The organism is Microbacterium sp. NPDC057659 (genome assembly GCF_042799915.1).
GTDB lineage: Bacteria > Actinomycetota > Actinomycetes > Actinomycetales > Microbacteriaceae > Microbacterium.
In genome coordinates, this window is sequence record NZ_JBHVHU010000001.1 from 525,305 (window position 1) to 581,982 (window position 56,678).

A 56,678-nucleotide genomic window follows, 5' to 3' on the forward strand; every position below is an offset into this window, starting at 1 on the left:
CACACCTTCGACGTCGTCATCCTCGGCGGCGGCAGCGGAGGCTACGCGGCCGCCCTGCGGGCCGCCGAGCTGGGCAAGAAGGTCGCCCTGATCGAGAAGGACAAGGTCGGCGGCACGTGCCTGCACCGCGGCTGCATCCCGACCAAGGCGCTGCTGCACGCCGCCGAGGTCGCCGAGCACGTCCGCGACGCGGCATCCGTCGGCGTGACCGCGACGCTCGAGGGGATCGACGCCGCCGGCGTCCGCTCCTATCGCGAAGGGATCGTCGCCAAGAAGTTCAAGGGTCTCGAGGGCCTGATCAAGGCGCGCGGGATCACGGTCGTCGCGGGCTCCGGGCGCCTGGACACCGACCGCGCGGTCGTCGTCGGCGAGGACCGCTACGTGGGCGCCGACGTCGTGCTCGCGACGGGCTCCTTCAGCAGATCGCTGCCGGGGCTGGAGATCGGTGGCCGCATCCTCACCAGCGAGCAGGCGCTCGCCCTCGATGAGGTGCCGAAACGCGTCCTGATCCTCGGCGGCGGGGTGATCGGCGTCGAGTTCGCCAGTGTCTGGCGTTCGTTCGGCGCAGAGGTGACCATCATCGAGGCGCTGCCGCACCTGGTTCCGAACGAGGACATCGCCCTCAGCAAGGGCCTGGAGCGCGCATTCCGCCGGCGCGGCATCGCGTACTCGCTCGGCGTGCGGTTCCAGTCCGCGACGCAGACCGCGGATGCCGTGACCGTCACCCTCGAGGACGGCAAGACCTTCGAGGCCGACTACCTCCTGGTCGCCGTCGGTCGCGGCCCCGCCACCGCCGATCTCGGCTTCGCCGAGGCGGGTGCAACGTTGGATCGCGGGTTCGTGATCGTCGACGAGGAGCTCCGTACCGGAGTCCCGGGCCTCTGGGCCGTGGGTGACATCGTCCCCGGCCTGCAGCTCGCGCACCGTGGATTCCTGCAGGGCATCGCCGTCGCCGAGCGCATCGCCGGGCTGAGTCCCGCCCCGATGCCGGAGGCGAACATCCCGCGGGTCACGTACTGCAGCCCCGAGGTCGCCTCGGTGGGCATCACTGAGGAGGCGGCCGTGGCCGCGCACGGCGCGGAGCAGGTCGTCTCGTACGACTACAACCTCGCCGGCAACGGCAAGAGCGAGATCATCGGCACGGGAGGCCTGGTCAAGGTCGTCCGCCTCAAGGACGGTCCCGTGCTCGGCGTGCACCTGCTCGGTGACCGCGTGGGCGAGCTCATCACCGAGGGCCAGCTGGCCGTCGCGTGGGAAGCGCACCCCGAGGACATCGCTCCGCTGATCCACGCCCACCCCACTCAGAGCGAGGCTCTGGGCGAGGCCTTCCTGGCCCTCGCCGGGAAGCCCTTGCACGCATTGTGAAAACTTTTTCGCGCATTGTGGAAGTTTCGTTCTGTCTCTGCGCGATCAAGGCCACTAAGCTGAACACCACACGAACATCCTGAAGGAGACTCCGACATGAGCACATCCGTGGTCCTCCCCGCTCTCGGAGAGAGCGTCACCGAGGGTACGGTCACCCGCTGGCTCAAGCAGGTCGGCGACACCGTCGAGGCTGACGAAGGCCTCCTCGAGATCTCGACCGACAAGGTCGACACCGAGATCCCCGCACCCGTCAGCGGCGTGCTCGAGGCGATCCTGGTCGAAGAGGACGAGACGGTCGAGATCGGCGCGCTGCTCGCACGCATCGGCGACGGTTCCGGCGCTGCCCCGGCCGCAGAGGCACCCGCTGCCGCTGCCCCGGCACCCGCGGCCGAGGCGCCTGCACCCGCCGCTCCGGCACCGGCTCCGGCCGCTGAGGCCCCCGCTCCGGCACCCGCGGCCGAGGCGCCTGCCGCTCCCGCAGCCTCGGGCGATGCCACCGACATCGTGCTCCCCGAGCTCGGCGAGAGCGTCACCGAGGGCACCGTCACCCGCTGGCTGAAGCAGGTCGGCGACAGCGTCGAGGTCGATGAGGCTCTCCTCGAGATCTCGACCGACAAGGTCGACACCGAGATCCCTTCGCCTGTGGCCGGCGTGCTGCAGGAGATCGTCGCCGCCGAGGACGAGACCGTCGCCGTCGGCGCCGTACTCGCTCGCGTCGGCTCCGGCACTCCTGCTGCCGCACCTGCTCCGGCCGCGGCACCCGCCGCTCCGGCACCTGCTGCTCCGGCACCCGCTGCCCCGGCACCTGCCGCTCCGGCACCTGCCGCTCCGGCACCTGCTGCCGCTCCGGCGCCCGCGGCCGCACCGGCCGCTCCTGCCCCGGCACCTGCCGCTCCGGCACCCGCTGCCCCGGCACCCGCTGCCCCGGCACCCGCTGCCGCGGCGACCGGCTCGGACAACCTGTACGTCACGCCCCTCGTGCGCCGCCTGGCCGCCCAGCAGGGCGTGGACCTGGCAAGCGTGCAGGGCTCGGGCGTCGGCGGCCGTATCCGCAAGGAGGACGTGCTGAAGGCTGCCGAGGCCAAGACTCAGGCCCCGGCGGCGGCTGCCGCTCCGGCTGCCGCGGCTCCGGCACCGGCACCGCTCGAGGTCTCCCCGCTGCGCGGCACCACGCAGAAGATGTCCCGGCTGCGCAAGGTCGTCGCCGAGCGCGCCGTGGCCTCGATGCAGCAGACCGCACAGCTGACCACGTTCGTCGAGATCGACGTGACGGCCCTGGCCGCGTACCGCGACAGCGTCAAGGTGGCGTTCCAGCAGAAGACGGGCGACAAGCTCTCCTTCCTGCCGTTCTTCACCCTCGCCGCCGCCGAGGCGCTGCAGGCCTTCCCGATCATCAACTCGACGGTCGACGGCGACAGCATCGTCTACCCCGCGACGGAGAACATCTCCATCGCGGTCGACACCGAGCGCGGCCTGCTGACGCCGGTCGTGCGCGATGCGGCGACGAAGAACCTCGCCCAGCTGGCGCACGAGATCGCCGATCTCGCCGCCCGTACGCGTGACAACAAGCTGAAGCCGGACGAGCTCGCCGGTGGCACCTTCACGGTGACCAACACCGGTTCCCGCGGTGCGCTGTTCGACACGCCGCTCGTGTTCCTGCCGCAGTCCGCGATCCTCGGCACCGGCGTCGTGTTCAAGCGCCCGGGCGTCGTGAACGTCGGCGGCGTCGACGCCATCGCGGTCCGCTCGTACGTGTACTTCGCGATCTCGTACGACCACCGGATCATCGACGGTGCGGACGCTGCGCGCTTCCTGGGCGCGATCAAGGCACGCCTCGAGGCGGCGGACTTCGCCGCCGTGCTCGGAGCGTAAGTCTCACGACGAACCCGGCTGGTCCGCGACGGCATACACGTCGCGGACCAGCCATTCGTCTTTCTGGCGGAGGAGCACCAGGATCTGCTGCTCCTCGCCAGCACCGCCGCGACGGATTACCGCGATGTCTCCGTAGGAGTCCACCAACGCCACGTCGTTCCCGGCTTCCGTGTCCCCGACGGCCTTGAGCACCGCCGCCGCAGATCCCTCGACCACGGCATCCGCGCAGCGCTCGTCATGCTCCTGCACGCATCTCCTGATGCGCTTCAGAAGCGCGGATGCGGCCGAGACCGGATCGTCAGCCAGCTCCGCATCCTGCGTGACCGCCGGGGAGGGCGTCGCGCTCGGCACGGGATGCGTCTCGAGCACCGCGGCCTTCTTCTCGGTCGTCTGAGCGGATGCCGGCTCGTCGACCTCGCCACTCGGCCACAGCAGACCGCCCGCGAGTACGATGAGCGCCGCCGCCAGTCCCACGAGGAGCGGACGGCGACGCCCAGCCCGTGTCGGAGCGACCGTGCCCTCCGACGCGGATGTCCCCCGCGGACGCCCACTGAGCCGGGGCACGCGTGCCAGGAGCGCGCGTCCGCCCCCGAGCACGGTTCCGAACCATCCGGCGGCCACGGAGCGCCATCCCGAGCCGCTGGCTTCCCGGCCACCGGCATCTGCGGGGAAGCGCTCCTCCACCACCGCGGACGCCGCCGCAGGAGCGAACACCTCGCGCTGCAGCGGACGCGGTGCGGCGAGCTCAGTGAGCTCCGCCTCCCACCGGTCCATCCGCCGCCGTGCAGCGCGGGGATCGGCCAGACCGGTATCGATGTCGGTGAGAAGTCGTTCCAGGCTCCGATCGGACGCGCTCGCACGCACCCTGGCGACGAGCGCGCGCGTAGCCTCGGCAGCCGGCTCGCCCGCGCCGAGGGCGAACACCGGTCGTCCGCCGTCGGTGAGCCACCAGGTTCCCGGCAGAGGGCTGCCATCGAGCTCCACGAGACCGCGCAGCAGGCTGCCGACCAGTGTGACGCTCTCGCCTGTTCCGAGGGGTTGCTCGGTGGTCACGCGACGGCCCAGGAACACCCCGAGGCGTTCGGTGCACCAGGGCAGGAGGACGTCCGTCCCGTCCGCACGGCGGACCAGGTCGAGTGCACCGGCCACGTGCTCGGCGCCGCTGAACGCCCAGAACGGCTCCCCCGCGCAGTCTGCGGCATCTGCGCGCACGCGCACATCCTGGCCTTCGGCCACCAGCTCGCCCTGGAACGGTCCCTCCTGCGGGTCGAGCACCCGGATACCTCGGTGCACGCCACTGACCAGCGCGGCGGGCGATCTGTTCTCTGTCATCCGCCCATCCCAGCGCACAGGGAGAGCGTGCCCGATCCGGATTCCCGGGTCTGTGCAGGTCTTCCCCGTCTCCGCCGGCTGTGCACGATGAGTCACCGTCGGCGACGCGCCCCGGGCGACCGGTAGGCTGGTACCCATGGCAAAGCGTGATTCCGCACCCGAGAAGCGACCCGGGTTCTTCTCCCAACTGAAGTCCCTGTTCCGCTTCACACGGGAGATCTACGGCTGGCTCCCCTGGGCCCAGGCCGCGATCGTCGTCGGCGGTGTCCTGATCGGTCTGATCCTCGGATATCTGATCCCGCCTGGCGGCGTGTTCGCGATCATCCTGTGGGGGATCACCGGTCTCATGCTCGGACTGCTCGGCGCGATGATGCTGATGACCCGCCTCTCCACGAGTGCGATGTACCAGAAGATCGACGGTATGCCCGGCGCCAGCGGCCATGTGCTCTCCACCAGCCTCGGCCGGAACTGGCAGGCCTCTGACACGCCTGCCGGCATCAACCCGAAGACGCAGGAAGCCGTCTACCGCGCGATCGGCCGCGGCGGCGTGGTCGTCGTCGGCGAGGGCGCCCGCGGGCGCCTGACCCGCCTCGTGAACGAGGAGCGCTCGAAGGCCCAGCGCGTCGCCACCGGCGTTCCGGTCACCGTGCTCTATGTCGGCCACGGTGAGGACGAGGTGCAGATCAAGGATCTCGCCAAGACCATCAAGAAGCTGCCAAAGAAGATCGACAAGGCCACGATGGCCGCCGTGATCAAGCGCATCGAGTCGGTCTCGCAGTCGGTCACCTCGCTGCCGATCCCGAAGGGCATCGACCCGATGAAGGCCCGGGCGCAGCGTCCGCGCTGATCCGCACAGCTCATGAGAAAGGCCCCGTCCTCGGACGGGGCCTTTCTCATGCCGTCAGTCGCCCAGCGGCTGCTTGGGAAGCCTGCGCACCTTTGCGCGGCGACGGGGCCGCTCCGGGATCATCGAGCGCATCTCGTCGAGCTTGCCGAAGCACAGCAGCCTGTCCCCCGCCTCCAGCACGACGTGCTTGCGCGGGTTGGGGATCACGGTCACCCCGCGGTGCAGGGTGAGCACGGTGATGTCCCGGTCCCACAGGCCGAGATCCCCCAGCTGCCTGCCGACCTGCTCCGCACCGGAATGCATGACGAGCTCTGCGACGCCGTAGCCGGTCGACACACTCAGCCGCTGCCGGACGTCGATGTCGGGGAAGGCGACCTGCTCCGAGATGTAGTCGATGATCGCGCCGGCGACGTCGAGCTTGGTGGCGGCCTCGATGCCCTGCAGCCCCGGTGAGGAGTTGACCTCCATGACCAGTGGACCGTCCTCGCCCTCGAGCATGTCGACGCCGGCGACCCGCAGCCCCATGATCTGCGCCGCGCGCACCGCGGTCTGCTCATACACGGGGTCGAGGGTGACCGGCTCGACCCGGCCGCCGCGGTGCACGTTGGAGCGGAACTCGTCGCCGTCGGCCACCCGGCGCATGGCGGCGACGACACGCCCGCCCACGACCAGAGCACGGATGTCGCGCCCGCGCGACTCGGCGATGAACTTCTGGATCAGCACGTTCTGCTTCGTCGAGTGCAGCGTCTCGATGATCGCCTCTGCGACCTTCACCTGCGGTGCGAGGATCACACCGATGCCCTGGGTCCCCTCCAGGAGCTTGATGACCACCGGGGCTCCGCCGACCCGCTCGATCGCCGGTCGCACGTCAGCGCGGTTGCGGACGAAGGCTGTGGCCGGCATCGCGATGTTGTGCCGCGACAGGATCTGGTTCGCGCGGAGCTTGTCGCGCGCGCTGGAGATGCCGTTGGCCGTGTTCGGCGTGTAGACGTCCATCTGCTCGAACTGGCGCACCACGGCGGTGCCGAAGTACGTGATCGAGTTGCCGATGCGCGGCAGGATCGCGTCGTAGTCGCTGAGCTGCTTGCCGCGATAGAACAGGTCCGGTTCATCCGCCGTCAGGTCGATCGCGAACCGCAGGGTGTTCAGGACTTTGACGTTGTGTCCGCGCTGCTGCGCTGCAGCGCGAAGACGTTGGGTGGAGTATGACTGCGGCGCTCGGGAGAGGACGGCGATCTTCAACGGGGATTCCTGCCAGGATGTAGGGATGGGTCGGTCTTCTCATTCAAACACGCTCACGGGGTGGCGTGAGTGGGTCGGGCTGCCCGATCTCGGTGTGGCGTGGATCAAGGCGAAGATCGACACCGGTGCGCGCACCTCGTCGCTGCACGCTTTCGACGTCGAGGAGTTCACCCGTGACGGCGCCGAGTGGGTGCGCTTCCGCGTGAACCCGTGGCAGGACACCTTCGCGGACGCCGTGCGCGCCGAGTATCCGGTGCACGATCGCCGCGAGGTGCGCAGCTCCTCAGGCCACACCGAGACCAGGCTGGTGGTGCTGCTGAAGGTGCGCCTGGTCGACCAGGAGGTCACCGCCGAGGTCACCCTGACCAACCGCGACGAGATGGGCTTCCGGATGCTCGTCGGGCGCGAAGCGCTGCGTCAGGGCTTCGTCGTGGACCCCGCGCGGTCGTTCCTCGGCGGCCGCGCTCCCAAGGAAGCCCGCCGCCGCAATCGCGGCAAGGACCCCTCGACAGGCACAGTGTCCGCCTGACCTCAGGCGCGGATCAGCACCAGACCGGATGCCTTGTCGTGCAGCCCCCGCTGATCGGCGTCCCAGATCACCGCGGGGATCACGACGACGAGCAGCAGCGTGCGGATGATCGGTCGCCAGAGGCCCGACCAGCCGCCACCCAGCCTGATCACGCGCATGCCCAGGATTCGGTGCCCTGGGCTGCCTCCTGCGGTGGGGATGAACAGGATCTGCATCACGGCGAACACCATCATCGGCGCGAACTGCCGCCACCCGGCCTCAGCGGGAAGATCGAACTGGTTGTAACCGAGGAAGCCGATCGCGATGATCGTGGCGGCCAGGTAGTCGATCGCCAGCGCACCGATGCGACGGCCTGCGCGGGCGATGCTCCCGGGCCCCGTCTGCGGCATTCCGAGGCGCTCTCCGGGGTACGTGTTCACAGCATCCGTCACGGTTCCAGCTTAGGCGTCGCCTGTAACATGCTCGAAACACGGCAGACACGGTGGGGAAACCGCCTCTCCGTAATCTGCCTCGTGGGCCAAGTCCCCCGAATCCCTTCCACAGGAGTGCTACATGTTCAGTGAACCGTCCGAGCTGCTCGCCTACATCAAGGAGAACGACGTCAAGTTCCTTGACATCCGTTTCACCGACCTGCCGGGTGTGCAGCAGCACTTCAACATCCCGGCCTCCACGGTCGACGAGGACTTCTTCCGGGACGGACAGCTCTTCGACGGCTCCTCGATCCGCGGTTTCGCGTCGATCCACGAGTCCGACATGCAGCTCATCCCCGATGTGACCACCGCGTACATCGACCCCTTCCGCGAGGCGAGCACCATCGTCATGGTGTTCGACATCTACAACCCCCGCACCGGTGAGATCTACAGCAAGGACCCGCGTCAGGTCGCCAAGAAGGCCGAGAAGTACCTCGCCTCCACCGGCATCGCCGACACCGCCTACTTCGCCCCCGAGGCCGAGTTCTACATCTTCGACGACGTGCGCTACTCGGTCACGTCCGGCGAGAGCTTCTACAAGGTCGACTCGGAAGAGGCCGCGTGGAACTCCGGCCGCGAGGAGGAGGGCGGCAACCTCGGCAACAAGACCCCGTTCAAGGGCGGCTACTTCCCCGTCGCGCCGGTCGACAAGACCGCCGATCTGCGCGACGATATCACTCTGCGTCTGATCGACGCGGGCTTCCACCTGGAGCGCTCGCACCACGAGGTGGGCACCGCAGGTCAGCAGGAGATCAACTACCGCTTCGACACCATGGTGCACGCGGCCGACGACATCCTGAAGTTCAAGTACATCGTCAAGAACACCGCCGAGGAGTGGGGCAAGACCGTCACGTTCATGCCGAAGCCCCTGTTCGGCGACAACGGCTCGGGCATGCACACCCACCAGTCGCTCTGGTTGGACGGCAAGCCGCTGTTCTTCGACGAGAACGGCTACGGGCAGCTCAGCGACACCGCGCGCTGGTACATCGGCGGCCTGCTCAAGCACGCGCACGCCGTGCTCGCCTTCACCAACCCGACGCTGAACAGCTACCACCGCCTGGTGAAGCACTTCGAAGCGCCGGTGAACCTGGCGTACTCCGCCGGCAACCGCTCCGCGGCCATCCGCATCCCGCTCACCGGCTCGAACCCGAAGGCCAAGCGCATCGAGTTCCGCGTTCCGGATGCCTCGGGCAACCCGTACCTCGCGTTCGCCGCGCAGCTGATGGCCGGCCTCGACGGCATCCGCAACCGCATCGAGCCGATGGAGCCGATCGACAAGGACCTCTACGAGCTGCCGCCGGAGGAGGCCAAGAACATCCCGCAGGTGCCGAACTCGCTGCTGGACTCGCTCGAGGCGCTCCGTAACGACCACGACTTCCTGCTCGAGGGCGGCGTGTTCACCCAGGAGCTCATCGACACCTGGATCGAGTACAAGTACGAGAAGGAGATCCTGCCGATGGCGCAGCGCCCCCACCCGTACGAGTTCGAGCTGTACTACGGAGTCTGAACCGAGCCTGACTCGCGAATGCCCCGCCTCCCGTTCGGAGGCGGGGCATTCGCCTAGGGTCGTCCTGGAGGAACCCATGACCGTCGAACACCGTCCCGTGCGCATCGGCGTGCAGATCCAGCCTCAGCACGCCCCCTACGAGAAGATCCGCGATACTGCGGCCGTCCTCGAGGACCTCGGCGTCGACGTGCTGTTCAACTGGGACCACTTCTTCCCGCTCCGTGGAGAGCCGGACGGCCTGCACTTCGAGTCGTGGACGATGCTCGCGGCCCTGGCCGAGCAGACCAGCCGCGTCGAGATCGGCGCCCTGGTGAACTGCAACAGCTACCGGAACGCGAACCTGCAGGCGGACATGGCCCGCACGATCGACCACATCAGCGCGAAAGGTGGTCAGGGCCGATTCATCTTCGGCACCGGATCCGGGTGGTTCGAGCGCGACTACGACGAGTACGGCTACGAGTTCGGCACCGTCGGCAGCCGACTGGACGCACTCGCACGCGACCTTCCCATCATCGAGGGCAGGTGGGCCGCGCTCAACCCGCCGCCCACCCGGCGCATCCCCGTGCTCATCGGCGGGGGCGGCGAGAAGAAGACCCTGAGGATCGTCGCGCAGCACGCCGACATCTGGCATTCGTTCAGTGATGCGGCCACCCTCGAGCGCAAGCTCGGCATCCTCGCCGATCACGGTCGTGCGGTCGGCCGGGACACGAGCCGGATCGAGATCTCCACGGAGATCGGCAACCGCAGTCTCGACGAGGTCGAGCAGCAGTACTCGCTCGGGGCGACTCTCTTCACCGTGGGCATCTCCGGCCCGGACTACGACATCGCGCGCGTGACCGACTGGATCGCCTGGCGGGACGACAAGAACCGCTGAGCATCCCGGAGGCCGGGCTTCACAAGGCGGCCCGACCGACTCCGGCGATCACGACGAGCTGCTCCGGCGATACTCACCGGCGACGAGCGGCTCCAGCTCGCCGTCGCCGGATGCCGCGAAAAGGCGCATCGTCAGGCGCTCGCCGTCGGATGCCAGGATCATGACGTTGCGGCCGCGCTCCGAGCGGCGCTCCAGGACGAGCTCGCCGGCGTTCCACGTGGCGGTTCCCGGCGAGGCGGGCACGAACCCGTAGGAGTCGAACCACCACCAGCCGTCTTCGCGGACGACGCCATGACCCGTCATCGAGCCGTCCGCACGAGTCTCGGAGTAGTCGACGATCAGGGCGTCGCCCGGGCCGCCGGCGAGCACCAGCTCTGCCCGTGCGCGCCCCGCCGGCGTCCACGCGGTGGCGAAGACCTCCTCCTCGCCCGCCCAGCAGCCGTGCAGGGCCTCGAGTGCGGTCACCACGGCATCGGCCGTTCCGGAGCGCGCGTGCCGTCATTCGGCATGTGGGGCAGCTCCTCGCCTCCGGCGCGGATGCAGAGCCAGCGCAGCTCCCCAGGGCTGTCGGGCAGCGCGCGCCACGTGCGCCAGACGCCCTGGCCGACCCGCACGGCCGAGCCGGGACCCACTTCGACGACGTCGTCGTCGAGCCCCATCTGACCTCGCCCCTCGAGGAACACGTAGAGCTCCTCGACACGGCTGTGCGAGTGCCAGTACCCCGCCTCCTCGCCGGGCAACAGTGCGTTGGCCGTCATGCCGATGTACTGCATGGTCAGTTCATGGTCGACGACACGGCGCCCATCCCTCGACCGGCTCTCGTCGAACCCGCCGAAATGGTCGCGCCAGTCGTCGAGGCCGCCGATCTGTGTGACCTGGTAACCCTCAGTCATCCTGCATCCTCTCTGTGTTCACCGCTCCGCACGGCGTGCGACCAGCCGTCGCCCCGTCGCTCGTACGCCAGCCTCAGGTGCCGGCGATCCGCCGATCCCTGCCAGAACTCGATCTGCTCGGGCACCACGCGCCAGACTGCCCAGTCACCCTCGGCGACACCCTCTCGGGCCGCTGCGGAGCGCGCCGCGAGATCTGCGGCGGACTCCGCGGCGGACGCCTGCACCACCGGCCCGCGCACGCGCACCGCGCGCACCTGCGCAGGCCACCAGAAGCTCAGCGCCGCCACCGGATGCACGGCGAGCTGATGCCCCTTCGCCGACGAGCGCGTGCTCGCGAACGCCCACCCCAGCCGGTCCACGTCCTTGAGGATCAGCGTCCGGGCATCCGGATGCCCCTCCGCGTCGACGGTCGACAAGGTCATCGCATGCGGCTCCGCGACGCCCGCCGCCAGCGCCGCGTCGAACCAGGCGAGGAAGAGAGCGACGGGATCGTCGGGCGCAGTGCGCAGGTCGAACGACGGTGCCGTTCCGGTGAGCGCGGGCACAGCCCGCAGCAGGTCTCGGATGGAGCTCGTCATACGATCCTCTCGATCAGCCGTAGAAGTGCTTCTCGAACACGCGGCGGGCGCGCCGTGTGACCCGCAGGTAGTCCTCGTCGAGCTGCGACGCGGAGCGGTCCGGATAGCCGAGAAGCCGGGCGACGGCGTCCAGTTCACGACGATCCGCCGGCAGGATGTCGGTCGCTTTGCCGGTGTACAGCGTGATCGCAGAGCGCAGCCGGCTGGACATCAGCCATGCCGCAGTCAGCCGGCTCACCGCTGAGGCCGGAAACAGCCCGGCATCCTCTGCGGCGGTCAGCGCGCCCAGCGTCGAGGTCGTGCGCAGTTGCGGCAGGGCAGCGGCGTGCTGCAGCTGCAGCAGCTGCGCCATCCACTCCACGTCACTGAGCGTGCCGGGACCGAGCTTCAGGTGCCGGCGGGGATCCGCGCCCTGCGGGAGCCGCTCGCCCTCGACCCTGGCCTTGATGCGCTTGATCTCGCGTACGTCCTGCAGCCCGATCGACTCGGGGTAGCGGATGGCGTCGGCGAGGTCCATGAACCGCGCGATGAGCTTCACGCTGCCGGCGATCCCGCGTGCGCGAAGCAGCGCCTGGGCCTCCCACGACAGCGACCAGCGCCGGTAGTACTCCGCGTAGGCATCGATCGAACGGACCATCGGGCCGTTGCGGCCCTCCGGGCGGAGATCCGCGTCGAGCTCCAGCGGAAGCCGGTGGTCCGTGAGGTGCTCGCGCAGGCCCGCGACGACCTTGGCGGAGAGCCTCTGGGCCACCTGCGGATCGACGCCGTTCGCGTCGTAGACGAACAGTACGTCGGCATCCGAGCCGAACCCGAGCTCGGCGCCGCCGAACCTGCCCATGCCGATCACGGCGAAGTCGAGAGCGTCGTGCTCGGGCGGAACGGTCTCGCGGAGCACGGCCCTGAGCGCGGCCTGGATCGCCGCGCCGGTGATGTCGGTGAGCGCCTGGGCGACCTCCTCGATGGTGAGCACATCCAGCACCGCCCCCATGGCCGTGCGCAGCAGCTCACGACGGCGCAGGGCTCGCACGGCCTTCGCCGCATCGGCGACGGTGCTGTGCCGGGTCTGGATCGCCCGGGCCTCGTCGTCGAGGGCTTTGGCCGATCTGGGCCGCAGCTGAGCCTCGCTGTCGAGCCACGCGACGGACTCCGGGATCCACTCCATCAGCTCGCCGATGTATTTCGACCCGGAAAGCACGCGGGTCAGACGCTCGGCGGCGCCGGCGGAGTCGCGCAGCATGCGCAGGAACCACGGGGTGTCGCCGAGCCGCTCGCTGATCCTGCGGAACGCGATCAGACCGTAGTCGGGGTCGCTGCCGTCGGCGAACCAGCGCACCATGATCGGCATGAGGGATCGCTGCACCACCGCCTTGCGACTGAGTCCGCCGGTGAGCGCGCCGATGTGGCGCAGCGCGCCGGCCGGATCGCGGAAGCCGATCGCCGCAAGCCGGTCGTGCGCCTGAGCTGCCGACAGCGTGCGCTCCTCCTCGGGCAGCGCCGCCACCGCGCTGAGCAGCGGCCGGTAGAACAGTCGCACGTGCAGCTCGCGCACCTCGCGGCGGATCCCCTCCCAGCGCCGCCAGATCCCGGCCGCCGTGTCGGAGAGCCCTGTGGCCCTCGCCAGCACTCTCAGCCCGGCATCCGTGCGGGGCATGAGATGGGTGCGCCGCAGGTCGCGCAGCTGCAGTCGATGCTCCAGCAGCCGCAGCATCCGGTAGTCCGCCCCGAACACGGCGGCCTCCGCGCGGCCGATGTACCCGCGATCGCGGAGCGCGTCGAGGGCCTCGAGCGTACCGCGTACGCGCAGCGACTCATCCGCGAGGCCGTGCACGAGCTGCAGCAGCTGGACGGTGAACTCGATGTCGCGCAGGCCGCCCTCGCCCAGTTTCAGCTGGTACGCGGCATCCGCCGGGTCGATGTGCGCAGTGACGCGCTCGCGCATCTGCTGCACGCTGTCGACGAAGTCCTCACGCGCGGCGCTGGACCAGATGAGGGGCTGCACGGCGGCGAGGTACTCCTCGCCGAGCACGTGGTCGCCGGCGAGCGGGCGTGCCTTCAGCAGGGCCTGGAACTCCCAGCTCTTCGCCCATCGCTCGTAGTACGCGAGGTGCGAGGCCAGCGAGCGCACCAGCGCGCCGTGCTTGCCCTCCGGCCGGAGTGCGGCGTCGACCTCCCACAGCGGGGGTTCCACCTCCATGCCCGACAGGATGCCCATCACGTCGCGCGCGAGGCGGGTGGCGTGGTCGAGTGCTCGGGACTCGGCGAGGACCCCCTCGTCATCGGTGCCGCCGACGAAGATCACGTCCACGTCGCTGATGTAGTTCAGCTCACGCGCACCCGCCTTGCCCATTCCGATGATCGCCAGCCTGGTGGCCTGCACCTCGGTGGCGGGCGTCGACTCGATCAGGCGGGCTCGCGCGATGGCGAGGGCGCCCTCGAGCGCCGCACCCGCGGCATCCGCCAGGGCCGCGCAGACCGCGTCGATGAGCCCCACCGGATCATCGGATGTCACGTCCACGAGGGCTATCTCGCTGAGCACCCGACGATAGGCGACGCGCAACGCGATCACCGCATCCGTGCCGCCGTCGACGGCGACGCCGTCGACGGCACGCACCGCGTGCAGCATCCGTTCGCGCATGGCCTGCCTGTCAGGCAGCGCGATCGCGGGGTCCGCGAGTACCGCGAGATGCTCCGGATGCCGCAGCAGGAACTCGGCCACGCCGGAGGAGGCACCGAACAACCGCCAGGCGCGCGACCGCGACCCGGAGTCCGCCAGCAGCGGAGCGAGGTCTCGCGGCGCACGCCGGGCGATCCGCAGCAGCCCCTCCAGCGCGCCGTCCGGGTCCGCCGCCCCCGCACCCTCCAGCAGTGCGGCGCGCGACGATCCGGTGAGCGCCGCGAGCTCCTCGAGCTCAGCCGACGCCGTGCTCAGCTCGGCGAAGCCGAGCCGAGCGAGAGCCGACAGCGAGACGGACTCGTCCTGGCGGGCCATCGATCAGAGCAGTTCGAGGTTGCTCTTGAGCTCGAACGGCGTCACCTGACCGCGGTACGCCTCCCACTCCTTGCGCTTGTTCAGCAGCACGTAGTTGAACACCTGCTCACCGAGGGTCTCGGCGACCAGCTCGGAATCCTCCATGAACTCCAGCGCGTGATCGAGGCTCGCCGGCAGCGGCGCGTAGCCGAGCGCGCGGCGCTCCGCGTCACTGAGCGTCCAGACGTTGTCCTCCGCCTCCGGAGGCAGGTCGTACTCCTCCTCGATGCCCTTCAGACCGGCGGCCAGGATGAGCGCGTACGCGAGATACGGGTTCGTGGCGGAGTCCAGGCCGCGGTACTCGACGCGCGAGGACTGGCCCTTGTTCGGCTTGTACATCGGCACACGGACCAGCGCGGAGCGGTTCTGGTGGCCCCAGGTCACGAAGCTCGGAGCCTCACCGCCACTCCACAGGCGCTTGTACGAGTTCACGAACTGGTTCGTCACCGCCGCGATCTCGTTGGCGTGCCGCAGCAGACCCGCGATGAAGTGCCGGCCGGTGCGGGAGAGCTGATACTGGGCGCCCTCCTCGTAGAACGCGTTCACGTCGCCCTCGAACAGCGACATATGGGTGTGCATGCCGCTGCCGGGGTGATCGCTGAGCGGCTTCGGCATGAACGTGGCGTACACGCCCTGCTCGATCGCGACCTCCTTCACGACGGTGCGGAAAGTCATGATGTTGTCCGCCGTGGTGAGGGCGTCCGCATAGCGCAGGTCGATCTCGTTCTGCCCCGGCCCGCCCTCGTGGTGGCTGTACTCCACCGAGATGCCGAGATCCTCGAGCATCCGCACGGCGCGCCTGCGGAAGTCGTGCGCGGTGCCACCGGGCACGTTGTCGAAGTAGCCTGCCGAGTCCGCGGGGATCGGCCCCTCCGGGCCGACCTGCGAGGACTTCAGCAGGTAGAACTCGATCTCCGGATGCGTGTAGAACGTGAATCCGGCATCCGCCGCCTTCGCCAGGGTGCGACGCAGCACGTTCCGCGGGTCGGAGACCGCCGGCTGTCCGTCGGGCGTGGTCAGGTCGCAGAACATTCGCGCGGTCGGGTCGATCTCGCCGCGCCAGGGCAGGATCTGGAAGGTCGTCGGATCGGGCTGCGCCAGCAGATCCGATTCGAATGAACGGGTCAGCCCCTCGATCGCCGATCCGTCGAAGCCGATGCCCTCCGCGAACGCGCCCTCCACCTCCGCCGGCGCGATGGCGACCGACTTCAGCGTGCCGATCACGTCGGTGAACCACAGCCGCACGAACTTTACGCCGCGCTCCTCGATGGTCCGCAGCACGAAATCACGCTGTTTGTCCATGGGTGTCAGTCCCAGCCGTTCTCGGCCGCTTCCTCCTCGGCCCACTTGTTCGAGCGCTCGACCATCACCTCGGGAGCGCGCGCTGCCTCGGCCGCCGTGTCGAACGGGCCCACACGGTCGTAGGACGCCGAGATCATGCCGTACTCGACCTCCTTGGTGGTGAGGTTGTACCAGTACTTGTCGTCGCCTTCGGGCATGGCCCCATCCCTTCGTCAGCTGATGTCACGATCCTAACGTCGGCTCGCGCTCTCGATAGGCTAACGGTCATGGCACAAGCGATCGGCGTCGACATCGGCGGCACAGGCATCAAGGCGGGAATCGTCAATCTCTCGCACGGAACTCTCGACTCCGACCGCATTCGGGTCCCCACGCCCAAGGGCGCGGCGCCCGCGGATGTGCTGGACGCCGTGAAGCAGGTGCTCGACACGCTCGGTGTCGCCGACTCGAACCTGCCGCTCGGCGTCGCCTTCCCCGCGATCGTCAAGCACGGCAAGACTCTGTCCGCTGCGAACATCTCGAAGGACTGGATCGGTTTCGAGGCCGAGAAGTTCTTCGAGGACGGCCTCGGCCGCCAGATCCACTTCGTGAACGACGCGGATGCCGCCGGCGTGGCCGAGGTGCGCCACGGAGCTGCGCGCGATGCGCAGGGCCTCACGATCCTCGCGACGCTCGGCACCGGCATCGGATCGGCATTCCTCTACGACGGGGTGCTGGTGCCGAACACCGAACTCGGCCACCTGCTCTACGACGGCACCTCGGTGGACACGGGCTCCATCGAGAAGTGGACCGCGTACTCCGCCATGGAGCGTGAGAACCTCTCCTGGGAGGAGTGGTCGGCTCGGCTGCAGGTCTTCTTCAGCCACGTCGAGTTCCTGTTCAGCCCCGACCTGTTCGTGGTCGGCGGCGGCGTCTCGAAGCACCCGGAGAAGTTCATCCCCCTGCTCGAGCTGAACACCCCGATCGTTCCGGCGATCCACCGCAACTCGTCCGGCATCATCGGCGCGGCATCGCTCGCCGCCGACTGATCTCCACGCACACAGCAGAAGGACCGGCCCCGTAGGGTCGGTCCTTCTTCGTGTCGGAGGTGAACGGGCCGGCCTGTACGCCGGGTTCTGTCCGGGGGCTTGCGCCCCGTGGACGGTCATCTCTCTCGGCGACACGTTGCCGTGCCGCTCCAGCGGCCTACCCGAGGACTCGGCGAGCCGCGTCAGCATCCTCTGTCTGGCCTTGCTCCGGGCGAGGTTTACCTGGCGGGCCGCGTCACCACGGCCCCCGGTGGTCTCTTACACCACCCTTTCACCCTTACCTCTTGCGAGGCGGTCTGCTCTCTGTGGCACTTTCTCGCGGATTGCTCCGGGTGGGTGTTACCCACCGCCCTGCCCTGCGGAGCCCGGACGTTCCTCGGTGCGGTGACCCGCAACGCGACCGTCCAGCCGACCCGTTCACCCTTCGATTCTAGGCGTCTTTGCCGGCGTCATCCGCGATGCGCAGGTCGAGCGGGATCTCGATATCGAATCCGGGGAACAGCCGTGCGGTCGCCGCGTCAGCGGCGGCTCGCACGATATCGGCCGCAGCATCCGCCTGTTCCGCCGGGCAGTGCACGATGACCTCGTCGTGCAGGAAGAACGCGAGATGCGCGCTGACCTGGAACACGGGGCCGGATGGCGGTGCCGGGGTCTGGGCGGCAGGGAGTGCCGACAGGCGATGCCGGATCTCCGCCAGCCACAGCAGCGACCATTCCGCGGCGGTGCCCTGCACGACGAAGTTGCGGGTGAACCTTCCGCGGTCCCGTGCGCGGCTGCGGGCGCGTCGCTCCTCGGCGCCGCCCGCCGTGGGGTCGCTGGCGCGGGACTGCGCATCGCGCCAGGCGCTGTCCGGGGGCGGCGAGCTGCGACCCAGCAGAGTCGACACGACCCCGCCTTCCTCACCGGTCCGCGCGGCCCGATCCACGAGCGCCATCGCCTTCGGGAACACCTTGCGCAGTCGGGGCACCAGCCTCCCGCTCTCCCCCGTCGTCGCGCCGTACATCGCGCCCAGCACCGCGTACTTCGCCTCGGTGCGGCTCGCCACCGCACCGGAGCGCACGACTCCCTCGTAGAGGTCGGCCCCTCGCGCCGCCGCCGCCATCGCGGCATCCTGCGACATCGCGGCGAGGACCCTCGGCTCCAGCTGCGCGACGTCGGCGAGCACGAGCCGCCAGCCGGCGTCCGCGCGGACAGCGGGGCGCAGGCTCCGTGGGATCTGCAGTGCTCCCCCGCCGCTGGACGCCCAGCGGCCGGTGATCACCCCACCAGTGAGATAGATCGGACGGAACCGCCCGTCGCGGACCCACTCCCGCAGCCAGGACCAGCCGTTCGCCGTGTGCAGCCGCGCGAGCTTCTTGTACGCGAGCAGCGGTACGACGGCCGGATGGTCCTGCTCGGCGAGCTCCCACCGCGACGTGGACTCCACGAGGATCCCCGCCCGGTGCAGCGAGCGCAGCAGACGCGGCGGGCTGTCGATCGGCACCTCCCGCTCGCCGAGCTGCTCCGCCACCTCGACGGCGAGCTGCGCCATCTTCGCCGGACGAGCACCGGTGAGCGGCCGGGGCCCCAGTGCCTCTTCGAGCAGTCGCTCGTGCACGGCGACGTCCCAGGGCAGGCCCGCGGCGGTCATCTCCTCGGCCACGAGCGCCCCCGTCGACTCCGCCCGGCAGAGCAGATCGAGCCGGGCATCCGGTGCGCGCCGGAGCGCAGCGCGCTGACGACCCCATTCGGCGAGCAGCTCCTCGATCTGATCGTCGGGCTCTGCCGCGACATCCACCTCGAACAGCGCCTGCGGGCGGGGCTCTGCGACCTCGGTGCGGATCCAGCGAGCGGATGCCGGAACCGGCTGCGCCAGCGAGGCGGTGTCGCGCAGGATCGCGTGGCAGAGCAGCAGGTCGTGCGCGCGACGCAACCGGATGCCCGCGGCGAGCAGCGGTGGGTAGGACTCACGCAGAGTCCGGACGACCCAGAGCGGGGTCGCCCGCTCTGCGCGCGCGACGGCCTCGGGGAGCGCATCGGGAGGGCACGTCTCACGGCCGAGTTCGATGCCGTCGGCGTCGCACCGCACCAGCACCCAGGAGCCGGTCTCGCTGCGTCCCAGCACGACCGCCGCAGGGCGCTGGTCCGCCGTATCCGGTTCGTTCACGTCTCGACGTTACGCCAGACCGGCGACACTGCAGCGCGAGCGTCTAGCGTGGAAGGCATCGCCAGACCGGCAGCCGACTGAGGGAGCCATCATGACCGACTCATCCGCCTTCACCGCGCACAACGGGTTCACCCTGCCTCCGCAGGGCCTCGGCACCTACAACCTTCGCGGCGAGACCGGAGCCGACGCCGTCCGCCAGGGCATCGAACTCGGCTACCGGCTGATCGACACCGCCTTCAACTACGAGAACGAGGGCGCCGTCGGCTGGGGTGTCGCAGGCGCGGCGGTCGACCCCGCCGAGCTGACGATCACCACCAAGCTCGCCGGCCGGCATCATGCCGCCGACCGGGCTCGCACCGCGCTCGAGGAGAGCCGATTCCGCCTCGGCGTGGAGTCCATCGACCTCGTGCTCATCCATTGGCCGAACCCGAGCGTCGACCTCTACGTCGAGGCGTGGCAGGCGCTGATCGATGCCAGGGAGCGCGGCCTGGTGCGCCAGATCGGCGTCTCGAACTTCCTGCCCGAGCACCTCGAGCGGATCGAGGAGGCCACCGGTGTGCGCCCGGTCGTCAATCAGATCGAGCTGCACCCGCACTTCCCGCAGCAGGACGCCCTCGCGTACCACCGCGAGCACGGCATCATCACCGAGGCATGGAGCCCGCTCGGCCGCGCGCGCGACGTGCTGGACGAGCAGGCGATCATCGACATCGCTGCGGCACACGGCGCGACCCCGGTGCAGACGGTGCTCGCCTGGCACCACGCCCGCGGCGTCGTGTCGATCCCGAAGGCGGCCGACCAGACGCATCAGACGCAGAATCTTGCGGCGAACGACATCGTGCTGGACGCCGACGAGGTCGCGCGGATCACCGCCCTCGGACGGGCGGACGGGCGGCTGTTCGACGCCGACCCGCGCACGCATGAGGAGCAGTGAGCGTCAGAGCCCGGATTCCTCCGTGCGCACCAGGATCGCGCCGCACTCGGGGCACGAGACGACCGCGTCCGAGGCCTGACGGCGGATCGCAGTGAGATCGGTGCCCGACAGCACCATCCGGCACCCCTCACAGGTCCCGGCGCGCAGCAGCGCGGCGGCCGGGATCGTGCGCACAGCGCGACGATCGTAGTCGGCGAGCAGATCGGCGGGGATGCCGCCGGCGACGGCCGCGCGGTCGCGCCCGAGCTGCTCCACCTCGGCCTCTGCGGCGGCCATGCCGGCCTTCGCCTGACGGGTGAGCTCGACGCCCTCCGCACTGGTCTCGTCGATCAGCGCCTGCTGGGCCGCGACCGCGGCGTCCGCCTCTTCGACGGCCCCCATGCGCTCCAGCTGCACGTCCTCGAGGGCGCTGAGTCGCTGACCGAGGCTGGCGATCTCCTGCTCCAGCGCGACGGCATCCTTCGGGCTGGTCACCGTCGTGAGCCGCTCTGCGTCGCGATCACGGCGCTTCTCGGCCAGCGCGACGTCGGACTCCACCCGCGCGAGCTCGGCCTGCGCGTCATCCCGAACGCCGGCGAGGGCGGTCAGCTCGCGAAGCTGATCCTGACGCTGCGCGGCGAGCTCGGAGATGCGGGGTCCCTGTGCGGGGTTCTTCGCCGCCTTCGCGGCCCGCGCGATGCGCAGGTCGAGATCGGCGATGTCGAGCAGGGCGCGCTGGCTTTCGGGATTCGCGTTCACGGAACCCAATCTATCCCGCGAGGTCAGCCGACGTCGCCGTCGACATAGAGCCAGTCCCGCCCTTCCCGGACGAACCGGCTCCGCTCTCGCAGCTCTCCTCTTCCGGAGGCATCACGGTACGCCGCGACGAAGACCACGGTGCCCTCTGCGTCGAACGATCCGCCGCCCTCGGTCAGCGTGATCTCCAGCCAGAGCCAGCGGGTCGCATCGTCCAGATCCAGTCCGCCCGGTCGCGTCGACGGATGCCAGGAGCGCAGCAGATACTGTTCATCGCCGATCACGAAAGCGGTGAAGCGCGAGCGCATCAGTCGTTCCGCGGTCGGCGCCGGAGCGCCGGCGATGATCGGACCGCAGCACTCCGAATAGACGTTGCCGCTGGAACACGGGCAGCGCGCTGAGCCGACGATGGTCTTGGACATGGGTGCGCCCAGAGAGACTCGAACTCCCGACCCACACGGTGTAAACGTGTTGCTCTACCAACTGAGCTATAGGCGCGTCGGTCCTACTTTAGCCAGTCCCGCGTGTGCCATGTCGCCGCGCCAGAGGGATAGGCTGAGCACAGTGCGCGTTGTGTGAAGCCGACAAGGCTCACCGATGCGGCATCCCGTTCCCTTGGCATGATCTGCCAGCATGACGAAAGGTCGACCGTGACCGTTCACGATCAGGATCCGTACTCGCAGGGCCCGCTGGACAGCGACCCGGAGGAGACCGGCGAGTGGCAGCAGTCGCTCGATGAACTCGTCGATGCGAAGGGCCACGGCCGCGGGCGAGAGATCATGCTCAGCCTGCTGAAGCGCTCCAAGGACCTCCACCTGGGCGTGCCGATGGTTCCGACCACCGACTACATCAACACCATCGCCCCCGAGAACGAACCCGCCTTCCCGGGCGACGAGGAGCTCGAGCGCCGCTACCGGCACTGGATTCGCTGGAATGCCGCGATCACCGTGCACCGCGCCCAGCGCCCCGGCATCGGCGTCGGCGGCCACATCTCCACGTACGCCTCCGCGGCGTCGCTCTACGAGGTCGGTCACAACCACTTCTTCCGCGGCCGCGACAACGCCAACGGCGGCGACCAGATCTTCTACCAGGGCCATGCCTCCCCCGGCATGTACGCCCGCGCCTTCCTGGAGGGGCGTCTCACCGAGACGCAGATGGACGCGTTCCGCCAGGAGAAGTCCGGCGCCCCGAACGGTCTGCCGTCGTACCCGCACCCGCGGATGATGCCGGAGTTCTGGCAGTTCCCGACCGTGTCGATGGGCATCGGCCCGATCAACGCGATCTACCAGGCGATGACGAACAAGTACCTCGCCAACCGCGGCATCAAGGACGTCTCGGACTCGCACGTCTGGGCGTTCCTGGGCGACGGCGAGATGGACGAGGTCGAGTCCCGCGGCCAGCTGCAGGTCGCGGCGAACGAGGGCCTCGACAACCTGACCTTCGTGATCAACTGCAATCTGCAGCGCCTGGACGGCCCCGTCCGCGGAAACGGCAAGATCGTCCAGGAGCTGGAGAGCTTCTTCCGCGGTGCCGGCTGGAACGTCATCAAGGTGGTCTGGGGCCGTGAGTGGGACGACCTGCTCGCCCGCGACACCGAGGGCGCGCTGCTGAACCTCATGAACACCACCCCGGACGGCGACTTCCAGACCTACAAGGCAGAGAACGGCGCCTACGTGCGGGAGAACTTCTTCGGCCGCGATGAGCGCGCGCTCGCCCTGGTCAAGGACCTCACCGACGACCAGATCTGGCAGCTGCGTCGCGGCGGCCACGACTACCGCAAGGTCTACGCCGCGTACAAGGCGGCCATGGAGCACAAGGGCCAGCCGACCGTCATCCTCGCGAAGACCGTCAAGGGCTACGGCCTCGGTCCGCACTTCGAGGGCCGCAACGCGACCCACCAGATGAAGAAGATGACGCTGGACGACCTCAAGCTGTTCCGCGACACGATGCACATCCCGATCACGGATGCGCAGCTCGAGGCCGACCCGTACCGTCCGCCGTACTTCCACCCGGGCGAGAAGGACGAGACGATCCAGTACATGCTGGAGCGTCGTCACGACCTGGGCGGCTTCCTGCCGGAGCGCCGCAGCACCCACGTCGGTCTGCAGCTGCCCGACGACAAGGCGTACTCGCTGCCCAAGAAGGGTTCGGGCAACCAGGAGGTCGCCACGACCATGGCGTTCGTGCGCATGGTCAAGGACCTCATGCGCGTGAAGGGCTTCGGCGAGCGGATCGTCCCGGTCATCCCGGACGAGGCCCGCACCTTCGGCATGGACGCCTACTTCCCCACGGCGAAGATCTACAACCCGAACGGCCAGAACTACACCTCGGTCGACCGGGAGCTGCTCCTCGCCTACAAGGAGAGCCCGCAGGGCCAGCTGATGCACGTCGGCATCAACGAGGCCGGCGCGACCGCGGCTTTCACCGCGACGGGCACCTCGTACGCGACGCACGGCGAGCCCCTGATCCCGATCTACATCTTCTACTCGATGTTCGGCTACCAGCGCACCGGCGACGCGTTCTGGGCCGCCGGCGACCAGATGGCGCGCGGTTTCGTGATCGGCGCCACCGCGGGACGCACCACACTGACGGGTGAGGGAACCCAGCACGCGGACGGTCACTCGCCGCTGCTCGCCTCCACCAACCCGGCGACGCTCGTGTACGACCCCGCCTTCGGCTACGAGGTCGCGCACATCGTGCAGGCCGGCGTCGAGCAGATGTACGGCGGCACGCACCCCGACCCCGACGTCATGTACTACATCACGGTGTACAACGAGCCGATGCGACAGCCCGCGGAGCCGGAGGACGTCGACGTCGAGGGCATCCTCAAGGGTCTGCACCGCATCTCGGTGGGCTCCGGCGACGGCCACCGCGCGCAGCTGTTCGCCTCCGGCGTCGGCGTGCCGTGGGCGCTCGAGGCGCAGCAGCTGCTGCGCGACGACTGGGGTGTCACGGCCGATGTCTGGTCGGTGACCTCGTGGAACGAGCTGCGCCGCGACGGCCTCGCCGCCGACGAGCACAACTTCCTGCACCCCGAGCAGGAGCCGCGAGTCGCTTACCTGACGCAGAAGCTGCAGGGCGCCGAGGGGCCGGTCATCGCGACCAGCGACTTCATGCACGCCGTGCAGGACCAGATCCGCCAGTGGGTGCCCGGTTCGTACTACACGCTGGGTGCCGACGGGTTCGGCTTCGCCGACACCCGTGCCGCCGCTCGCCGGTTCTTCAAGATCGATGGGCCGTCCATGGTCGTCCGCACCCTCCAGGCACTGGCGGATGAGGGCAAGGTGGAGCGCTCGGTCGTCGGTCAGGCCATCGCGAAGTACGACCTGTACAACGTGAACGCCGGCACCAGCGGAAACGCGGGCGGCGAGAGCTGAGAACCAGGTGACCGCGACTCCTCCGCCGGCCGTCGACAAGGCTGCCTCGCTCGCCTGGCTGCGCCGGATCTCCGGCGACCTGGCCACCGCGACGATCAAGCGCCTCGAGGAGACGCTGCCCTGGTACGCCGACATGCCGCCGGCCCGACGGTCCTCCGTCGGGCTGGTGGCCCAGGCCGGGATCACCTCGTTCATCCAGTGGTACGAGGATCCGAACTCGACTCCCTGGATCGGTGCGGATTTCTTCGCAGCCGCTCCCCGTGAGCTGCTGCGCAGCGTCAGCCTGCAGCAGACGCTGCAGCTGATCCGTGCGACGGTGGACGTCACCGAGGAGCGGGTCGCGGGCAAGGACGAGAACATCCGCGAGGCCATCCTGCTGTACTCGCGCGACGTCGCCTTCGCAGCGGCCGACGTGTACGCGCGCGCCGCCGAGTCGCGCGGTCTGTGGGATGCTCGGCTCGAGGCGCTCGTGGTCGACTCGATCCTCACCGGGGAGGCCGACGAGGAGCTGCCCAGCCGCATCGCAGCCCTGGGCTGGCACGGCCACGGCGAGGTCAGCGTCATCGTCGGCACGACGCCCGCGCAGTTCGACGTCGACACGGTGCGCCGCACGGCGCGCAAGCTCGCTGTCGACGTGCTGATCGGCGTGCAGGGCTCCCGGCTCGTGCTGGTGGTCGGTCGCGCCCGGCTCCCCGGTCGCGAGGAGCCCGTCGACGAACTGCCCTTCGAGGAGATCGCCAGTCGGCTGGAGCCGTCCTTCGGGCCGGGGTACGTCGTGCTCGGCCCTCCGGTCGCCGCACTGGTGGATGCCGGCCAGAGTGCCCGCGCAGCTCTTGCGGGTTTCGCCGTGGCACGAGCCTGGCGCGGGGCGCCGCGCCCCGTCGAGGCCGACGATCTGCTGCCCGAGCGCGCCCTCGCCGGCGACGCGCTCGCGAAGCAGACCCTGATCGAGCGGATCTATCGCCCGCTGCAGGCGCACTCCCCCGACCTCGTGACCACGCTGTGGAGCTATCTCGACAACGGACGGTCGCTCGAGGCCACGGCCCGCGAGCTGTTCGTGCACCCGAACACGGTGCGCTATCGCCTGAAGCGGGTCAGCGAGGTGATCGGCTGGGATGCCACAGGCCCGCGTGAGGCGCTGATCCTGCAGACTGCGCTCATCCTCGGCTCGATCGGCACCGCCGAGCAGGTGCGACGTCGTCCGCTCGGCCGCCGCCCGCGCTGACCGCTGTGCGCCACGCACAAACGAAACGCCGATTGTTGTGAGAGATCATCCACCGTCTGCGCGTGATCGTTGGCAGAATGGGTGAGTGATCGTCGTCGCCTGCCCTGGACAGGGCTCTCAGACCCCCGGCTTCCTCTCCCCCTGGCTCGAGCTCGACGGTGTCGCCGAGCAGCTCGCCGCCTTCTCGGATGCTGCGGAGGTCGACCTGATCAGGCACGGCACCGAGTCCGATGCCGACACCATCCGTGACACCCGCATCGCGCAGCCGCTGATCGTCGCCGCGTCCATGGTGGCCGGCAAGCAGCTCGCGGAGCGCGCCGGACGTCGCCCCGACGGCCTCGCCGGGCACTCGGTCGGCGAGCTCGCCGCCATCGCCGCAGCGGGCGTCGTCACCGGCATCGACGCGATGCGCCTGGTCGGCATCCGCGGCCGCGCGATGGCAGATGCCGCCGCGCGCACGCCCACCGGCATGAGCGCCGTGCTCGGCGGGGACGCCGAAGAGGTGCTCGCCCTGCTCGCCGAGCTCGACCTCACGCCCGCGAATTACAACGTCGCCGGTCAGATCGTCGCGGCGGGCTCCCTGGAGAACCTCGCAAGGCTCGCCGAGAACCCGGTGAAGGGCAGCCGCGTCCGCGCTCTCGAGGTGGCCGGCGCGTTCCACACCTCGTACATGGCCCCCGCGGTCGAGGCGCTGCGCACCGCCGTCGACGAGATCGTCCCCGAAGACCCCTCCGTCACGCTCTGGTCCAACCGGGACGGTGCCGTCGTGACCGCCGGCCGCGACGCACTGGATCGCATCGTCACCCAGGTGTCGTCGCCCGTGCGCTGGGACCTGTGCATGGAGTCGATGACCGAGGCCGGCGTCTCCGGCCTGATCGAGGTCGCCCCGGCGGGCGCTCTCGTCGGCCTTGCCAAGCGCGGCCTGCGCGGCGTACCGAACGTCGCCGTCAAGACCCCGGAAGACCTCGAGGCGGCGGTGGCGCTGCTGAACGGAGAAGCAGCATGACCCGCACGCTCGCCCACACCACCGGTCCTGCGTACACCCGCATCTACTCCTACGGCGCAGCGCGTGGCGAGAACGCGGTGCCGAACGACGATCTGGTCGGCCCGATCGACTCCAGCGACGAGTGGATCCGCCAGCGCACCGGCATCATCACCCGTACCCGCGCCGTGCCGGAGACCGACGCGATCGACCTCTCCACCGTCGCGGGCAAGGAGGCCATCGAGAAGTCGGGCATCGACCCGTCCGACATCGACCTGGTCATCGTCGCCACGATCAGCAACCCCAAGCAGTCGCCGTCGGTCTCGGCCATCGTCGCCGATCGCGTCGGCGCGAACCCCGCAGCCGCCTACGACATCAACGCCGCGTGCGCAGGGTATGCCTACGCGATCACCCAGGCCGACGCCCTGATCCGCAGCGGCGCCGCGCACTACGCGCTGGTCATCGGCGCGGAGAAGCTCTCCGACATCGTCGATCCGACCGACCGCAGCATCTCGTTCCTGCTCGGCGATGGCGCCGGCGCCGCCGTCGTCGGCCCGAGTGACACCCCGGCGATCTCGCCGGCGGTCTGGGGCTCCGACGGCAGCAACGCCGAGGCTGTGGGCATGAACCACACCCTCACGGAGTTCCGCGACGGCGCCGCCCCCTGGCCCACGCTCCGCCAAGAGGGCCCGAAGGTGTTCCGCTGGGCTGTCTGGGAGATGGCGAAGGTCGCGCGCGAGGCTCTGGACCGTGCCGGCATCGAGGCCTCCGACCTCGCCGCCTTCATCCCCCACCAGGCCAACATGCGCATCATCGACGAGTTCGCCAAGCAGCTCAAGCTGCCGGAGACCACCGTCATCGCGCGCGACATCGAGACCACCGGCAACACGTCAGCAGCATCCATCCCGCTGGCGACGCACCGCCTGCTGCAGGAGCACCCGGAGCTTTCCGGCGGTCTCGCGCTGCAGATCGGCTTCGGCGCGGGTCTGGTCTTCGCTGCCCAGGTCGTCGTCCTCCCCTGAGAACGCGCACCCGTTCCCTAGACTGTTCCCGGTTCCGAATACCACCCCAAGAAAGAGGAAAGAAATGGCTCTCACCAACGACGAGGTCCTCGCGGGCCTGGCTGAGCTCATCACCGACGAGACCGGCATCGACGCGTCCGAGGTCGCCCTGGAGAAGTCGTTCACCGACGACCTCGACATCGACTCGATCTCGATGATGACGATCGTCGTCAACGCCGAGGAGAAGTTCGGCGTCACCATCCCCGACGACGAGGTCAAGAACCTGAAGACCGTCGGCGACGCCGTCAGCTTCATCGTCGCCGGCGCGGAGTAATTCCCGTGGATGCCACCCCCGCACACCCTGCGGGGCGTGGCATCCGCCGTCCCTGAACGATCCCCACGAAGGAACCATCCATGACCAAGCGCATCGTCGTGACCGGTATCGGCGCCACGTCCGCTCTCGGCGGCACGGCCCCGGAGAACTGGCAGAACCTGCTTGCGGGTGTCCCCGGCGCGCACACCCTGCCGCACGAGTGGATCGAGACGTACCAGATCCCCGTGAAGTTCGCCGCCGAGGCATCCGTCCGCCCCGAGGAGGTCCTGCCCCGGCACGAGGCCAAGCGCCTCGACCCCTCGACCCAGTTCGCGCTGATCGCCGCGCGCGAGGCGTGGGAGGATGCCGGATCGCCGGAGATCGAACCCGAGCGCCTCGGCATCGACTGGGCGACCGGAATCGGCGGCGTCTGGACGCTCCTCGACGCGTGGGACACGCTGCGTGAGAAGGGCCCCCGCCGGGTGATGCCGCTCACCGTCCCGATGCTGATGCCGAACGCCGGCGCAGGCAACCTGTCGCTGCACTTCGGCGCGAAGGCGTTCGCCCGCACCGTGGTCAGCGCGTGCGCCTCCAGCACGGAGTCCCTCGTGAACGCCTACGAGCATCTGCAGGACGGCCTGGCTGACGTGGTCATCGCCGGTGGTGCGGAGTCCGCGATCCACCCGATCACGATGGCTTCCTTCGCCTCCGCCCAGGCGCTCTCCCGTCGCAATGACGACCCCGAGGGCGCGTCGCGTCCTGGCGCCGTCGACCGCGACGGCTTCGTCATGGGCGAGGGCGGCGCGGCGCTCGTACTCGAGACCGAGGAGCACGCCAAGGCGCGCGGCGCGAAGATCTACGCCGAGCTCGTGGGCGGCGGTGTCACCGCCGACTCGTACCACATCACCGGCAACGACCCGACGGGTGCGGGCGCGGCCCGCGCGGTCGAGGCGGCGCTCGAGCAGGCCGGTGCCACGCCGGCAGAGGTCACGCACATCAACGCGCACCTCACCTCGACGCCCGTGGGCGACCCGAACGAGTACGAGGCGCTGAAGCGCGTCTTCGGCGAGCGGATCGACGAGATCCCCGTCTCGGGCACCAAGGCCTCCACCGGCCATCTGCTCGGTGGCACCGGCGCGCTGGAGGCGGTCTACACCGTGCTGGCGCTGCGTGATCGCGTCGCCCCGCCGACGATCAACATGACCGAGCAGGACCCGGCTGTGCCGTTCAAGCTCTCCGGTGAGCCGCAGGCTCTCGGCGAGGGTCCGCAGCTCGCGATCAGCAACTCGTTCGGCTTCGGCGGTCACAACGCGGTCGTCGCGTTCCGCAGCTACGACGGCTGACCGACGGATGCACGTCGAGGCGCCTCCGGGGAGATCCCCGGAGGCGCCTTGCGTATCCGTCACCGGGTGGCGAGCTCGCGTGTCCTCGCCTCGCGGAACCGGGTGAGACGCGGCAGGAACCAGCCGATCAGTGGGCCGACGCCGAAGGCGAACAGCAGGGTGCCGACGCCCACGGGGCCACCGAGCAGGAACCCGATCACCAGGACGCTCCCCTCGATCAGTGTGCGGACGATCCACACCCGCCAGCCGGTCCGCTGGACCAGTCCGGTCATGAGCCCGTCCCGTGGCCCCGGGCCGAAGTCCGCGGAGATGTAGAGACCGGTGGCGAAGGCGAGCAGCACGAGTCCGAACAGGAACAGCGGCACACCCGCCCACAGCGAGGGCGCCGCAGGGACGAGCCACAGCGTCAGATCCGCGCTCGGCCCGATGAGCAGGGCGTTGAGCACCGTGCCCAGTCCGAGGCGCTGGCGCAGCGGGATCCAGAGCAGCAGCACCACCACCGCCGTGAGGTTGGTCACGAGCCCGTAGCCGAGACCGGTTCGCGCGGAGATCCCGAGAGACAGGACGTCCCAGGGGGCGACGCCGATGCCGCCGCGGATCATGAGCGCCAGCGCGACGCCGTAGAGGAACAGACCCGCCACCAGCTGCAGCAGGCGCTCACCGAGATCCCTGGGGCCTCGCCACGAGATCGGCAGCAGGATGGATCGGAGATTCATCCCCTCATGCTGTCGGAGCATCGTCACCCGTTCGTCGGGCCACCACAGCGAAAGTGGCCTGGGTGTTCCAGTCCACTCTGCGGCAGAATGGACTGCATGAGCTCACGACTGGTCACCCTGCTCGGAGTGCAGAGCGCCGCAGGCGCTTCCGCGGCGTCGCTCGCGGATCAGATCCGCGCGCTCGTCCTGGACGGCAGGCTCACCGTCGGTGAGCGACTCCCGAGCGAGCGAGCGCTGGCGCTCGAGCTGCGGCGATCCCGCTCGACGATCACGCACGCCTACGACCTGCTCGCCGAGGGCGGCTATGTCCACCGGGTGCACGGCGGGGGCACCGGAGTGACACTCCCGCATCAGCGGCGGGCTCCTGCGCCCGCCGTCGACGCGGACTCGATCGACATGTCCGTCGCCTCGATGGGATCGACGCCCGGCCTGTACGACGCGACGGTGCGGGCGCTGCCCCGCCTCGCCGGACTCCGCGGCACCAGCGGATACTCGCTGCAGGGGCTGCCCGACTTCCGGGATGCCGTCGCGCGGCGCTTCACGGAGCGCGGCGCACCGACTTCTCCGGACGAGATCGTGATCACGGCCGGTGCGATGCACGCGCTCAATCTGGTGCTGAGCGCGATCGGGCGCCGCGGCGAACGGGCGCTGATCGAGCAGCCCACCTTCCCGCACGCGATCGAGGCCCTGCAGCGACACGGGTACCGGATGCTTCCGACCCCGGTGGATGTCGACGGCTGGGACGCCGAGCACGTCACCGACACCCTGCTGAGTGCACGCCCGGATCTCGCCTACCTCATCCCGGACTTCCACAATCCCACCGGGGCGAGCTTGCCGGATGGTTCTCGGTCGGTCATCGCCGCGACGGCACGCAGCGCCGGCACCCGCATCATCGTCGACGAGACCACCGCAGAGCTCGACATCGATCGCGGTTGGACACCCGTGCCGTTCGGCGCGCTGGGACCGCACGTGATCACCATCGGCTCGCTGTCGAAGCTCGCCTGGGGCGGGCTGCGGCTCGGATGGATCCGAGCCGAGAGGGCCACCGTGGACCGCATCCTCGCGACACGGGCCTCCTACGACCTGGGAACGGCGTTCCTCGAGCAGTGCATCGCCGTCGAACTGCTCGACGACCTTCCCGAACTCGCCGCCCAGGTTCGCACCCGGCTGTCCGCGGGGCGCGAGGCGATCGCTGCCGGCATCGCAGCCCTGGACGGAGCGACCATGTCGCACGTGCCCGGCGGTCTCTCCGCCTGGATCGACCTGGGCGCTCCCATCTCCACGGAGCTGTCCCTCGCCGCGCGGTCGCACGGACTCATCCTGCCGCCCGGGCCGCGCTTCGCCACAGGGGGCGTGCTGGAGCGACGGATGCGGATCCCGATCACCCACGACCCCGAGACCGCGACCGAGGCGATGCAGCGGTTCGCTCGAGCCTGGCAGGACGTGCGGCACGGCGCGACGCCCCCGGTCGGGGTCTACCCGCGCACCGCCGTCATCTGATCCGGACATGACGGAGCCCCCGCCTTCCCCGGCGGGGGCTCCTGTCGTATGCGAGAGATTCGCCTTCCCGGTCTCCGGGAGCATTCACCGGATCCCGCTACTCGCGCCTCTCCCGCAAGTCTGTGGTTATCCCACCTTGTGCAACCAGACCACTCGGGAGTCGTCACTCGCATGCCGGAACGGCTCGAGCTCCTCGTCCCAGGCCGCTCCGAGCGCCACGTCGAGCTCGCGCTGCAGTTCGGTGATGCTGCCGGCTGCGATCTCCATCGCGTACCGGATGCGGTCCTCACCGATGACGATGTTGCCTGCGGCATCCGTCTGCGCGTAGTGGATGCCGAGATCCGGCGTGTGCAGCCAGCGTCCGCCGTCGCTGCGCGGCGTCGGATCCTCAGAGACCTCGAAGCGCAGGTGCTCCCACCCGCGGATCGCTGTCGCGAGAGCGGCGCCGGTTCCCACCGGGCCGTCCCAGTAGAACTCCGCACGGCGCGTGCCCTGCTGCACCGGCTGGTCGCTCCAGTCGAAGTTGACGGCACGACCGAGAGCGCGTCCCACCGCCCATTCGAGGTGCGGGCAGAGCGCGCGAGGCGAGGAGTGGATGTAGACCACTCCCCGTGCGTATCCCGTCGCCATGATCTCTCCGTTTCATCAGGTGCGTCTTCCCCTACGACCTGAGCCACGAATGCTGGCGGACTATGCGGTTATACGGTGATTATCGCCGACATTGCTTGGAATGACAAGCATGTAACACAGAACGGCCCCGATACCTGGATCGGGGCCGTTCCGAGGAGAACGCTGAGGCTCAGGCCTCGCTCATCGCGAGCTTCTCCTGCTGACCCTTGGCCGCGTAGTAGGCGGCGCGAGCGGCATCCTTGCGGGCCTGCTCGGCGTAACCGGCCTCGAGGACGTCCTGCGGCACCTCGACCTGCGTGTGCTGGTCGGTGCCGTGGTACTTCTCGATGTAGGCGTCGAGCTCGGGACCGGAGGTCCACGAGGTGATCAGGCAGTAGCGCGGCTCCGTGCCATTGTGCGTGGTCGCGTGCCACAGACGCTGCGTGTCGACGATCAGCTGCGCACCCGCAGGCAGGGCGATGCGGTACTCGATGCTCGGGTCGGTGCGGTTCTCACGCAGGACGAAGAAGCTGTCCTTGTCGTCGGTGAGGTTGAAGAAGCCGCGCACGACCCAGCCGGTTCCGTCCGGGTTCAGACGGTTGTTGTCGTCCTGGTGCAGGTTGTAGAGGCAGTCGCCGTAGGGCGTGGGCTGCAGCTCGATGACGCGGCAGCGACCGACGTTCGCACCGGGCTCCTGGGCACGGGCGGTCAGGGTCGGGGCGATGGCGGTCTGCGACTCGATCCAGACGCCGTCCTTGTCGGTGCGCGGCGGCTTGTGGTTCCAGAAGCCGTTGCACTCGATCTCACCCTTCGCGCTGGCGAGCGGAGAGAAGCGGGTGTCACCCGAGGACTTCCAATCGACATATTCGATGTCGAGCCATTCCTTCGGATCCATTTCCCCGCCGTAGCTGTCGAGGATGACGAAACCCTTGTCCTCAAGGGCTGCGGACTTGATGTATCCCATGATCGAGTCATGTCCTTTCGTAACGGGCCAGCGAAGTTTTAACAGGCCCTACTTAGGTAAGCCTACCTCGCGTCCCTGGACGCGCTGGAGAGGCGGGCCGGAGAAAAGACGGCCCCGGATAGACTCGGTGCGGCGGACCCCGTCTACCCGCCGCACGGAGGCATCACCCAGTCATGGCCACGGCAACCAACGTCGAAGCGACCGCAACGAGCACGATCGAATGGCTGTCGGCACCGTCGACGAACATCGTCGTCCCGGTGTATCAGCGCCAGTACCGCTGGGACATCGGCGGCTGCGAACGGCTGCTCTCCGACATCCGGGCCGTCGCCGCGGAGGATGCCGCGCACCGGCACTTCATCGGCTCCATCCTGTCCGCGGAGGACGCGTCGTCCGACGGTGCCGACCTCATCCTGATCGACGGTCAGCAGCGCGTGACCACGCTCATGCTGCTGGTCGCCGCACTGCACCACTCGGTGCGCGAGACGGACCCCGCGATGGCCGCCGAGCTGGAGCGCGTGCTCGTGCGCGCCGACGACCCCACCCGCACGAAGCTGCGTCCGCATCACGCGTGGGCGGATCTCTACGACTCCGTCGTGCTGGACCGGCGCGACGAGGCCGACCGTGAGTCGCGCTTCGACGACAACTACGCGTTCTTCCGCAGCCAGGTGCACGCCGACGAGGCGCCTCGGATCTGGGAGGGCCTGAAGAAGCTCGAGCACGTGTCGATCACCCTCGGGGCGGCGGCCAACGCGCAGCAGATCTTCGAGAGCCTGAACTCCACGGGCGAGCCGCTCCGCGACCACGAGCTCATCCACAACTACATCCTGATGGGGCTCTCGCACGGCGAGCAGCTCGAGATCGAGGAGCAGTACTGGCTGCCGATCGAGCGTCTCACCGGAGAGACGATCGGGGCGTTCTGGCGTCATTTCCTGGTGATGACCACCGGTCGCGAGGTCGACGTGGCCGGAGAGCGCGGCGTCTACAGCGCCTTCCGCGCCACGTTCCCGAGATTCGACGTCGAGCGGCTGCGCGCGGATGCCGGCATCTGGCGGGAGTACGCCGAGATCTACGGCATCCTTCTGGATCCCTCGCTCGAGTCGGATGCGGGAATCCGCCGTCAGCTCGGCTTCGTCAACACCTTCGGTCGTGCCGCCTATCCCCTGGTGATGAGCGCCTATCACGACCACGCCCGTGGGGTGATCTCGCGCGACGAGCTCATCCGCACCATGGAGTGGGTGCAGGCTCTGCTGCTGCGCCGTACCGTGGTCGGCCTGCCGACCGACCGATTGATCGCCCGTCTGTGTCGTGCCCGCGCGGAGGGGAACGATTCGCTGATGCGTGCGATCGCCCGCATCACCCCGTCCGACGAGCGAGTCAGCGCCGTCCTGAAGTACAGCGAACTCCCCTACGCCTCGTACGTGCTGAGCCGGCTCCTCGACGTCGACGACACGAGCGGCTACGACGTGGAGCACATCGTGCCCGCAGCCCCGGGCGACGCGTGGTCGGGTGACGGCACGAGGCCCTGGAGCGAATACAGCGAGGACGAGCAGAACAGCCATCGTGCGCTGGCGCCCACGCTCGGCAACCTCACCCTGCTGGAGCAGCGACTCACCGAGCGCGTGTTCGGCGCCTCCTTCCCCGAGAAGCGCGACGACGCCTACGCGCGCAGCGCGGTGGCGGGCACCCGTGCACTCGCCGAGCTGGCGTCGTGGGGCACCGCAGCCATCGCGGACCGCACCGTGCGGCTCACCGAGGCTTTCGTGCGGATCTGGGCGCGCCCCGATCTGCCCGAGATCGACGACGACGGGCTCACGCCGATCCTCGACGCGGTTCGCCGTCGCGGCTGGCCGGCGGGGTGGGAGCGCGAGTTCGACTACGTCGAGTACCGCGGCGAGCACTGGGAGGTGAAGGACGTCCGCTACCTGTTCAACCGGGTGTTCCGGCGCGCCTGGACCGACGACCGACCGGCAGCCCTTGCCTACAGTGCTGCACACGGCGGTCCGCTCTACGACGAGATGGCCTGGAAGGGCCACTGGGACGACTTCGGGGGCATCCACATCTACATGGGCTGGGACTCCAACTACATGATGGGTGCCGTGCAGGGCGTGCTGGAGGAGTCCGGCATCGCCGCCGAGGTGTTCGTGAAGTACTCCTACATCGGGAACGTGATGTGATGACCACGCTGGTGCGACGCATGCAGGATCTGACCGTGACCGAGCACACCATCACGGTGCCGCTGGTCTGGGACGACGACTCCGACAGCCGGACGATCGAGGTGTTCGCTGCGGTGGTCGCCCGTGAGGGCGGCGAGGAGCTGCCGTTCCTGGTGTTCCTGCAGGGCGGGCCGGGGTTCGAGGCGCCGAGGGCGTTCCACTCCCCCGCATCCCCGTCCTGGCTGGACACCGCGCTGCGCGATCACCGCGTCGTGATGCTGGACCAGCGCGGCACCGGGCGGTCCACCCCTGTCGGCGACCGGCTGCTGGAGGAGCTCGGCTCCGCGGCCACCGCCGAGTACCTCACGCACCTGCGGGCCGACTCGATCGTGCGGGATGCCGAGGCGCTCCGCGCAGAACTGGGCGCTGCGACCTGGAATCTGCTCGGGCAGTCGTTCGGCGGGTTCACCGTGCTCACGTACCTGTCCACGAACGCGTCCGCGCTGGACCGGGTGTACACCACCGGTGGTCTGAGCACCGTCGAGCACACGGTCGACGAGGTCTATGCGCTCAGCTACGACAAGATGCGAGCCGCGTCGGAGAAGTACTACCGGCGGTTCCCCGAGCACCGGGAGCGGATGCGCCGGCTCGTCGGCCTCGCCGCCGAGGGCAGGCTGGTCCTCCCGGACGGTGAGGTCGTCTCGCCCTCACGCATGCGCTCGGTCGGTTCCGCACTGGGCACGAACGACGGCTGGCAGACCGTCTGGTCGCTGCTCGAGCTCGACCCGAGCACGAATGCGTTCCGCTACGACCTTGCTTCCGCGATGCCGTTCGGCGGGCGCAACCCGCTGTACTTCGCATTCCACGAGTCCTGCTACGCCGACGCGCAGAGCACGCGCTGGTCTGCCGAGCGCGTGGAGCCGGCCGACTTCGTGGACGACGTTACCCTGTTCACCGGTGAGCACATCCGGAAGGAGTGGACAGAGACGGTCCCCGCCTTCCGTCCGTGGCGCGAGGTCGCCCTCGCGCTCGCCGAGCACGAGTGGCCGGCGCTCTACGACGCGAACGCACTCGCGGCTTCCGGTGCTCGCGGCGCGGCCGCGGTGTACGTGAACGATGTCTACGTGTCGGTGGAGCACTCGCTGGAGACTGCTCGGCTGCTGCCCGATCTGAAGCTCTGGGTGACCAGCGAGCACGAGCACAACGGGCTCCGGTCGGGCGACGTCTTCGAGCGGCTGCTCGATCTCGCGCACGACCGGCGCGTCCGCTGACCGGAGCAGTTGCGCGCGCCCGCTTGTCAACCCGCACCGAGCAGGGCGCGAACCGGGCGTACGCTCCCTCGCATGGACCGATCCGCTGCAAGACCCCTCGATGACGCTGCGAAGGGCTCGTCATGAGACGGCAGCCGGTCCGCTCCTCGGCGATTGCCTCGGTCGGCTACGACCCTGGCACTGCGGTGCTCGAGGTGGAGTTCCGCAGCTCGGACCGCTACCGCTACTACGCCGTCCCGCCGTCGGTGCACCGCGCGTTCGTGGAGGCTCCGAGCGTCGGCCGGTACTTCCAGGAGCACATCCGGGACCGATATCCGGTCGAGCAGCTGTGACGCGGGGAGGCGAAACGGAACCCGATCACGAGGCCGTGAGCATCGGGATCGGCATCCGTCAGCGGAAGAACGAGTAGGGCGGGTGGGACTTGAACCCACGATCGTCGGGTTATGAGCCCGCTGCCTTGACCAGCTTGGCCACCGCCCCGTAGGTACTCCAGCCTACCGGGCTGCGTCAGAGCGCCGTCGCACCTCGGTGCGTCTGCGTGTGGCGCAGGTAGATCTCGGCGTTCTCGATGAGGCCCGCACGCTCCTCGTCGGTGAGCTCGCGGCGCACCTTCGCGGGGACTCCGGCGACCAGCGAGCCGTCCGGCACCTCGGTGCCGCCGAGGACCACGGCCCCTCCGGCAATCAGGCATCCCCTGCCGATCACCGCGCCGGAGAGTACGACGGCGCCCATCCCGACGAGCGATCCGTCGCCGATCGTGCAGCCGTGCACGACCGCGTTGTGCCCGATCGAGACCCGCTCGCCGACGAGGACGCCGTGACCGCTGTCGACGTGCACGGAGACGTTGTCCTGGACGTTGCTGCCGGCGCCGATCGAGATCGGCGCCGAGTCCCCGCGCAGGACGGCGTTGTACCAGACGCTCGCGCCGGCAGCCAGGGAGACCTCGCCGACGATGCGTGCGCCGTCGGCGACGAACGAGTCGTCGTGCAGTTGCGGGGCCTTGCCCGGCAGAGCCAGGACGGATGCTGCGGAGGAGACGGTCATGTAGGTGAGACTACCCAAACTTCCGCGTGATTCCGCGCCGGTTAGCGTTGCCTCAGCTTGCTTGCGGAACATTTCACGCTGAGTAGCGTTGAGGTCATCAGGCAGCGATTCACGACCCCGGAGGAACACATGAGCGCTTCGAAGACCATCCCCGCCACGGCCGGCGACCCCACCGTCGCGGCAGCCGCGGCACAGTTCCTGTCCCCCGTCGTCCTCGGCCTTCAGGCCCTGGTCGTCAACGGCAAGCAGGCCCACTGGCACGTGCGCGGCGCCAACTTCATCGGGGTGCATGAGTTCCTCGACACCGTCGTGGCCAACGCGGGCGAGTTCGCCGACACCGCCGCGGAGCGCATCGTCGCCCTCGGGCTGCCGATCGACGCGCGCATCAGCACCGTCGCCGAGAAGGCGGGTTCGACGCAGGTCGCCGCCGGCTTCGCGGCCTCGGATGAGTTGGTCCGCGCCGTGATCGCCGACATCGACGCGATCCTCGTCGACGTGAAGGCCGCAGTCGACGGGCTCGACGAGGTCGATCTCACCAGCCAGGACGTCGCGATCGAGATCCAGCGCGGACTCGAGAAGGACCGCTGGTTCCTGTTCTCGCACGTCGCGGCCTGAACAGCGATCTGAGACGAAGAAGCTCCCCGGACTTGAGGGTCCGGGGAGCTTTGTCGTGGAAGAGGGCGATCAGTTCGCGCTCATCGCCTTCTTGATGGCCTCGGTGTAATAGGGCGCCAGCGTGTCGACGAAGCTCACCGTGAGGTGGTCCTGGTCGCGGTACACGTTCGCGCCGCCCACCACCGGGAAGCAGGTCTTGTCGTCGCAGTACACGTCGGTGAAGTCCAGGAGCGTGACATCTTTCGCGCCGTCCGCCGCCGCGCGCAGCGGATCGCTGTCCGTCAGCAGATCCGCGCGCGGGCCGGCGCAGTCCGCCTGGTCGCGGGTACGGAGACACTTGTTCGGGTCGGTCTCCCATGCGGGGTTGTCGATGACGGTCACCACCGGGATGCCGCGATCGGTCATGGTCGACCACGCCTTCTGGTAGCCGGCCACAGCGGCGTCATGCGAGGAGTCGTACCCCGCGGAGGAGTACGGCGTTCCGGCGAGTGCCGCAGTGAAGACGACATCGAAGTCCTGATCGGCGAGCTTGTCGGCGACTGCTGCTCGCCAGTCGGCGCAGGCCGCGCCGAAGGCGCCGCCCGTCGACAGCGGCGTGGTGTTCCAGGGACAGGCGCCCTTGAAGTAGGTGGTCAGGTGCCACCCCTCCCGCTTCGCCATGTCCTCGAACGTGCTGAGCAGCTGGAACGCATGGCTGTCGCCGATCAGGGCGACGCGAGGCGCATCCGGTGCATCCGATCCGAACTCGCAGGAGACGGGGCGCGAGTCGGTGAGCTGCACGAAGCACTGCTCGTCGGCCGGGCGGTCGACGCCCGCGAAGCCGGGCGCAGGGAGGATCGTGTCCGACTCCGGTGCATCGCCGCACGACGGGTCGAGGACGGATGCCGCGCCGAAGCAGCTCGGCGGGTTGTCACGGAGCTCCTGGATCGCCTGCACGCCCTGCTGGTACGTGCCGGCGTTCACCGCCCACGCGCCGGCGGCGGTGCCGCCGACGACGAGCATGGCGACAAGGGCCGCCCAGAGCGTGACGCGCGGACGACGACTCGTGAGCACCTTCCACGAGCGCGTGGGGTCCTCGACGAACTTCTTCGTCAACCAGGCCAGGACGAAGCAGATCACGAGCAGGGCGACCCGGTGGTAGATCGACAGGCCCCAGAACGGCACCGAGGGCGCAATGATGATCAGCGGCCAGTGCCAGAGGTACAGGCTGTACGAGATGTCACCGGTGAAGCGCATCGGACGGATGGCCAGGACGCGCGTCGGGTACCACCACCGATCGACATTGGATGCGGAGATGATCGCGGCAGCCCCGAGGGTCGGCAGCAGCGCCATGTATCCGGGGAACGGCGTCTGACCGTCGAAGCGGAAGGCGGTGTAGAGCAGAGCCAGGATGCCGCCCCATCCGAGGATGAAGCTGACCATCGCGTTGCGCACGCGCAGCATCGGGACGAGCGCGATGACCGCGCCCACACCGAACTGCCACATCCGGCCGAAGGTGACGAAGTAGGCCGGCGCCGGATTCGTCGCCGTGTAGATGACGCAGAAGATGAACGATGCGACCGAGACGACGCCGATGGCGACGGCTGCTGCCTTCAGGCGGTCGCCGCGGAGCCACTTCACGGCGATCCATGCCGCGAGCAGCATGATCAGCGGCCAGAGCACGTAGAACTGCTCCTCGAGCGACAGCGACCAGTAGTGCTGGACAGTCGTCGGGTCCCCGGAGAGCGCGAGGTAGTCGGCGGAGTTCCCTGCCAGATACCAGTTCTCCACGTAGAAGGTGGAGGCGATGATCTCCTTGATCTCGGCGGGCAGCGCGGAGGTCGGAGTGAGATACGGCGATGCCGCGACCAGCGCGCAGAACAGGAGTACGAGAAGGGACGCCGGAAGCAGACGCCTGGCACGACGAGCCCAGAACTGCCCCAGCTTCACAGTCCCGGTCGAGGTGAGTTCCCTGGCCAGATGCGAGGTGATGAGGAAGCCCGAGATGACGAAGAAGATGTCGACGCCGACGTAGCCGCCGCTGAGCCGCCCCGGCCAGAAGTGATAGAGCACCACGAAGAGCACCGCGATCGCGCGGAGACCCTGCACGTGAGGGATGAACCGATTACCCGCTGCATGCTCCGGCGAACGTTCCCGGCGCAGGGTCTTGCGGGTGGGGGCGACTGCTTCTGACTGCACCATACGACACTAGCGTGCGGCCGCTCGCTCCCCCGGACGGCGCTGCGTCACTCCTGGTGCGTGATCCGCCCGCCGAGCACAGTGGCCCGCACCGGCATCATGCGCAGCTGCGGACCCGTGGCCGCGTGTGGATCCAGGCCGCAGAGCACGAGGTCGGCACGCGAACCGATCCGGACCTCGGTGCGGGTCGCGGCAGCGAGCGCCTGGGCGACCGTGAGCCGTTCCTCCGGGTGCCACGGTTCCCGGTCGTCGTCCGTCCTGGTGACGGCGGCGGAGATCGCGTGCCACGGGTCGAGCGGGGTCACGGGTGCGTCCGACCCGAAGCGGATCTCGACGCCGGCGTCTCGCAGCGCCGCCATCGGATAGCCGACGGATGTCTGGTCCTTCCAGAGCCGGCTGACCAGGTCGCGGTCGTCCAGCGCGTGCTGCGGCTGCACGCTCGCGATCACTCCGAGGCGTGCGAAGCGCGCGAGGTCCGCGTGGCGCACGAGCTGGGCGTGCTCGACGGTGCCCACGGCCCCGGTGCTGGTGAACGCGTCCAGCACCGCGGTGACCGCGCGATCCCCGATGGCGTGCGCAGCCACGGCCAGTCCCGCGCCGGTCGCCGTCGTGAACAGCGTCGCGAGCTCCTCCGGCGGCACGGTGAGCACGCCGAAGTTGGCGGCATCGCCCGGGTAGTGATGCGAGCACGCGGCGGTGCGCGTGCCCAGCGAACCGTCGGTGATGATCTTGAGCGGGCCGACGTGGATCAGACCGCGCGCGGCCTCGGGCGTCCCCGCGCCCTCGCACGGATCACCGGTGCGCAGGCCTGCGGCGATCGCGCGCTCCAGGTCGTGCGGATAGACCGCGAACTCCACGCGGTGCGCGTCGAACCCCGCAGCGACGCGTCTCTGCCAGGCGTCGGAGTTCCATCCCATGTCGAAGTCGACGAGTCCGACGACGCCGCGCGCGGCGGCACGACGGCCGGCCTCGGCCACAGCAGCATCGGCCATCACGTCATCGACGGCGTTCAGCCGGCGCGAGATCTCGAACGCCGGCAGCTCGCGCAGCATCCCGTCGTCGTCCTGCCCTTCGAACCCCTCGCGGCGCAGCGCCGCCGAGTTCAGCCAGACGCTGTGCACATCGGCGTTGAGCAGGTACGTCGGCACCTCACCGGTGGCGGCGTCGAGCAGCCGGAGCGACGGTGCGTCCGGCCAGAGGGCGTCCCGGAATCCCGTGCCGATCCGACGTCCGTCGGGAAGCGGCGCGACCGAGGACATCCGTGCGGCTGCGTCCGCTGCGCTCTGGACGTCGTGCAGCGGCTCCCGCTGCGCGGTGAGCGCCCACTGCACGGTGTGCACGTGATTGTCCCAGAGTCCCGGCACGACCCAGCCACCGTCGCCGTCGATGACCTCGGCCGATGGGCGCAGGTTGCCGGTCGGTGCGATGTCCGCGATGACACCGTCCCGCACGAGGATGTCGACCGGATCGTCCGTGGGCAGCAGTTCGCTTCCGGGGCCGGCGACCCGGACCGCCCGCAGCAGCAGATCGGCACTCATCCGCGGTGCGCCAGACGTGCCTCGTGCGCACGGCGCATCTCGGCCGCGAGGGCGGGATGCGCGTACTCGCTGTCGCCGTCCAGCTCCGCGATGATCGTCTCGACCACGTCATCCGGCCGGTTCTGGCTGAGCTTGCGCTTGGCCGTCACCCGGGTGGGGGTCAGCCGGAAGCCGACGGTGCCCGCTTCGAGCACGCGGACGAACTCGTCGGTGTTCGGCGCCTCCCACATCAGCCGCGGCTGCGGCAGGCGGGACTCGAAGCGCGCGACCAGCTCGTCGAGGATCTTCAGGTTCTCGGCGGTGTCGACGACCTCGGGGATGCCGGCGAGATGGACCGCCACGTAATTCCAGGTGGGCACGGCCTTGACGTCGCCGTACCAGCTCGGCGATATGTAGCCGTTCGGGCCCTCGAAGACGAGCAGGAGCTCGGTCTCGCCCAGACCCAGCACGTGGTCGTCCGGCTTACCGACGTGGCCGACCACCGTCAGATCGTCGCGCTCGGGATCAAGCAGCACCGGGTAGTGGGAGGCGACCAGACCGTCGGGTCCCGTTGCGACCAGTGTCGCCCACGGGTTGTGCGCGATCACCCTCCTCAGCTCTGTCACATCGGTCATCGCGAAGCTCGGGTTCTGGCGCATGAGACCAGATTACGGCGAAGGCGGCCCCGGGGATCGCCTCCCCGGGGCCGCAATGAGCCCGTCCGCTACCGCTGCGACCCCACCACCGGGACGGCCTGCGTCTTCCACTCCTGGAAATCGCGATCGTCAGCCATGAACAGGTCGATCTCGTCCTTGGTCGCGCGCAGCTTCGGATCGTTGTCGAGGTACTTCTTCGTCTCTCGGGCGATCAGGCCCGACAGGATCAGCAGGCCGATGAGGTTCGGGATCGCCATCAGGCCGTTCATCACATCGGAGAACGCCCACACGACGCCGAGCTGCACCGTGCACCCGATGAACACCACGAGCGAGAAGATCACGCGGAACGGCATCACTGCGCGACGCCCCATCAGCCGCTCGATGCACCGCTCGCCGTAGTACGACCAGCCCAGGATCGTGGAGCCGGCGAACATCACCAGGCCGATGGTGACGATGTAGTGACCCCATTCGCCGGGCAGACCGTGCGAGAACGCCTCACCCGTCATGAGCGCCGCGCTGATCTGGTCGCCCGTCTCAGGATCGGTCATGTTCCACACGCCGGTGGTGATGATGACCAGGCCGGTGCAGGTCACGACGATGATCGTGTCGATGAAGGTCTGCGTCATCGACACCAGCCCCTGCCGCACCGGATGCGTGGTCTTGGCGGCGGCCGCGGCGATCGCCGCGGAGCCCATGCCGGACTCGTTGGAGAAGATCCCGCGGGCGACTCCGAACTGCACGGCGATGATGATCGCCGAACCGGCGAAGCCGCCGACCGGAGCCGTGCCGGTGAACGCGTCGGTGAATATCTGGGCGAAGGCGGCCGGCACGTCGGCGATGTTCGCGATCAGGATGTACAGCGCCCCGAGCACGTAGAAGATGATCATGATCGGCACCAGCCCCGCAGTCACGCGGGCGATCGACTTGATCCCGCCCACCAGCACGAGCAGCGCGAACGCGGTCAGCACGAGCCCGGTCACCCAGGTCGGCACGTTGAAGCTGTTCTCCATGTTCGTGGCGATCGAGTTGCCCTGCGTCATGTTGCCGATGCCGAAGCAGGCGAACACCGCGGCGATCGCGAAGAACAGCGCGAGGAACTTGCCGAACCTGTTCGGGATGCCGCGCTCCAGGTAGTACTGCGGTCCGCCGGACTTCTCGCCCGCGGCATCCGTCTTGCGGAACCGCACACCGAGGAACGCCTCGGAGTACTTCGAGGCCATGCCCAGCAGGCCGGTCACCCACATCCAGAACAGTGCGCCGGGACCGCCGATGCCGATCGCCGTCGCCACACCGACGATGTTGCCCGTGCCGACCGTCGCCGCCAGCGCGGTGGTGAGCGCCTGGAATTGCGAGATGTCGCCGTCGTCAGCGCCGGGGTCCTTCCGCGTGAAGATGCCCAGCCGCAGTGCCGAACCGAGCCGGAGGAACTGGATGCCGCCGAGGCGGATCGTCAGATAGAGGCCGGTTCCCAGCAGAAGCGGGATGAGGATCCAGGGTCCCCAGATCCAGGAGCTGATCTTCTCGAGTACGGATTGCAGGCCGGAAAGGTCCATCGGATCTCCTGTCGCGCGTCGTTGCAGAGAGTCCGGTCATCCTTACACAGCGCGCTCCCAGCATCCCGCCTCGGGCGCGGCGGGTCCGGGAGTCAGCGCTGGCAGGAGGGACACCAGTACAGTTTGCGCGCGCCGATCTCCTCGAGTGCGATCTCGGTGCCGCACACCCGGCACGGCAGGCCGGCCCGGTGGTAGACCCAGTGCCGGTCGTCGCGACTGGCCATGGCCGCGCGGTACTCATCCGGCGAAAGGTCGTCCATGGTCATCATCTGGCCGGTCTCGACGCCGATCGCCAGAAGGCGCACCCAGTCCCGCCAGAGTTCGCGAACGACCTCCTCGGGCACCTGCTTACCCGGCGTGTGCGGATTCAGCCGCGCCCGGAACAGCATCTCGGCGCGATAGACGTTGCCGATTCCGCTGACGACGGCCTGATCCATCAGCAGCAGCGCGATCGGCGTGCCCTTCTTCCGCACCGCTGCGGTGAAGCGCTCCTCGCCCTCGGCGGGGTCGCCGACCAGCGGGTCCGGCCCGAGCTTCGCGATCGTCGCGAGCATCTCGTCGGGCGTCTGCACCTGGCATGCGGTCGGGCCACGAAGGTCGGCACAGGTCACGTCGGTGAGCAGACGCACCCTGACCTGTCCGACGACCGGCGGCGGCCACTGATCACCCTCGTCCTCGAGGCCCTTGGTCTGCTCCGACATCCGTACGTGCACGCGGGTGCGCCGCGGTGCGCCGATCGACGTGAGCGAGTTCTCGCCGGCGTCGTCGAGGATCGGAGCATCCAGATCCGTGCCGCGCTGGTTGGTCTGCCCCATCCGCCCGTTGGCGGACGCGATCGTCGGGTCGACGAGGATCTCGCCGGCGAAGTCCCATGCCCCGTACAGGCCCAGGTGCACGCGCAGCCAGGCGTCGCCGTCGAAGCCGAGGAACATCTGCTTGCCGACGGCTTTCGCGTCGAGCAGTTCACGGCCGCTGAGGAACTCCGCGCCCTCGGCGAAGCGTCCCTGCGGGCTGGACGCCACGACCTCGCGGCCGACGAAGTTGCGGTCGAACTGACGGGCGATGCGGTGGACGGAATGGCCCTCGGGCATCTCAGGCCCGCGGGTCCGGCAGAAGAGATCCGTCGCGCTCGAAATCGGCGATCTGGCCGATGCGTCGCACATGCCGCTCCTCGTCCGAGAACGGTGTCGCGATGAACCGGTCGATGAACGAGGTCACCTCCTCGAAGGTGTGCTGGCGAGCGCCGATCGAGATCACGTTGGCATCGTTGTGCTCGCGAGCGAGTTCGGCGGTGGACAGGTTCCACACCAGCGCCGCACGGATGCCGGCGACCTTGTTCGCCGCGATCTGCTCGCCGTTGCCCGATCCTCCGAAGACCACGCCGAGCGCCTCGACTCCGGCCGCCTGATCGCTCACGACGGCCTGTGCCGCGCGGATGCAGAACGCCGGGTAGTCGTCCAGGGGGTCGTAGGACAGCGGACCGTGGTCGACCACATCGTGTCCGGCGGCACGCAGATGCTCCTGCAGACGAGTGGAGAAGTCGAGTCCGGCGTGGTCGGTGGCGAGGTGGATGCGCATGGCTTCCATCCTATTCGGCGCAGGATCAGCAGTTCCCGGCGCCGATCCACTCTCCCCGCGTCACGGAGCGATGCCTGCAGCGGCGGGCTTGAACCCGGCGCGCACGTTCTCGCAGCAGCCGGGACGGCAGATGTCGAACGAGGGCCCGAGCCCTGTCACGTGCGCGCGATCCGCGGGAGGACGGCCCTCGAGCCGCTCCTGCACGAGATCGACGATCCCGGCCACGAACCCGGCTGACACGCCGGGCGTCGGGGTGCGGATGAAACGCAGGCCGGCGGTCTCCGCCGCCTCCTTCGCCTCGGTGTCGAGATCCCACAGGACCTCCATGTGGTCGCTCATGAAGCCCACCGGAACGACGACGACGGCCTGCCGCTCCCGCTCGGGGAGTTCCTCGATCACGTCGCACACATCGGGCTCGAGCCACGGCTGCGAGGCGGGGCCGGACCGCGACTGGTACACGAGCTCCCACGGGACGTCCGCAGCCGAGGGCAGGAGCTGCGCGACGCGATCCATCGTCCAGGCGGCGACGGCCTCGTGCTGCGCGGCATACGCGCCGCCCTCGCCCCACTCCACGTCGCGGGGGCCGGAGCGCACGGCGTCGGCGGACGGGATGCTGTGGGTCGTGAAGAGCACCTGCACGGCTTCCGGCGACATCCCGTCCGCGAGAAGACCGGAGAGCGCGTCGTGCACACCGTCCACAAAGGCCTGGACGAAACCCGGGTGGTCGAAGAACGGACGGATCTTGTCGATGGTGACCACGTCCTCGTACTGCGAACCGCCCAGGACGCGCGCGAAGTCCTCGCGGTACTGCCTGCAGCTCGAGAACGAGCTGTAGGCGCTCGTCGCGAACGCGAGCAGCGTCGTGTGGCCGTTCGCCGCTGCCTCGGCCACGGCGTCCTCGAGGTACGGAGTCCAGTTGCGGTTGCCCCAGTACACGGGAAGGTCGATCGAGCGCGCCGCGAGCTCCTCCTCGAGGGCCGCCTTCAGCGCTCTGTTCTGCCCGTTGATGGGACTGACACCACCGAAGTGGCGATAGTGATGCGCAACCTCTTCAAGGCGCTCGTCGGGGATCCCCCGCCCGCGCGTGACGTTGCGCAGGAACGGGATCACGTCCTCCTGGCCCTCAGGGCCGCCGAAGCCGGCGAGCAGGATCGCGTCGTAGGCCACGGGGGTCTCCACGAACGGTGTGCCCACGGCGGCGGCCGGGGAGGCGAACGGAACGGAATCGACAGGGTTGACGGTCACCCGACCATCCTTCCACCGCTCCCTATGACTGTCCCGATGCCGCCGACCGTGGAATTCGACGGCGCGGGCGCCTGGCGTAGGCTGTCATGGTTGCCGTCGGCGCCAGCAGCGCCGGACCGTGGCGACACCCCCTCACCACTGGGAGAAGAGCTGTGCCTGGAGAGAACCTCACCCGCATCGAAGCGCAGGAGCGCCGCGCCGTCATCGACACGCAGTCCTATGAGGTCACGCTCGACCTCACCAAGGGCGATGAGGTGTTCGGATCGCGCAGCGTCGTTCGCTTCACCGCGACCCCGGGGGCCTTCACCTTCATCGACCTCATCGCGCGCGACGTGCGCGAGATCTCGCTCAACGGAGAGCAGCTCGATCCCAGCGCCGTGTACGCGGACTCCCGCATCGCGCTCGAGGGCCTGCAGGCCGAGAACGTGCTCGTCGTCGACGCGGACTGCCTCTACACCAACACCGGCGAGGGCCTGCACCGCTTCGTCGACCCGGTCGACGGCGAGGTGTACCTCTACTCGCAGTTCGAGGTGCCCGACTCCCGCCGCGTCTTCGCCGTCTTCGAGCAGCCCGACCTGAAGGCGACGTTCCAGTTCACGGTCACCGCCCCGTCTGCCTGGAAGGTCGTGTCGAACTCGCCCACGCCCGAGCCGATCGTGCACGACGACACCACGATCGCCACGTGGGGCTTCGAGCCCACCCCGCGGATCTCCTCCTACATCACCGCGCTCGTCGCCGGTCCCTACGAGTCAGTGTTCTCCGAGCTGACCAGCGCCTCCGGGCGCGTCATCCCGCTCGGCGTCTACGGGCGCAAGAGCCTGTGGCAGCACCTCGACGCCGACTACATCTTCGACAAGACCCGCGAGGGCTTCGCCTACTTCGAGTCGAAGTTCGGCGTGCCCTACCCGTTCGCGAAGTACGACCAGCTGTTCGTGCCCGAGTTCAACGCGGGCGCGATGGAGAACGCCGGCGCCGTCACGTTCACCGAGACCTACGTGTTCCGCAGCAAGGTCACCGACGCGGTCAAGGAGCGCCGCGTCGTCACGATCCTGCACGAGCTCGCGCACATGTGGTTCGGCGACCTGGTCACCATGAAGTGGTGGAACGACCTCTGGCTGAACGAGTCGTTCGCCGAGTGGGCGTCGACCATCGCCACCGCCGAGGCCACCGAGTGGACCGAGGCGTGGACCACGTTCAACGCCATGGAGAAGACCTGGGCCTACCGTCAGGACCAGCTGCCCTCCACGCACCCGGTCGTCGCCGAGATCAATGACCTCGAGGACGTGCTCGTCAACTTCGACGGCATCACTTACGCCAAGGGCGGATCGGTGCTCAAGCAGCTCACCGCCTGGGTGGGCATCGACGCCTTCTTCGCCGGCGTGTCGGCGTACTTCCAGAAGCACTCCTGGGGCAACACCGAGCTCAGCGATCTGCTCGTCGAGCTGGAGCGCACCAGCGGCCGCGACCTGACGACGTGGTCGAAGAAGTGGCTCGAGACCGCGGGCGTGAACACCCTCGCACCTGTCGTGGCCGAGGACTCCAGCGGCGTCATCACCCGTTTCGCGGTCACGCAGACGGCGCCGGCCGACTACCCGACCATCCGCCCGCACCGTCTGGGCATCGGCTTCTACGACCTCGACGGCGGCGCTCTGGTGCGCACGCACTACGTCGAGGTCGACGTCGACGGCGACCGCACCGAGCTGCCCGAGCTGCAGGGACTGAAGCGCCCCGCGCTGGTGCTGCTGAACGACAAGGATCTCGCGTACGCGAAGATCCGTCTCGACGAGAAGTCGCTGGCCACCGCGATCGAGCACCTCTCCGACATCAGCGACCCGCTCGCCCGGTCGCTCGTCTGGGGTGCGGCCTGGGACCAGACGCGCGATGCAGAGAGCAGCGCGAGCGACTACATCGACCTGGTGCTGGGGAACATCGGTCGCGAGACCGAGTCGACCACCATCCGCACCACCCTCGCCCAGCTGAACCTCGCCGCGTCGACGTATGTCACGCCGTCGCAGCGCGCCGCCTCGCGCGAGAAGGTCGCCGACGGCCTGTGGTCGCTCGCACAGGGTGCCGCCGCGGGCAGCGACAGCCAGCTGCAGCTGGTCACCGCCTTCGCGAACATCCTCGTCACGCCCGAGCACGCCGGGGTCGTCGGCCGTCTCCGCTCCGGCGAGGACACCTTGCCAGGCCTCGAGATCGACGCGGACCTGTCCTGGCAGCTGCTGGTCGGCCTCGCGGCCGTCGGCGCGACGGATGCCGCGGCGATCGACGCCGCCCTGGCTGCCGACAACACGTCGAAGGGCGCCGAGTTCGCCGCCCAGGCTCGTGCCGCGCTGCCCTCCGCCGACGCCAAGCAGGCCGCCTGGACCTCGCTGGTGGACAACGCCGACCTGCCGAACACGATCGTGCGTGCCGCCGCCGCCGGTTTCGTGCACGCCTCCGGTGTCGAGGTGCTCGGCGAGTTCGTGCCGAAGTACTTCGACATGCTGCTGCCCATCTGGACGTCGCGCACGTACCAGATCGCGGACTACCTCGTCGTCGGCCTGTACCCGCGGTCGCTCGCGACCGTCGAGCTGCGGGATGCCACCCGCGCCTGGCTGTCCTCGAACCAGGACGCCGCCCCTGCGCTGCGTCGACTCGTGCACGAGAACCTCGCCGATGTGGAGCGCGCGCTCGCAGCGCAGGCCCGCGACGCCGACGACTGATCCCCGATCTCTTCGATGAGGCCTCTCCGCACACAGCGTGCGGAGAGGCCTCATCAGTAGAATCGAGGGGATGATGTTCCTCCCCTTCGCTGCAGAGACACCGGCCCCGACCGCGCCCACGGACCCGACGAAGCTCTCCTTCTGGGAGCAGGTTCTGGTTGTCCTCCGCGATGTCGGCCTGACGCTCTTGAACGTTGCGGTGATCATCGCGGTCTGCATCGCGATCGCCTTCGTGCTGCGCCTCGTCATCCGGCGCGTGGTGCACCGCATCGTCGACAACGCGAAGAACAAGGCCGCGGTGACCGACACGGTCGCGCTGGAGCGCTCGCCTCTCGCCGACATGCGCCTGGTGCAGCGCACCAGAACTCTGGGCACGATTCTGCAGAACATCGTCAACGTCACCCTGGTCATCGTCGCTCTGGTGCTCATCGTCAGCGCCATCAACCCGGACATCCTCGGTTCCCTGACGCTGCTCACCGCCGCGGTCGGTGCCGGACTCGGTTTCGGTGCGCAGAACATCGTCAAGGATGTCCTGAACGGCATGTTCATCGTGGCCGAGGATCAGATCGGCATCGGCGACGTCGTCGACCTGGGCCTCGCCACCGGCGTGGTCGAGTACGTCAGCGTCCGCATCACCCAGGTCCGCGATGTGAACGGCACGCTCTGGTACGTGCGCAACGGCGAGGTGACCCGGATCGGCAACATGTCGCAGGGCTGGGCACGCGTGATCGTCGACCTCGGCCTTCCGGCAGACAGCGACCTCGACGACGTCGAGCAGACGATGCTCGAGACAGCGCAGGCTCTCGCGAAGGATCCGAAGTGGCGCACCAGGATCATCGAGAAGCCCGAGATCTGGGGTCTGGAGTCGATCGACGGCGACGCGCTGGTGGTGCGCGTCGTCATCAAGACCAGGGCCAACGCGAAGGACGACGTCGCGCAGGAGCTTCGCGCGCGCCTCAAGAAGGCCTTCGACGAGAAGCAGATCGCTGTGCCCAGCCTCGTCGGCGTGGTCCCCACCGGCTTGGACGGCGCACGCCGGGTGCGCGGCGCGAATCCCCCGAAGACCCGTCCCACTCCGGTCACCGGTGTGCCGGTCGTGGACCGCGGCGTGTGGCGCCGGAAGAAGTCCGCAGACGCGAAGAAGCCCGGGGAGACGACGAACGACGGCGGCACGGAAGGCGGGACGAAGAAGTGACTTTCTACGACGAGATCGGCGGTCACGAGACGTTCGAGAAGATCGTCCGAGTGTTCTACCGCGAGGTCGCCACCGACCCGGTCCTGCGCCCCATGTACCCCGAAGAAGACCTCGGCCCTGCGCAGGACCGTCTGCGGATGTTCCTCGAGCAGTATTGGGGTGGACCGTCGGTCTACGGCGAGCAGCGCGGACACCCTCGGCTGCGCATGCGGCACGTGCCCTTCCACATCGACCCGGATGCTCGGGACCGCTGGCTCGCACACATGCGAACAGCGCTCGACGAAGCCGAGCTCTCCCCGCTGCACGACGCGACTTTCTGGGACTACCTGCAGCGCGCAGCGCACTCTCTGGTGAACACCTTCGAGCCCTCCGGCGTCGGCCCTGTCCAGCAGGCGCAGATCCGCCCCGACCTGGGCCTCACCTCGTAGCATCCGCACTTCCGCATCGACGACGAAGGAGTCGCCATGTCCACGTCCAGCACCCACGAGACCGATGTGCTCGTCATCGGCTGGGGCCTGTCCGGCCTCGTCGCCGCGACCGAGGCCGTCGCCGCCGGCCGGCGAGTCACTGTGATCGATCAGGAGCCACGCTCGAACCTGGGCGGGCAGGCATGGTGGTCGTTCGGCGGTCTCTTCTTCATCGACTCGCCCGAGCAGCGGCGGATGGGCATCCGCGACTCGCTGGAGCTCGCCCGCGAGGACTGGTTCGGAAACGCCGGCTTCGATCGCCCTGAGGACGAGTGGCCGCGGCGCTGGGCGGAGGCCTATCTGCAGTTCGCCGCCGGAGAGAAGCGCGACTGGCTGCGCGAACGAGGGGTCGGCTTCTTCCCGGTCGTCGGCTGGGCCGAGCGCGGCGGGTACGGGGCGATCGGCCCCGGCAACTCTGTGCCGCGTTTCCACATCACCTGGGGTACCGGGCCCGGCATCGTCGCACCCTTCGCAGACGCGCTGTTCGAGGCGGAGAAGGCCGGTCGGCTGACCGTGCTCCCCCGACATCGCGTCACCGAGCTCACCGTCGCAGACGGCGCCGTCACCGGCGCGCGCGGCGAGATACTGGCGGACAGTCCCGCCGATCGCGGTGAGGAGAGCAGCCGCGAGGTCGTGGGGTCCTTCGAGATCGTCGCGGGAGCGACGATCGTGGCATCCGGGGGCATAGGCGGCAACCACGACCTGGTCCGCAGGATGTGGCCGGAGCGCCTCGGCACTCCCCCGCAGCACATGCTGACCGGCGTCCCCGCCTACGTCGACGGGTCGATGCACGACGTCGCCCGGTCCGCCGGCGCACGCCTCATCAACGAGGACCGCATGTGGCACTACGTCGAGGGCATCACGAACTGGGATCCGGTGTGGCCCGCACACGGCATCCGCATCCTGCCCGGCCCGTCCTCACTGTGGCTGGACGCCACCGGTGCGAGGCTGCCGGTGCCGCTCTTCCCCGGATTCGACACGCTCGGCACTCTCGCACATCTGCGCACGACAGGGCACGACCACTCCTGGTTCGTCACGTCGCTGAAGATCGTCGAGAAGGAGTTCGCGCTGTCCGGCAGCGAGCAGAACCCGGATCTCACCGGCAAGGATGTGCAGCTGCTGCTGAAGTCCCGGCTGGCGAAGGGTCCCACCGGGCCCGTACAGGCCTTCCTCGACGAGGGCCCGGACTTCGTCGTGGAAGACGACCTGGAGACGCTGCTGACCGGAATGGCGGCGATGCCGGGCGGAGACGCGCTCGACCTGGACCGGGTGCGCCGCGAGGTGATCGCGCGAGACCGCGAGATCGAGAACGACTTCACCAAGGACGCCCAGATCGGCATGCTGCGCTCGATGCGCGCCTACCGCGGCGACAAGCTGATCCGCACAGCCGCGCCGCACCGCCTGCAGGACCCGGCGGCCGGGCCGATGGTCGCGGTCAAACTGCACGTGCTGACCAGGAAATCGCTGGGCGGCATCCAGACCGATCTCGACGGCCGTGCGCTGGACGCGGCTGGTGAGCCGATTCCCGGGCTGTACGCCGCAGGCGAGGCCAGCGGCTTCGGCGGTGGTGGTGTGCACGGCTACAGGGCCCTCGAGGGCACGTTCCTCGGCGGATGCCTGTTCTCCGGGCGCCAGGCGGGGCGCGCCGCGGCGCGCTAACGCTGGTCGGCGGCGCCCGTCTGACGCACGGCCGTCAGGCCGGTTGCGGCCGGCCCGCGGCTGAGCACATGGCCGCGGCGGAATGCGAGGCGCGTCCAGCGTCCCGAGACCGTCACCGGCACCTGCTCATCGACGGAGAGGAAGCCGAACGCCTGCGCGGCGAATGCGACACCTCGAGGAAGGCCGAGCAGATCCTCGTCCGGCTCGCCCCAGACGGATGCCCGCACCCCGCGCACGATCTCCTCACCCGACTGCGTACCGGCGGCGCGCGCGACTGCCGACATGCCCCATTGCGAGCGTTCGGCGATCACCACGGCGTCCAGTGAACCGCTCGGCTGCCAGCCGCCGCGGGGCGGGGCGACGCCCGCCCAGGCGGGCGAACGGCCGGCGTCGGGCAGCTGCAGCATCCGATCATCCTCGGTGTCGGACAGGTCGTCCACGACGAGGTCGCACTCCAGCTCGGGATCGGCATGCACGATGCGCATGGCCAGCACGGTCGGCGTGCGGTCGAAGAGTCCCTGCGGTGCGAGTGCCGCGGCCGTGAGCGCGAGCACGCCGTTCGCCGCCTGCAGACGCACGCCGTCATCCGAGATCGCACGGGAACGGCCGAGGAACGTCAGCACGTCCTGGGCGGTGTGGGCATCGGCGAGGACGAGACGTGGGGACACGACATCTAGACTATCCATCGGTGCCCCGAGCCGACCCGGCCGGCGTCATCGAGTGAAAGGCAGGCGATGGACGCACAGGAGACGGTCGACGGACTGCTGGAAGTTCTGTCGCTGGACGTGTCGGGAGCCCGCACGACAGAGGACATCTTCACCGGTATCTCGCATCCGATGCCCACCGGCCGCATCTACGGCGGCCAGGTGCTCGCGCAGTCGGTGATCGCCGCGGAGCGCACCGTCGCCGAGGGCCGGATCCTGCACTCGATGCACGGGTACTTCCTGCGCCCCGGCGATGCATCCAAGGGCATCACGATCGCCGTGGACCGGATCCACGACGGACGCTCCTTCTCCACCCGCCGCGCGCAGGCGTACCAGAACGGCGTGCCGATCTTCTCGATGATCGCGTCCTTCCAGGACGACGGCCCCGGTCTCGAGCACGCGGCTCCGATGCCGGAGGGCGTGCCCGACCCCGAGACCCTCGCGAACGACGAGGCGCTCTCGCCCGACATCCATCCGCTGTCGCAGCGCATGCTCACCGACCGTCCCGTGGACATGCGTCACGTCGACGGGCCGATCTACGTCGACGCCGGCGCCGAGCGCGTGGCGGCTCAGGCGGTGTGGATGCGGATGCGCGCCCCGCTGCCCGACGCGCCGAGCCTGCACCGCGCCTCTCTCGCCTATCTGAGCGACATGTCCATCCAGGAGTCGATCCTGCGCGCCCACGGTCTGTCCTGGGCCGAGCACGGTCTCAAAGTGGCGAGCCTGGACCACGCCATGTGGTGGCACCGCCCCGCCCGCGTCGACGACTGGCTGCTGTACGTGCAGGAGTCGCCGAACGCCCGCGGCGGCCGCGGGCTCGCCGCCGGCCGGATCTACACGCGCGATGGCGTGCTGGTCGCCAGCGTCGCACAGGAGATCATGATCCGGGTTCCGTCCGCCGACTGAGAAGGCCCGGCCGCGGGGCCGGGTTCAGCGGTGCGCGTAGCGAATCGGCTCGTCGACGTACGGGCCCCACGCGTATCGCATCTCGGGCGTGATGCGGGTGGGGCGGCCGCTGACGGCGTCCACCAGCACGATCACCGCCGTCGACCGCGCGTAGAGAGTGCGCTCGGGCGTCGCCTGCGGGCTGTGCACCTCGTAGCAGACCTCCATGCTGGAGCCGCCGATCTTGCCGAACCACATCTCCACGTCCAGCGGATGCCGCTGATAGGGCACCGGAGCGAGGTACTCGATCTCCTGCCTGGCGACGAGCGTGAGCATGCCCTGGCTGATGCCGGGATCGAGGATCGCGGTCGGCGGACCGTCCTCCCCGTCGCCGGGGATCCAGAACGCTCGCACCCGCGCTTCCTCGAGCAGCTTGAGCATCGAGGTGTTGTTGACGTGGTTGTACGCGTCCAGGTCTCCCCAGCGCAGGTGCACCGGTAGGTGCAGGTGCTCGGCCATCGCGCCGCGGCTCAGTCGCGGTGAAGCTTGCGGTGGGTGGTGCGGTGCGGACGCGCCGCCTCCGGCCCCATGCGCTCGATCTTGTTCGCCTCATAGGACTCGAAGTTGCCCTCGAACCAGTGCCACTGGGCGGGGTTCTCGTCCGTGCCCTCGTAGGCGAGGATGTGGGTCGCGATGCGGTCCAAGAACCACCGGTCGTGGGTGATGACCACGGCGCATCCGGGGAACTCGAGCAGCGCGTTCTCGAGCGAGCTCAGGGTCTCGACGTCGAGGTCGTTCGTCGGCTCGTCGAGCAGCAGCAGGTTGCCACCCTCCTTGAGCGTGAGCGCGAGGTTCAGGCGGTTGCGCTCACCGCCGGAGAGCACGCCGGCCTTCTTCTGCTGGTCCGGTCCCTTGAAGCCGAACTTCGAGACGTAGGCGCGCGAGGGGATCTCGATCTTGCCGACGGTGATGAAGTCGAGTCCGTCGGAGACGACCTCCCACAGCGTCTTGTTCGGGTCGATGTTCGCGCGGGACTGGTCGACGTAGCTGATCTTGACCGTCTCGCCGACCTTCAGGTCGCCGCCGTCGAGCGGCTCGAGGCCCACGATGGTCTTGAAAAGCGTGGTCTTGCCGACGCCGTTCGGGCCGATGACGCCGACGATGCCGTTCGGCGGCAGGCTGAAGCTGAGACCGTCGATGAGGGTGCGGTCGCCGAAGCCCTTCTGCAGGTTCTTCGCCTCGATCACCACGTTGCCGAGGCGAGGGCCGGCGGGGATCTGGATCTCCTCGAAGTCGAGCTTCCGGGTCCGCTCCGCCTCGGCAGCCATCTCCTCGTAGCGGGCCAGACGGGCCTTCGACTTGGTCTGACGACCCTTGGCGCTGGAGCGCACCCACTCGAGCTCGTCCTTCAGGCGCTTGGCGAGCTTGGCGTCCTTCTTGCCTTGGACGTCGAGACGCTCGGCCTTCTTCTCGAGGTACGTCGAGTAGTTGCCCTCGTAGCCGATCAGGCGACCGCGATCGACCTCGGCGATCCACTCGGCGACGTGGTCGAGGAAGTACCGGTCGTGGGTGACCGCGATGACGGCGCCCTTGTAGGACTGCAGGTGCTGCTCGAGCCAGAGCACGCTCTCCGCGTCGAGGTGGTTGGTGGGCTCGTCGAGCAGCAGCAGGTCGGGCTTCTGCAGCAGCAGCTTCGCCAGCGCGACACGACGCTTCTCACCACCGGAGAGCGGAGCGATCTCGGCGTCTCCTGGCGGCGTGCGCAGCGCGTCCATGGCCTGCTCCAGCTGGGAGTCGAGGTCCCATCCGTCGGCGGCGTCGATCTCCTCCTGCAGCGTGCCCATCTCTGCCAGCAGCGCGTCGAAGTCGGCGTCCGGGTCGGCCATCAGCGCGGAGATCTCGTTGAAGCGGTCGACCTTCGCCTTGATCGCGATGCCGTCCTGGATGTTCTCCAGCACGGTCTTCGTCTCATCGAGCTCGGGCTCCTGCATGAGGATGCCGACCGAGAAGCCCGGGGTGAGCTTGGCCTCGCCGTTGGACGGCGTGTCCAGGCCCGCCATGATCTTCAGGATCGTCGACTTGCCGGCGCCGTTCGGGCCGACCATGCCGATCTTCGCGCCGGGCAGGAACGCCATCGTCACGTCATCGAGGATGAGCTTGTCGCCCACGGCCTTTCGTGCGCGGACCATGGAGTAGATGTACTCGGCCACGGAGGAGCCCCTTACTGTCGGCGGGTGTGCTTGCGGGGTGTGCATCTGCGTCGCCGACGCACACCGACACACCAGCCTACCGGCCTTCTCCGGGGCGCGAGCCCCGAGCCCGGAGCGGCACCGCTACCAGTCGATCGGCCTCGTCTCGCCCACGAGACAGCGACCTTCGGCGAGCTGCGGGAGCACGGCCGTCACGGGTGCACCCGTGGACGGCCCGACCTGGCCGACGAGACACTCCGCGTCGCCCCAGGCGACCGAGAACTGCAGGCTCTCCACCGGGTTGCCCACCGTGGTCTCGTCCGCCGTGACCTGCATCCGATCCCGCGGGAAGCCGGCC

General features: G+C 69.1%; 51 protein-coding genes, 2 tRNA genes and 1 other RNA gene (2 of these 54 running past the window's edge). 24 read left to right on the forward strand and 30 right to left on the reverse strand.

Features of this window, described 5'->3' with window-relative positions; translation table 11 throughout:
- Together lpdA and sucB are read left to right on the forward strand one after the other, a co-directional pair.
- Positions 1-1,365, forward strand: partial view of a dihydrolipoyl dehydrogenase gene (lpdA, locus tag ACFVAE_RS02570; protein WP_378887576.1) — the 3' portion only. The gene continues 9 nt to the left of window position 1, outside the view; only the last 1,365 of its 1,374 coding nucleotides appear in the window; its start codon lies off the left edge, out of view; the stop codon is at positions 1,363-1,365.
- Between the two features lie 96 nt (positions 1,366-1,461).
- Positions 1,462-3,237 (forward strand): 2-oxoglutarate dehydrogenase, E2 component, dihydrolipoamide succinyltransferase, encoded by a 1,776-nt coding sequence (gene sucB, locus ACFVAE_RS02575; protein ID WP_378887578.1) that lies wholly within the window; start codon positions 1,462-1,464, stop codon positions 3,235-3,237.
- 3 nt (positions 3,238-3,240) lie between these two features.
- Here sucB and ACFVAE_RS02580 read toward each other — a convergent pair whose 3' ends face one another.
- Entirely contained in the window at positions 3,241-4,569 is a 1,329-nt protein-coding gene (locus tag ACFVAE_RS02580; protein WP_378887580.1) for a hypothetical protein, read from the reverse strand.
- Between the two features lie 136 nt (positions 4,570-4,705).
- Here ACFVAE_RS02580 and ACFVAE_RS02585 point away from each other — a divergent pair, with 136 nt between their 5' ends.
- Positions 4,706-5,416: a DUF4191 family protein gene (locus ACFVAE_RS02585; RefSeq protein WP_378887582.1), complete on the forward strand. Its 711-nt coding sequence runs from the start codon at positions 4,706-4,708 to the stop codon at positions 5,414-5,416.
- Between the two features lie 54 nt (positions 5,417-5,470).
- Here ACFVAE_RS02585 and ACFVAE_RS02590 read toward each other — a convergent pair whose 3' ends face one another.
- Positions 5,471-6,658, reverse strand: coding sequence for a RimK family alpha-L-glutamate ligase (locus tag ACFVAE_RS02590; protein WP_378887584.1), 1,188 nt, complete (start codon positions 6,656-6,658; stop codon positions 5,471-5,473).
- 25 nt (positions 6,659-6,683) lie between these two features.
- Between ACFVAE_RS02590 and ACFVAE_RS02595 the strand changes: the two genes are divergently transcribed.
- A complete protein-coding gene (locus ACFVAE_RS02595) occupies positions 6,684-7,187 on the forward strand; it encodes an ATP-dependent zinc protease (protein WP_378887586.1) in 504 nt (167 codons plus the stop codon).
- A gap of 2 nt (positions 7,188-7,189) precedes the next feature.
- On the opposite strand, the gene ACFVAE_RS02600 is transcribed toward ACFVAE_RS02595, so the two are convergent.
- Positions 7,190-7,576, reverse strand: a complete 387-nt coding sequence (locus ACFVAE_RS02600) for an RDD family protein (RefSeq protein WP_378890459.1) — start codon at positions 7,574-7,576, stop codon at positions 7,190-7,192.
- A gap of 163 nt (positions 7,577-7,739) precedes the next feature.
- On the opposite strand from ACFVAE_RS02600, the gene glnA reads away from it, so the two are divergent.
- Positions 7,740-9,164 carry a type I glutamate--ammonia ligase gene (glnA, locus tag ACFVAE_RS02605; protein ID WP_378887588.1) on the forward strand — a complete coding sequence of 475 codons (1,425 nt, stop codon included), beginning with the start codon at positions 7,740-7,742 and terminating at the stop codon, positions 9,162-9,164.
- A gap of 76 nt (positions 9,165-9,240) precedes the next feature.
- Positions 9,241-10,038: an LLM class F420-dependent oxidoreductase gene (locus ACFVAE_RS02610; protein ID WP_378887590.1), complete on the forward strand. Its 798-nt coding sequence runs from the start codon at positions 9,241-9,243 to the stop codon at positions 10,036-10,038.
- A gap of 48 nt (positions 10,039-10,086) precedes the next feature.
- Here ACFVAE_RS02610 and ACFVAE_RS02615 read toward each other — a convergent pair whose 3' ends face one another.
- From ACFVAE_RS02615 to ACFVAE_RS02640, 6 genes are read right to left on the reverse strand one after another with little or no spacing between them, the layout of a single operon-like run.
- On the reverse strand, positions 10,087-10,503 hold the full coding sequence (locus ACFVAE_RS02615) for a hypothetical protein (protein WP_378887592.1): 417 nt from the start codon (positions 10,501-10,503) through the stop codon (positions 10,087-10,089).
- Positions 10,500-10,931 (reverse strand): cupin domain-containing protein, encoded by a 432-nt coding sequence (locus tag ACFVAE_RS02620; protein ID WP_378887594.1) that lies wholly within the window; start codon positions 10,929-10,931, stop codon positions 10,500-10,502. The genes ACFVAE_RS02615 and ACFVAE_RS02620 overlap by 4 nt, the downstream gene beginning before the upstream one ends.
- On the reverse strand, positions 10,928-11,509 hold the full coding sequence (locus tag ACFVAE_RS02625) for a pyridoxal 5'-phosphate synthase (protein ID WP_378887596.1): 582 nt from the start codon (positions 11,507-11,509) through the stop codon (positions 10,928-10,930). The genes ACFVAE_RS02620 and ACFVAE_RS02625 overlap by 4 nt, the downstream gene beginning before the upstream one ends.
- Before the next feature lie 13 nt (positions 11,510-11,522).
- Positions 11,523-14,498, reverse strand: a complete 2,976-nt coding sequence (locus ACFVAE_RS02630; RefSeq protein ID WP_378887598.1) for a bifunctional [glutamine synthetase] adenylyltransferase/[glutamine synthetase]-adenylyl-L-tyrosine phosphorylase — start codon at positions 14,496-14,498, stop codon at positions 11,523-11,525.
- A gap of 3 nt (positions 14,499-14,501) precedes the next feature.
- On the reverse strand, positions 14,502-15,839 hold the full coding sequence (locus ACFVAE_RS02635) for a glutamine synthetase family protein (RefSeq protein WP_378887600.1): 1,338 nt from the start codon (positions 15,837-15,839) through the stop codon (positions 14,502-14,504).
- A gap of 5 nt (positions 15,840-15,844) precedes the next feature.
- Positions 15,845-16,036, reverse strand: a complete 192-nt coding sequence (locus tag ACFVAE_RS02640) for an SPOR domain-containing protein (RefSeq protein WP_378887602.1) — start codon at positions 16,034-16,036, stop codon at positions 15,845-15,847.
- 69 nt (positions 16,037-16,105) lie between these two features.
- On the opposite strand from ACFVAE_RS02640, the gene ppgK reads away from it, so the two are divergent.
- Positions 16,106-16,864, forward strand: a complete 759-nt coding sequence (gene ppgK, locus ACFVAE_RS02645; RefSeq protein WP_378887604.1) for a polyphosphate--glucose phosphotransferase — start codon at positions 16,106-16,108, stop codon at positions 16,862-16,864.
- Between the two features lie 60 nt (positions 16,865-16,924).
- Here the strand turns inward: ppgK and rnpB are convergent.
- Both rnpB and ACFVAE_RS02655 read right to left on the reverse strand, forming a co-directional pair.
- Positions 16,925-17,280, reverse strand: an RNA gene (gene rnpB, locus ACFVAE_RS02650) — RNase P RNA component class A.
- A 14-nt stretch (positions 17,281-17,294) separates the two neighbouring features.
- Positions 17,295-19,010 carry a bifunctional 3'-5' exonuclease/DNA polymerase gene (locus tag ACFVAE_RS02655; protein WP_378887606.1) on the reverse strand — a complete coding sequence of 572 codons (1,716 nt, stop codon included), beginning with the start codon at positions 19,008-19,010 and terminating at the stop codon, positions 17,295-17,297.
- 91 nt (positions 19,011-19,101) lie between these two features.
- Here ACFVAE_RS02655 and ACFVAE_RS02660 point away from each other — a divergent pair, with 91 nt between their 5' ends.
- Positions 19,102-19,941, forward strand: coding sequence for an aldo/keto reductase (locus ACFVAE_RS02660; RefSeq protein ID WP_378887608.1), 840 nt, complete (start codon positions 19,102-19,104; stop codon positions 19,939-19,941).
- Positions 19,942-19,944: 3 nt separating this feature from the next.
- On the opposite strand, the gene ACFVAE_RS02665 is transcribed toward ACFVAE_RS02660, so the two are convergent.
- From ACFVAE_RS02665 to ACFVAE_RS02675, 3 genes are all read right to left on the reverse strand, one after another.
- On the reverse strand, positions 19,945-20,679 hold the full coding sequence (locus ACFVAE_RS02665) for a zinc ribbon domain-containing protein (RefSeq protein ID WP_378887610.1): 735 nt from the start codon (positions 20,677-20,679) through the stop codon (positions 19,945-19,947).
- A gap of 23 nt (positions 20,680-20,702) precedes the next feature.
- Positions 20,703-21,098: a YchJ family protein gene (locus ACFVAE_RS02670; RefSeq protein ID WP_378887612.1), complete on the reverse strand. Its 396-nt coding sequence runs from the start codon at positions 21,096-21,098 to the stop codon at positions 20,703-20,705.
- Between the two features lie 3 nt (positions 21,099-21,101).
- Positions 21,102-21,174: transfer RNA gene (locus ACFVAE_RS02675), tRNA-Val, on the reverse strand.
- Positions 21,175-21,326: 152 nt separating this feature from the next.
- Between ACFVAE_RS02675 and aceE the strand changes: the two genes are divergently transcribed.
- The 6 genes from aceE to ACFVAE_RS02705 all read left to right on the forward strand — a co-directional run bounded on the left by aceE (position 21,327) and on the right by ACFVAE_RS02705 (position 28,917).
- Positions 21,327-24,053 carry a pyruvate dehydrogenase (acetyl-transferring), homodimeric type gene (gene aceE, locus ACFVAE_RS02680; protein WP_378887615.1) on the forward strand — a complete coding sequence of 909 codons (2,727 nt, stop codon included), beginning with the start codon at positions 21,327-21,329 and terminating at the stop codon, positions 24,051-24,053.
- Positions 24,054-24,060: 7 nt separating this feature from the next.
- The gene (locus tag ACFVAE_RS02685; RefSeq protein WP_378887617.1) at positions 24,061-25,278 is read left to right on the forward strand and encodes a PucR family transcriptional regulator; all 1,218 of its coding nucleotides are present in this window, start codon (positions 24,061-24,063) and stop codon (positions 25,276-25,278) included.
- Positions 25,279-25,363: 85 nt separating this feature from the next.
- Positions 25,364-26,284, forward strand: coding sequence for an ACP S-malonyltransferase (locus tag ACFVAE_RS02690; protein ID WP_378887619.1), 921 nt, complete (start codon positions 25,364-25,366; stop codon positions 26,282-26,284).
- Positions 26,281-27,282, forward strand: a complete 1,002-nt coding sequence (locus ACFVAE_RS02695; protein WP_378887621.1) for a beta-ketoacyl-ACP synthase III — start codon at positions 26,281-26,283, stop codon at positions 27,280-27,282. Before ACFVAE_RS02690 ends, ACFVAE_RS02695 begins: the two co-directional genes overlap by 4 nt.
- A gap of 64 nt (positions 27,283-27,346) precedes the next feature.
- Positions 27,347-27,595, forward strand: a complete 249-nt coding sequence (locus tag ACFVAE_RS02700) for an acyl carrier protein (RefSeq protein WP_116242207.1) — start codon at positions 27,347-27,349, stop codon at positions 27,593-27,595.
- 80 nt (positions 27,596-27,675) lie between these two features.
- A complete protein-coding gene (locus ACFVAE_RS02705; protein WP_378887623.1) occupies positions 27,676-28,917 on the forward strand; it encodes a beta-ketoacyl-[acyl-carrier-protein] synthase family protein in 1,242 nt (413 codons plus the stop codon).
- 59 nt (positions 28,918-28,976) lie between these two features.
- Here the strand turns inward: ACFVAE_RS02705 and ACFVAE_RS02710 are convergent, their stop codons facing one another.
- Positions 28,977-29,633, reverse strand: coding sequence for a YitT family protein (locus tag ACFVAE_RS02710; protein WP_378887625.1), 657 nt, complete (start codon positions 29,631-29,633; stop codon positions 28,977-28,979).
- A 96-nt stretch (positions 29,634-29,729) separates the two neighbouring features.
- Between ACFVAE_RS02710 and ACFVAE_RS02715 the strand changes: the two genes are divergently transcribed.
- Complete coding sequence (locus ACFVAE_RS02715) at positions 29,730-31,133, forward strand: PLP-dependent aminotransferase family protein (protein ID WP_378887627.1); 1,404 nt, start codon at positions 29,730-29,732, stop codon at positions 31,131-31,133.
- A gap of 126 nt (positions 31,134-31,259) precedes the next feature.
- Here ACFVAE_RS02715 and ACFVAE_RS02720 read toward each other — a convergent pair whose 3' ends face one another.
- Both ACFVAE_RS02720 and ACFVAE_RS02725 read right to left on the reverse strand, forming a co-directional pair.
- Complete coding sequence (locus ACFVAE_RS02720) at positions 31,260-31,763, reverse strand: DUF3145 domain-containing protein (protein WP_378887629.1); 504 nt, start codon at positions 31,761-31,763, stop codon at positions 31,260-31,262.
- Positions 31,764-31,932: 169 nt separating this feature from the next.
- The gene (locus ACFVAE_RS02725; RefSeq protein WP_378887631.1) at positions 31,933-32,706 is read right to left on the reverse strand and encodes a hypothetical protein; all 774 of its coding nucleotides are present in this window, start codon (positions 32,704-32,706) and stop codon (positions 31,933-31,935) included.
- A gap of 173 nt (positions 32,707-32,879) precedes the next feature.
- Here ACFVAE_RS02725 and ACFVAE_RS02730 point away from each other — a divergent pair, with 173 nt between their 5' ends.
- The 3 genes from ACFVAE_RS02730 (at position 32,880) to ACFVAE_RS02740 (ending at position 36,462) form a co-directional block, all read left to right on the forward strand.
- The gene (locus ACFVAE_RS02730) at positions 32,880-34,880 is read left to right on the forward strand and encodes a DUF262 domain-containing protein (RefSeq protein WP_378887633.1); all 2,001 of its coding nucleotides are present in this window, start codon (positions 32,880-32,882) and stop codon (positions 34,878-34,880) included.
- Positions 34,880-36,130 (forward strand): alpha/beta fold hydrolase, encoded by a 1,251-nt coding sequence (locus ACFVAE_RS02735; protein WP_378887635.1) that lies wholly within the window; start codon positions 34,880-34,882, stop codon positions 36,128-36,130. Before ACFVAE_RS02730 ends, ACFVAE_RS02735 begins: the two co-directional genes overlap by 1 nt.
- Positions 36,131-36,252: 122 nt before the next feature.
- Positions 36,253-36,462, forward strand: a complete 210-nt coding sequence (locus tag ACFVAE_RS02740; RefSeq protein ID WP_378887637.1) for a KTSC domain-containing protein — start codon at positions 36,253-36,255, stop codon at positions 36,460-36,462.
- 74 nt (positions 36,463-36,536) lie between these two features.
- Here ACFVAE_RS02740 and ACFVAE_RS02745 read toward each other — a convergent pair.
- Together ACFVAE_RS02745 and ACFVAE_RS02750 are read right to left on the reverse strand one after the other, a co-directional pair.
- Positions 36,537-36,610 (reverse strand) — tRNA-Ile (locus ACFVAE_RS02745).
- Positions 36,611-36,637: 27 nt separating this feature from the next.
- Positions 36,638-37,174, reverse strand: coding sequence for a gamma carbonic anhydrase family protein (locus ACFVAE_RS02750; RefSeq protein ID WP_378887639.1), 537 nt, complete (start codon positions 37,172-37,174; stop codon positions 36,638-36,640).
- 129 nt (positions 37,175-37,303) lie between these two features.
- On the opposite strand from ACFVAE_RS02750, the gene ACFVAE_RS02755 reads away from it, so the two are divergent.
- Positions 37,304-37,789 carry a Dps family protein gene (locus tag ACFVAE_RS02755; protein WP_378887641.1) on the forward strand — a complete coding sequence of 162 codons (486 nt, stop codon included), beginning with the start codon at positions 37,304-37,306 and terminating at the stop codon, positions 37,787-37,789.
- 69 nt (positions 37,790-37,858) lie between these two features.
- Here the strand turns inward: ACFVAE_RS02755 and ACFVAE_RS02760 are convergent, their stop codons facing one another.
- The 7 genes from ACFVAE_RS02760 to ACFVAE_RS02790 all read right to left on the reverse strand — a co-directional run bounded on the left by ACFVAE_RS02760 (position 37,859) and on the right by ACFVAE_RS02790 (position 46,516).
- Complete coding sequence (locus ACFVAE_RS02760) at positions 37,859-39,967, reverse strand: acyltransferase family protein (protein ID WP_378887643.1); 2,109 nt, start codon at positions 39,965-39,967, stop codon at positions 37,859-37,861.
- 47 nt (positions 39,968-40,014) lie between these two features.
- Positions 40,015-41,505, reverse strand: a complete 1,491-nt coding sequence (locus tag ACFVAE_RS02765; RefSeq protein WP_378887645.1) for an amidohydrolase — start codon at positions 41,503-41,505, stop codon at positions 40,015-40,017.
- Positions 41,502-42,143 carry an FMN-binding negative transcriptional regulator gene (locus ACFVAE_RS02770; protein ID WP_378887647.1) on the reverse strand — a complete coding sequence of 214 codons (642 nt, stop codon included), beginning with the start codon at positions 42,141-42,143 and terminating at the stop codon, positions 41,502-41,504. The genes ACFVAE_RS02765 and ACFVAE_RS02770 overlap by 4 nt, the downstream gene beginning before the upstream one ends.
- A 65-nt stretch (positions 42,144-42,208) precedes the next feature.
- A complete protein-coding gene (locus ACFVAE_RS02775; protein WP_378887649.1) occupies positions 42,209-43,693 on the reverse strand; it encodes an alanine/glycine:cation symporter family protein in 1,485 nt (494 codons plus the stop codon).
- A gap of 92 nt (positions 43,694-43,785) precedes the next feature.
- The gene (locus ACFVAE_RS02780) at positions 43,786-44,784 is read right to left on the reverse strand and encodes an Fpg/Nei family DNA glycosylase (protein ID WP_378887651.1); all 999 of its coding nucleotides are present in this window, start codon (positions 44,782-44,784) and stop codon (positions 43,786-43,788) included.
- Between the two features lies 1 nt (position 44,785).
- Positions 44,786-45,271 carry a ribose-5-phosphate isomerase gene (locus ACFVAE_RS02785; protein WP_378887653.1) on the reverse strand — a complete coding sequence of 162 codons (486 nt, stop codon included), beginning with the start codon at positions 45,269-45,271 and terminating at the stop codon, positions 44,786-44,788.
- 60 nt (positions 45,272-45,331) lie between these two features.
- Positions 45,332-46,516 carry a ferrochelatase gene (locus tag ACFVAE_RS02790; protein WP_378887655.1) on the reverse strand — a complete coding sequence of 395 codons (1,185 nt, stop codon included), beginning with the start codon at positions 46,514-46,516 and terminating at the stop codon, positions 45,332-45,334.
- A gap of 152 nt (positions 46,517-46,668) precedes the next feature.
- On the opposite strand from ACFVAE_RS02790, the gene pepN reads away from it, so the two are divergent.
- From pepN to ACFVAE_RS02810, 4 genes are all read left to right on the forward strand, one after another.
- Positions 46,669-49,221 (forward strand): aminopeptidase N, encoded by a 2,553-nt coding sequence (gene pepN / locus ACFVAE_RS02795; RefSeq protein WP_378887657.1) that lies wholly within the window; start codon positions 46,669-46,671, stop codon positions 49,219-49,221.
- Positions 49,222-49,294: 73 nt separating this feature from the next.
- Positions 49,295-50,416, forward strand: coding sequence for a mechanosensitive ion channel family protein (locus ACFVAE_RS02800; RefSeq protein WP_378890462.1), 1,122 nt, complete (start codon positions 49,295-49,297; stop codon positions 50,414-50,416).
- Positions 50,413-50,844, forward strand: a complete 432-nt coding sequence (locus tag ACFVAE_RS02805) for a globin (protein WP_378887659.1) — start codon at positions 50,413-50,415, stop codon at positions 50,842-50,844. Before ACFVAE_RS02800 ends, ACFVAE_RS02805 begins: the two co-directional genes overlap by 4 nt.
- Positions 50,845-50,880: 36 nt before the next feature.
- Positions 50,881-52,542, forward strand: coding sequence for an FAD-binding dehydrogenase (locus ACFVAE_RS02810; protein ID WP_378887661.1), 1,662 nt, complete (start codon positions 50,881-50,883; stop codon positions 52,540-52,542).
- Here ACFVAE_RS02810 and ACFVAE_RS02815 read toward each other — a convergent pair.
- Positions 52,539-53,210 (reverse strand): hypothetical protein, encoded by a 672-nt coding sequence (locus ACFVAE_RS02815; RefSeq protein ID WP_378887663.1) that lies wholly within the window; start codon positions 53,208-53,210, stop codon positions 52,539-52,541. The two genes, ACFVAE_RS02810 and ACFVAE_RS02815, sit on opposite strands and share 4 nt — an antisense overlap.
- 66 nt (positions 53,211-53,276) lie before the next feature.
- Here ACFVAE_RS02815 and ACFVAE_RS02820 point away from each other — a divergent pair, with 66 nt between their 5' ends.
- A complete protein-coding gene (locus tag ACFVAE_RS02820; protein ID WP_378887664.1) occupies positions 53,277-54,152 on the forward strand; it encodes an acyl-CoA thioesterase in 876 nt (291 codons plus the stop codon).
- Positions 54,153-54,176: 24 nt separating this feature from the next.
- Here the strand turns inward: ACFVAE_RS02820 and ACFVAE_RS02825 are convergent, their stop codons facing one another.
- From ACFVAE_RS02825 to ACFVAE_RS02835, 3 genes are all read right to left on the reverse strand, one after another.
- On the reverse strand, positions 54,177-54,650 hold the full coding sequence (locus ACFVAE_RS02825; protein ID WP_378887666.1) for an acyl-CoA thioesterase: 474 nt from the start codon (positions 54,648-54,650) through the stop codon (positions 54,177-54,179).
- An 11-nt stretch (positions 54,651-54,661) separates the two neighbouring features.
- A complete protein-coding gene (gene ettA, locus ACFVAE_RS02830) occupies positions 54,662-56,341 on the reverse strand; it encodes an energy-dependent translational throttle protein EttA (protein ID WP_378887668.1) in 1,680 nt (559 codons plus the stop codon).
- Positions 56,342-56,464: 123 nt separating this feature from the next.
- Positions 56,465-56,678 carry the end of a DUF6993 domain-containing protein gene (locus tag ACFVAE_RS02835; RefSeq protein ID WP_378887670.1) on the reverse strand. Its footprint extends 287 nt past the window's final position, so the window shows 214 of its 501 coding nt (coding positions 288-501); its start codon lies off the right edge, out of view; its stop codon occupies positions 56,465-56,467.

Coding starts and splice junctions, on each gene's coding strand:
- ACFVAE_RS02775 (WP_378887649.1), bottom strand. CDS start 43,693: ATGGACCTTTCCGGCCTGCAATCCGTACTCGAGAAGATCAGCTCCTGG.
- ACFVAE_RS02620 (WP_378887594.1), bottom strand. CDS start 10,931: ATGACTGAGGGTTACCAGGTCACACAGATCGGCGGCCTCGACGACTGG.
- ACFVAE_RS02800 (WP_378890462.1), top strand. CDS start 49,295: ATGTTCCTCCCCTTCGCTGCAGAGACACCGGCCCCGACCGCGCCCACG.
- ACFVAE_RS02695 (WP_378887621.1), top strand. CDS start 26,281: ATGACCCGCACGCTCGCCCACACCACCGGTCCTGCGTACACCCGCATC.
- ACFVAE_RS02740 (WP_378887637.1), top strand. CDS start 36,253: ATGAGACGGCAGCCGGTCCGCTCCTCGGCGATTGCCTCGGTCGGCTAC.
- ppgK (WP_378887604.1), top strand. CDS start 16,106: ATGGCACAAGCGATCGGCGTCGACATCGGCGGCACAGGCATCAAGGCG.
- ACFVAE_RS02700 (WP_116242207.1), top strand. CDS start 27,347: ATGGCTCTCACCAACGACGAGGTCCTCGCGGGCCTGGCTGAGCTCATC.
- ACFVAE_RS02710 (WP_378887625.1), bottom strand. CDS start 29,633: ATGAATCTCCGATCCATCCTGCTGCCGATCTCGTGGCGAGGCCCCAGG.
- ACFVAE_RS02820 (WP_378887664.1), top strand. CDS start 53,277: ATGGACGCACAGGAGACGGTCGACGGACTGCTGGAAGTTCTGTCGCTG.
- ACFVAE_RS02755 (WP_378887641.1), top strand. CDS start 37,304: ATGAGCGCTTCGAAGACCATCCCCGCCACGGCCGGCGACCCCACCGTC.
- ACFVAE_RS02600 (WP_378890459.1), bottom strand. CDS start 7,576: ATGCCGCAGACGGGGCCCGGGAGCATCGCCCGCGCAGGCCGTCGCATC.
- ACFVAE_RS02660 (WP_378887608.1), top strand. CDS start 19,102: ATGACCGACTCATCCGCCTTCACCGCGCACAACGGGTTCACCCTGCCT.
- ACFVAE_RS02825 (WP_378887666.1), bottom strand. CDS start 54,650: ATGGCCGAGCACCTGCACCTACCGGTGCACCTGCGCTGGGGAGACCTG.
- ACFVAE_RS02720 (WP_378887629.1), bottom strand. CDS start 31,763: ATGGCGACGGGATACGCACGGGGAGTGGTCTACATCCACTCCTCGCCT.
- ACFVAE_RS02630 (WP_378887598.1), bottom strand. CDS start 14,498: ATGGCCCGCCAGGACGAGTCCGTCTCGCTGTCGGCTCTCGCTCGGCTC.
- ACFVAE_RS02750 (WP_378887639.1), bottom strand. CDS start 37,174: ATGACCGTCTCCTCCGCAGCATCCGTCCTGGCTCTGCCGGGCAAGGCC.
- ACFVAE_RS02770 (WP_378887647.1), bottom strand. CDS start 42,143: ATGCGCCAGAACCCGAGCTTCGCGATGACCGATGTGACAGAGCTGAGG.
- ACFVAE_RS02725 (WP_378887631.1), bottom strand. CDS start 32,706: ATGGGATACATCAAGTCCGCAGCCCTTGAGGACAAGGGTTTCGTCATC.
- ACFVAE_RS02810 (WP_378887661.1), top strand. CDS start 50,881: ATGTCCACGTCCAGCACCCACGAGACCGATGTGCTCGTCATCGGCTGG.
- ACFVAE_RS02785 (WP_378887653.1), bottom strand. CDS start 45,271: ATGCGCATCCACCTCGCCACCGACCACGCCGGACTCGACTTCTCCACT.
- sucB (WP_378887578.1), top strand. CDS start 1,462: ATGAGCACATCCGTGGTCCTCCCCGCTCTCGGAGAGAGCGTCACCGAG.
- ACFVAE_RS02640 (WP_378887602.1), bottom strand. CDS start 16,036: ATGCCCGAAGGCGACGACAAGTACTGGTACAACCTCACCACCAAGGAG.
- ACFVAE_RS02585 (WP_378887582.1), top strand. CDS start 4,706: ATGGCAAAGCGTGATTCCGCACCCGAGAAGCGACCCGGGTTCTTCTCC.
- ACFVAE_RS02595 (WP_378887586.1), top strand. CDS start 6,684: ATGGGTCGGTCTTCTCATTCAAACACGCTCACGGGGTGGCGTGAGTGG.
- ACFVAE_RS02635 (WP_378887600.1), bottom strand. CDS start 15,839: ATGGACAAACAGCGTGATTTCGTGCTGCGGACCATCGAGGAGCGCGGC.
- ACFVAE_RS02765 (WP_378887645.1), bottom strand. CDS start 41,505: ATGAGTGCCGATCTGCTGCTGCGGGCGGTCCGGGTCGCCGGCCCCGGA.
- ACFVAE_RS02670 (WP_378887612.1), bottom strand. CDS start 21,098: ATGTCCAAGACCATCGTCGGCTCAGCGCGCTGCCCGTGTTCCAGCGGC.
- ACFVAE_RS02625 (WP_378887596.1), bottom strand. CDS start 11,509: ATGACGAGCTCCATCCGAGACCTGCTGCGGGCTGTGCCCGCGCTCACC.
- ACFVAE_RS02610 (WP_378887590.1), top strand. CDS start 9,241: ATGACCGTCGAACACCGTCCCGTGCGCATCGGCGTGCAGATCCAGCCT.
- glnA (WP_378887588.1), top strand. CDS start 7,740: ATGTTCAGTGAACCGTCCGAGCTGCTCGCCTACATCAAGGAGAACGAC.
- ACFVAE_RS02715 (WP_378887627.1), top strand. CDS start 29,730: ATGAGCTCACGACTGGTCACCCTGCTCGGAGTGCAGAGCGCCGCAGGC.
- ACFVAE_RS02580 (WP_378887580.1), bottom strand. CDS start 4,569: ATGACAGAGAACAGATCGCCCGCCGCGCTGGTCAGTGGCGTGCACCGA.
- ACFVAE_RS02705 (WP_378887623.1), top strand. CDS start 27,676: ATGACCAAGCGCATCGTCGTGACCGGTATCGGCGCCACGTCCGCTCTC.
- ACFVAE_RS02730 (WP_378887633.1), top strand. CDS start 32,880: ATGGCCACGGCAACCAACGTCGAAGCGACCGCAACGAGCACGATCGAA.
- ACFVAE_RS02780 (WP_378887651.1), bottom strand. CDS start 44,784: ATGCCCGAGGGCCATTCCGTCCACCGCATCGCCCGTCAGTTCGACCGC.
- ACFVAE_RS02735 (WP_378887635.1), top strand. CDS start 34,880: ATGACCACGCTGGTGCGACGCATGCAGGATCTGACCGTGACCGAGCAC.